Source organism: Gordonia sp. N1V (assembly GCF_029269935.1).
GTDB lineage: Bacteria > Actinomycetota > Actinomycetes > Mycobacteriales > Mycobacteriaceae > Gordonia > Gordonia polyisoprenivorans.
This window is the reverse complement of the sequence record NZ_JARJDD010000033.1, coordinates 1-48,480: the sequence shown is the minus strand read 5'-3', so window position 1 is coordinate 48,480 and position 48,480 is coordinate 1. Positions and strand designations below refer to the sequence as shown.

41 protein-coding genes are annotated in these 48,480 nt (G+C 66.9%); 6 read left to right on the top strand and 35 right to left on the bottom strand.

Annotation, left to right across the window (positions count from 1 at the left end; genetic code table 11):
- Positions 1-275: 275 nt before the first annotated feature.
- Complete coding sequence (mftM, locus tag P3L18_RS26570; protein WP_079929357.1) at positions 276-1,124, top strand: mycofactocin oligosaccharide methyltransferase MftM; 849 nt, start codon at positions 276-278, stop codon at positions 1,122-1,124.
- Positions 1,125-1,130: 6 nt separating this feature from the next.
- Here mftM and P3L18_RS26565 read toward each other — a convergent pair whose 3' ends face one another.
- From P3L18_RS26565 to P3L18_RS26515, 11 genes are all read right to left on the bottom strand, one after another.
- Positions 1,131-1,790 carry a response regulator transcription factor gene (locus P3L18_RS26565; protein WP_006368503.1) on the bottom strand — a complete coding sequence of 220 codons (660 nt, stop codon included), beginning with the start codon at positions 1,788-1,790 and terminating at the stop codon, positions 1,131-1,133.
- Positions 1,787-3,271, bottom strand: coding sequence for a GAF domain-containing sensor histidine kinase (locus tag P3L18_RS26560; protein ID WP_079929356.1), 1,485 nt, complete (start codon positions 3,269-3,271; stop codon positions 1,787-1,789). The genes P3L18_RS26565 and P3L18_RS26560 overlap by 4 nt, the downstream gene beginning before the upstream one ends.
- Positions 3,268-4,488, bottom strand: a complete 1,221-nt coding sequence (locus P3L18_RS26555; RefSeq protein WP_014359641.1) for an iron-containing alcohol dehydrogenase — start codon at positions 4,486-4,488, stop codon at positions 3,268-3,270. Before P3L18_RS26555 ends, P3L18_RS26560 begins: the two co-directional genes overlap by 4 nt.
- Before the next feature lie 63 nt (positions 4,489-4,551).
- Complete coding sequence (locus tag P3L18_RS26550; protein ID WP_276115804.1) at positions 4,552-6,078, bottom strand: VWA domain-containing protein; 1,527 nt, start codon at positions 6,076-6,078, stop codon at positions 4,552-4,554.
- 11 nt (positions 6,079-6,089) lie between these two features.
- Positions 6,090-7,391 (bottom strand): MoxR family ATPase, encoded by a 1,302-nt coding sequence (locus P3L18_RS26545; RefSeq protein WP_276115803.1) that lies wholly within the window; start codon positions 7,389-7,391, stop codon positions 6,090-6,092.
- Positions 7,392-7,554: 163 nt separating this feature from the next.
- Positions 7,555-8,847 carry an NDMA-dependent methanol dehydrogenase gene (mdo, locus tag P3L18_RS26540; RefSeq protein WP_006368508.1) on the bottom strand — a complete coding sequence of 431 codons (1,293 nt, stop codon included), beginning with the start codon at positions 8,845-8,847 and terminating at the stop codon, positions 7,555-7,557.
- Between the two features lie 186 nt (positions 8,848-9,033).
- Positions 9,034-9,804 (bottom strand): ABC transporter ATP-binding protein, encoded by a 771-nt coding sequence (locus tag P3L18_RS26535; protein WP_006368509.1) that lies wholly within the window; start codon positions 9,802-9,804, stop codon positions 9,034-9,036.
- The gene (cbiQ, locus tag P3L18_RS26530) at positions 9,801-10,577 is read right to left on the bottom strand and encodes a cobalt ECF transporter T component CbiQ (protein WP_006368510.1); all 777 of its coding nucleotides are present in this window, start codon (positions 10,575-10,577) and stop codon (positions 9,801-9,803) included. The genes P3L18_RS26535 and cbiQ overlap by 4 nt, the downstream gene beginning before the upstream one ends.
- 4 nt (positions 10,578-10,581) lie before the next feature.
- Complete coding sequence (locus tag P3L18_RS26525; protein ID WP_006368511.1) at positions 10,582-11,001, bottom strand: PDGLE domain-containing protein; 420 nt, start codon at positions 10,999-11,001, stop codon at positions 10,582-10,584.
- On the bottom strand, positions 10,998-11,723 hold the full coding sequence (locus P3L18_RS26520) for an energy-coupling factor ABC transporter permease (protein ID WP_276115802.1): 726 nt from the start codon (positions 11,721-11,723) through the stop codon (positions 10,998-11,000). The genes P3L18_RS26525 and P3L18_RS26520 overlap by 4 nt, the downstream gene beginning before the upstream one ends.
- A gap of 193 nt (positions 11,724-11,916) precedes the next feature.
- Positions 11,917-12,684: a MerR family transcriptional regulator gene (locus tag P3L18_RS26515; protein ID WP_079929353.1), complete on the bottom strand. Its 768-nt coding sequence runs from the start codon at positions 12,682-12,684 to the stop codon at positions 11,917-11,919.
- Between the two features lie 38 nt (positions 12,685-12,722).
- On the opposite strand from P3L18_RS26515, the gene P3L18_RS26510 reads away from it, so the two are divergent.
- Positions 12,723-13,226, top strand: coding sequence for a DUF6194 family protein (locus P3L18_RS26510; RefSeq protein ID WP_276115801.1), 504 nt, complete (start codon positions 12,723-12,725; stop codon positions 13,224-13,226).
- Positions 13,227-13,344: 118 nt separating this feature from the next.
- Here the strand turns inward: P3L18_RS26510 and P3L18_RS26505 are convergent, their stop codons facing one another.
- Both P3L18_RS26505 and murA read right to left on the bottom strand, forming a co-directional pair.
- Positions 13,345-13,644 carry a metalloregulator ArsR/SmtB family transcription factor gene (locus tag P3L18_RS26505; protein ID WP_276115800.1) on the bottom strand — a complete coding sequence of 100 codons (300 nt, stop codon included), beginning with the start codon at positions 13,642-13,644 and terminating at the stop codon, positions 13,345-13,347.
- Complete coding sequence (murA, locus tag P3L18_RS26500) at positions 13,641-14,897, bottom strand: UDP-N-acetylglucosamine 1-carboxyvinyltransferase (RefSeq protein ID WP_276115799.1); 1,257 nt, start codon at positions 14,895-14,897, stop codon at positions 13,641-13,643. Before murA ends, P3L18_RS26505 begins: the two co-directional genes overlap by 4 nt.
- 58 nt (positions 14,898-14,955) lie before the next feature.
- Between murA and P3L18_RS26495 the strand changes: the two genes are divergently transcribed.
- On the top strand, positions 14,956-15,570 hold the full coding sequence (locus P3L18_RS26495; RefSeq protein ID WP_079929352.1) for a cob(I)yrinic acid a,c-diamide adenosyltransferase: 615 nt from the start codon (positions 14,956-14,958) through the stop codon (positions 15,568-15,570).
- Between the two features lie 27 nt (positions 15,571-15,597).
- Here the strand turns inward: P3L18_RS26495 and P3L18_RS26490 are convergent, their stop codons facing one another.
- The 16 genes from P3L18_RS26490 to rpmE form a co-directional block, all read right to left on the bottom strand.
- Positions 15,598-16,041 (bottom strand): DUF2550 domain-containing protein, encoded by a 444-nt coding sequence (locus tag P3L18_RS26490; protein WP_014359633.1) that lies wholly within the window; start codon positions 16,039-16,041, stop codon positions 15,598-15,600.
- 168 nt (positions 16,042-16,209) lie between these two features.
- Positions 16,210-16,590, bottom strand: coding sequence for a F0F1 ATP synthase subunit epsilon (locus tag P3L18_RS26485; protein ID WP_006368519.1), 381 nt, complete (start codon positions 16,588-16,590; stop codon positions 16,210-16,212).
- A gap of 9 nt (positions 16,591-16,599) precedes the next feature.
- The gene (gene atpD, locus P3L18_RS26480) at positions 16,600-18,048 is read right to left on the bottom strand and encodes a F0F1 ATP synthase subunit beta (RefSeq protein WP_006368520.1); all 1,449 of its coding nucleotides are present in this window, start codon (positions 18,046-18,048) and stop codon (positions 16,600-16,602) included.
- A 51-nt stretch (positions 18,049-18,099) separates the two neighbouring features.
- Positions 18,100-19,047: a F0F1 ATP synthase subunit gamma gene (locus tag P3L18_RS26475; protein WP_006368521.1), complete on the bottom strand. Its 948-nt coding sequence runs from the start codon at positions 19,045-19,047 to the stop codon at positions 18,100-18,102.
- Positions 19,048-19,160: 113 nt separating this feature from the next.
- Positions 19,161-20,789, bottom strand: a complete 1,629-nt coding sequence (gene atpA, locus P3L18_RS26470; RefSeq protein WP_006368522.1) for a F0F1 ATP synthase subunit alpha — start codon at positions 20,787-20,789, stop codon at positions 19,161-19,163.
- Between the two features lie 97 nt (positions 20,790-20,886).
- Positions 20,887-22,236, bottom strand: coding sequence for a F0F1 ATP synthase subunit B/delta (locus P3L18_RS26465; protein WP_006368523.1), 1,350 nt, complete (start codon positions 22,234-22,236; stop codon positions 20,887-20,889).
- Between the two features lie 3 nt (positions 22,237-22,239).
- Positions 22,240-22,749: a F0F1 ATP synthase subunit B gene (locus P3L18_RS26460; protein ID WP_276115805.1), complete on the bottom strand. Its 510-nt coding sequence runs from the start codon at positions 22,747-22,749 to the stop codon at positions 22,240-22,242.
- A gap of 62 nt (positions 22,750-22,811) precedes the next feature.
- The gene (locus tag P3L18_RS26455; protein WP_006368525.1) at positions 22,812-23,075 is read right to left on the bottom strand and encodes a F0F1 ATP synthase subunit C; all 264 of its coding nucleotides are present in this window, start codon (positions 23,073-23,075) and stop codon (positions 22,812-22,814) included.
- Between the two features lie 150 nt (positions 23,076-23,225).
- Complete coding sequence (gene atpB, locus P3L18_RS26450) at positions 23,226-23,984, bottom strand: F0F1 ATP synthase subunit A (RefSeq protein WP_006368526.1); 759 nt, start codon at positions 23,982-23,984, stop codon at positions 23,226-23,228.
- Entirely contained in the window at positions 23,981-24,397 is a 417-nt protein-coding gene (locus P3L18_RS26445) for a hypothetical protein (RefSeq protein ID WP_276115798.1), read from the bottom strand. Before P3L18_RS26445 ends, atpB begins: the two co-directional genes overlap by 4 nt.
- Positions 24,398-24,691: 294 nt before the next feature.
- The gene (locus tag P3L18_RS26440; RefSeq protein WP_006368528.1) at positions 24,692-25,930 is read right to left on the bottom strand and encodes an MraY family glycosyltransferase; all 1,239 of its coding nucleotides are present in this window, start codon (positions 25,928-25,930) and stop codon (positions 24,692-24,694) included.
- 56 nt (positions 25,931-25,986) lie between these two features.
- A complete protein-coding gene (locus P3L18_RS26435) occupies positions 25,987-27,201 on the bottom strand; it encodes a serine hydroxymethyltransferase (protein ID WP_079929350.1) in 1,215 nt (404 codons plus the stop codon).
- Between the two features lie 16 nt (positions 27,202-27,217).
- Complete coding sequence (locus P3L18_RS26430) at positions 27,218-27,874, bottom strand: L-threonylcarbamoyladenylate synthase (RefSeq protein ID WP_006368530.1); 657 nt, start codon at positions 27,872-27,874, stop codon at positions 27,218-27,220.
- Positions 27,871-28,731 (bottom strand): peptide chain release factor N(5)-glutamine methyltransferase, encoded by an 861-nt coding sequence (prmC, locus tag P3L18_RS26425; RefSeq protein WP_006368531.1) that lies wholly within the window; start codon positions 28,729-28,731, stop codon positions 27,871-27,873. Before prmC ends, P3L18_RS26430 begins: the two co-directional genes overlap by 4 nt.
- A complete protein-coding gene (gene prfA, locus P3L18_RS26420; protein ID WP_276115797.1) occupies positions 28,728-29,849 on the bottom strand; it encodes a peptide chain release factor 1 in 1,122 nt (373 codons plus the stop codon). Before prfA ends, prmC begins: the two co-directional genes overlap by 4 nt.
- A gap of 515 nt (positions 29,850-30,364) precedes the next feature.
- Complete coding sequence (gene rpmE / locus P3L18_RS26415; RefSeq protein WP_006368533.1) at positions 30,365-30,592, bottom strand: 50S ribosomal protein L31; 228 nt, start codon at positions 30,590-30,592, stop codon at positions 30,365-30,367.
- A 352-nt stretch (positions 30,593-30,944) separates the two neighbouring features.
- On the opposite strand from rpmE, the gene P3L18_RS26410 reads away from it, so the two are divergent.
- From P3L18_RS26410 to P3L18_RS26400, 3 genes are read left to right on the top strand one after another with little or no spacing between them, the layout of a single operon-like run.
- Positions 30,945-36,227 carry a glutamate synthase-related protein gene (locus P3L18_RS26410; RefSeq protein ID WP_276115796.1) on the top strand — a complete coding sequence of 1,761 codons (5,283 nt, stop codon included), beginning with the start codon at positions 30,945-30,947 and terminating at the stop codon, positions 36,225-36,227.
- A gap of 1 nt (position 36,228) precedes the next feature.
- Positions 36,229-38,079 (top strand): sulfite reductase subunit alpha, encoded by a 1,851-nt coding sequence (locus P3L18_RS26405; protein ID WP_276115795.1) that lies wholly within the window; start codon positions 36,229-36,231, stop codon positions 38,077-38,079.
- A 15-nt stretch (positions 38,080-38,094) separates the two neighbouring features.
- Positions 38,095-39,132, top strand: a complete 1,038-nt coding sequence (locus tag P3L18_RS26400; protein WP_006368536.1) for a hypothetical protein — start codon at positions 38,095-38,097, stop codon at positions 39,130-39,132.
- Positions 39,133-39,259: 127 nt separating this feature from the next.
- On the opposite strand, the gene rho is transcribed toward P3L18_RS26400, so the two are convergent.
- The 6 genes from rho to argS form a co-directional block, all read right to left on the bottom strand.
- Positions 39,260-41,233 carry a transcription termination factor Rho gene (rho, locus tag P3L18_RS26395; RefSeq protein WP_079929345.1) on the bottom strand — a complete coding sequence of 658 codons (1,974 nt, stop codon included), beginning with the start codon at positions 41,231-41,233 and terminating at the stop codon, positions 39,260-39,262.
- A gap of 513 nt (positions 41,234-41,746) precedes the next feature.
- A complete protein-coding gene (gene thrB / locus P3L18_RS26390) occupies positions 41,747-42,715 on the bottom strand; it encodes a homoserine kinase (protein WP_006368538.1) in 969 nt (322 codons plus the stop codon).
- A complete protein-coding gene (gene thrC, locus P3L18_RS26385) occupies positions 42,696-43,790 on the bottom strand; it encodes a threonine synthase (protein WP_006368539.1) in 1,095 nt (364 codons plus the stop codon). The genes thrB and thrC overlap by 20 nt, the downstream gene beginning before the upstream one ends.
- Complete coding sequence (locus P3L18_RS26380) at positions 43,783-45,117, bottom strand: homoserine dehydrogenase (protein WP_079929344.1); 1,335 nt, start codon at positions 45,115-45,117, stop codon at positions 43,783-43,785. The genes thrC and P3L18_RS26380 overlap by 8 nt, the downstream gene beginning before the upstream one ends.
- Entirely contained in the window at positions 45,118-46,536 is a 1,419-nt protein-coding gene (lysA, locus tag P3L18_RS26375; RefSeq protein ID WP_006368541.1) for a diaminopimelate decarboxylase, read from the bottom strand.
- Complete coding sequence (argS, locus tag P3L18_RS26370) at positions 46,533-48,185, bottom strand: arginine--tRNA ligase (RefSeq protein WP_276115794.1); 1,653 nt, start codon at positions 48,183-48,185, stop codon at positions 46,533-46,535. The genes lysA and argS overlap by 4 nt, the downstream gene beginning before the upstream one ends.
- Between the last annotated feature and the right edge of the window lie 295 nt (positions 48,186-48,480).

Genomic DNA, 48,480 nt, shown 5'->3' with positions numbered 1-48,480 from the left:
CTCGGAGCCCTCCGGGGCGGCGCCGCGGCGCGCTGACTTCGAATAAGTTACGCACAGAGCCCCCGCGAATCAAATCGCCAGGTGGGTTCCGACTGGTCGCACATCAGCCCTGGTCAGCGGGCCAGCCCCAGCCGTCGGAGGTCGTGCATCCGGCCGTTCCGGCCGCTCGCGATAATTGTGATCTGGGCCATGCGGGCGCGGCCATCGCCTCTCCGTTCGGTCAGCAGATGCACCCGTTCGGGCAGTTTCGCGGCAAAAGTCCAGGTCATAGCGTTGTGGTCATGAGCGTCACGACGATGAGTGCCGGACTACCGACCACTCGCCGCATCACGGTGCGGCACGTTGATGCGCTGCCTGCCGATCTTCCCCATGCCGGACGGGTTGCCTGGTCCATCGACCGGGATGGAGGTCGGGTCGAACTCGTCCACACCTTCACCGTCGCCGAGATCTCGGATGACGCAATGGTCCTCGCGCTCGAAGGCGTGATCGATGCCGGCGCGTTGTGTGGCCAGTGGGAGTTCGAGGAAGCCGCGGTCGGTCTGATCCGGTCGTGCAGCGAGCGCGCCGACGACGCGTGGGCCGGGTTTTACGACAACTCGCTGCGCGCGCTGCGCGACGGGACGGCGTCGTTCGCCCCGGTACACCGACGGGCGCGCTCCCTGATCAGCGGTTCGAGTGTGCTCGAAGTGGGTTGTTGCTTCGGCTTCTTCGCGCTCCGATGCGCCGAGGACGGTCTCGACGTCGCTGCGTGTGACATCTCCTTCGGTGCGGTCGACCTGCTGACTCAGGCCGCACGTCGCCGTGACACCCCCGTGCTGGCGACTGTCGGAGACGCCACCGACCTCGACCACGCCGACTCCTCGGTCGACACCGTCACGTTGATCCACCTGCTCGAGCATCTCCCCGCGGACCAGGCGCGTGCCGCCATCATCGAGGCATTGCGGGTCGCGCGTCGGCGGGTGGTGATCGCGATCCCTTATGAGGATCGTCCGAGCGAACACTTCGGCCATCTCGTTCGGTTGGGGCCCGAGAACCTGCACGCCTGGGCGGACGCAGCCGATCACGCCGGGGCCGAATTCCTCACCGATCACGGCGGCTGGTTGGTGCTCACCCCGCGTCGCTGAGCCTCATCAGATCAGCCCGCGCTTGCTCGCGATGTAGACCGCGTCGGTCCGTTTGGTCACGCCGAGCTTGCGAATGATGTTGCGGATGTGGAACTTCACGGTCGACTCGGAGATGAACAAGGTCGTACCGATGCGCTTGTTGCTCATCCCGTCGGCGAGTAGCCGCAACACCTCGCGTTCACGTTCGGTCAGGGTCTCCGATCCACCGCCGTCGCCGGACACCGTGCGCAACACGATCGCAGCGCTACGCGGGTCGAATGCGCTGCCGCCCCCGGATACCGACTGGATGGCACGCACCAACTCGGTGGTGTCGACGTCCTTGACGACGTAGCCACGTGCCCCCGCCTTCACCGCCCGCACCACGAGGTCGTCGTCGAGGAATGTCGTCAACACCAGACTGGCCACCTCGGGATGCCGGGCCGCGATCTCGGTGATCAGTCGTAACCCCTCGTACTCGGTGCCCGCCGTCAGTTTCAGGTCTACGACGACCACATCCGGCCGTGACCGCTCGACCTCGGCCAGTGCATGGTCGAACGAATCCGCCTCGCCCACAACCGAGATCGTCTCCTCCCGTTCGAGGAGCGAGCGAATGCCTGCACGCAGGAGTGCATGGTCGTCGACCAGCATGGTGCGCACCGCCGTCGTCGCGATATCGGGGTTGTTCATCTGCTGACCTCCTGATGCAGTGACGATCGTGTTCCGGCGGTACGCCGGACCGATTCGGTGGTGGGGCGCGGCAACGACGTGGATTCGGTGACGGTGCCGGCCGGGATCTCCACCCCGACCCGCACGCCGCCGATCCGGGATCGGCGGATCCGGAACTCACCACCGAGTTCGCGCGCTCGAGCCGACATGTTCGCCAGGCCCCGATGTCGCCCGGCCAGATCGCCCAGCGTCGCCGCACGCAGCACGCGACGCATGTGTCCCGGGTCGCCGACGCCGTTGTCGTCGACGGTCAGACTCACGTCGTGATCGCCGTAGGTGAGCACCACCCGCGCCAGTGTCGCCTCGGCGTGCACCGCGGTGTTGAACAGCGCCTCACCGGCGATGCGCAGAATGGCGTGTTGCACGTCATCGGGCAGGTCACGGGGCCGGCCCAGCACCCGGACCTCGGTCTCCAGATCGGCCGGCATGTGCATCGAGCACAGTTCGTCGAGGACCTCGCCCAGGCTCAGCCCCTCCACGGACGGGGACTGGTTCAGGGCGTAGATCACCGAGCGCAGTTGTTCGACCGCGTTGCGGGTCAGCATTCCTGCGACCTCGAGTCGCTCGGCGGTCTCCGGGTCGCACTCCATCCGGCATACCTCGATCTGCACACCCGCCGACAGCACCGACTGCGTCACCGAGTCGTGCAACTCCCGGGCGATGCGTTCACGCTCCTCGGTGACCAGCCGTTGTCGCATCACCGCCGACAACTCACGTTGTGTGCGTTGCAATTCCACGTTCTGCACCGCCAGATCGGTGGCCTGCTCGCGGGCCTTGGCGTAGGCATCCTCGGCGCGGGTGAGTTGATGGCGACTCTCCTCGAGCAGCGCCGCATTGAGCAGGGCCACCACCGCTTGTCGGGCGAGGATGCGCATCACCACCAGGTCGGCGGAGTCGACGACGTGGCGCGGTGGCGTCCACGCCGACAGCCCGCCGACCACCCGACCGTCGAGGTGCACCGGCACATGCAGATGGTGATCGGCGACGACCGGTCGGACGAGCTCGCCAAGCTGGTTGCGCAGGATATCGTTGAGGCGGTTGAGCACCTCGTCGGGCAGGTGGCTCGGCGTGCGCGCGACCTGCACGCCCTCGAAGGCGTAGATGGTGCCGTCGCCGTCCATCATCAGGTGGCGCGGACCCGTGCGATCGAGTTCGCCGTCGCACAGGGCGAACACCACCCAATCGGCCTCGAGGTGTTCGGCCACCGCACGCACCACCGAGAGCACGAGTGTCTCCGGCCCCTCCGCGGTCTGCACGAGGGCTCGCGAGATGCGGTCCAGTGCGCCGACCACACGACCGAGGCGCTCCTCGACCCCACGGAACTGCGCGTAATGCGAGCCCTTCACCGAGTGCAACCCGATCAGCGAATCGAAGTCCGTTCCGCCGACCTCGTCCCCGCCGGGCGTCAGGTCGCGGTCGCCGAACCTCGAGGAGACGCTCATAGTGCCTCGCGATAGAGACGGGCGACATCGGCGGGGGTCGGCTGGCGCGGGTTCGTCCGCATGCAGGCATCGACCAACGCGTTGGCGGTCAGCGCGTTGATGTGTGCGGCGGAGACTCCGAGCTGCGACAGGCGAGCCGGCATCCCGATCCGTCGTGAGAGCTCGCACACCGCATCGGCGAATCGCTCGGCGGTCACGAACGCCGACGACGACGTCGGCACACCGACGGCCCGGGCCAGATCGACGAAGGGGGTCGGGTCGGTCTCGGCGTTGAACCGGATGACGTGCGGGAGCAGAACCGAATTGATCGCTCCGTGCGCGGCGTCGCACAGTCCGCCGACCGGATGGCTCATCGCGTGGGTGGCGCCGAGAATGGCATTGGTGAACGCCATCCCGGCCTCGAGCGCGGCATAGGCCATGTCGAGTCCGGCGTCGGGGTCACCGGGAGCGTCAACGAATCGCTCGATCGACCGCCATGCGGTCCCGATGGCCGACAGGGCCGAACGATCGGTGAGCCTGGTGTGCGCCAGCGATGCATAAGCCTCGATGCAGTGCGTGATCGCGTCCATCCCCGACTGCGCGGCCACCTCGGGTGGCAGCGTGGCCAGTGCGTGGGGATCGATCACCGATACATTCGGCACCAATCCGCGTCCGATGATCGTCACCTTCGTCATGCGATCCACGTCGTTGACGATGCAGAACTGCGACACGTCCGACCCACTGCCCGCAGTGGTCGGCGCAGCGACCAACGGCGGTAGCGGGATGCGGGCGCGGTCGATGCCCTCGTAGGACAGGATGTGGCCCCCGTTGGCCGCGAGGATGGCCACCCCCTTGGCGGCGTCGATCACCGATCCCCCGCCGAGCGCCACGATCCCGTCCGAGCGTGTCTGCTCGTAGTGTTCGAAGCCCAGGGCGATTTCCGGCGCCCGGGGATTCGGTGAGACATCGGTGAAGGAGGCCACCTTGAGGTCTGCCGCCCGCAACCGTTGCGCGAGGCGCGGATACCACGGGGTGGCCACCAGATTGCGGTCCGAGACGATCATCAGCCGACGCATCCCCAGACCTGCTGCGGCCGTGGGGATCTCATCCAGAGCCCCGGGACCGACGATCACCTCGGGGGTATGGAACTTGACGACCGGGATCCGCGTCGCCCGCGCTCGAGGTTGCGGCCGTTCCGAATCCACCTCGGGTCGGGCCTCACCGATATCGGCGTGCATCCCGTTCACCCACCTCGTCGCACCCACCAGTCGTTGCCGAAATCCTACGCGGCCGCCTGCGGTTCACGCGCCGTATGCGCTGACCGAGACCTGCTCGAGCGCCGCGAGGTCGTGGACGACGTGCACACGGTCGCACAGCGTGGCGTAGGCGGGCAGGTCGCACGACCCGAGACCCCACGAGTAGCTGGGTTCGGGGGTGATCCAGATGGTCTCCCGGGCCTGGCGGCTGATCTCCTCCAACGCGTCGAGGTTCGGGTCGCGGCCGTTGTTGCGACCGTCGCCGAGCACGATCACGGTGGTGCGCCGGGTGATCGCGCCGCCGAACTCGTCGAGGAAACACTGCAGAGCGTTCCCGTAATCGGAGTCGGCGTCGGTGTCGAGGACACCGCCGGCCGGCAGGCCCGAAACGACCAGGGACAGCGCCTCCTCGGCCGGGTGTTCGGCGAAGAGATCGGTGATCTCGACGAGGTCGGACACGAAGGCGAACGACCGGACGTGGGCCACCATGCTCTGCAGTCCGTGCACGAGTTGCAGGGTGAAACGGGCTGCGCTGCGCACCGACAACGACACATCGGCGAGGATCAGCAGCGACGGGCGGTCCTCGACCTTGGCAACGGTGATGGGCCGGAACGGCACCCCGTCGAATCGCAGGTTCGCGCGCATCGTGCGGGCCGCGTCGACAGTGCCGCGGGCGGCCAGTTTGCGTCGGGCACGCGGCGCGCCGTGCAGCGATCGGATGAGCCTGCGGATCGACTCCTCCAGGCTGGCCCGCTCGTGCTCGTGAATGGCATCGCGCACCGATGCCTTCACCTCACGATCCTCGATCTCGTGGTCGGTCGCCATGAGCGCCTCGAGGTGATCACGCAGCTTCTCGGGCAAACCGTCGAGCAATCCCGCCAGTGCGCTGCGCAACCGGGCGATCTCCTCGCGGTCGGGCTGCGGACCGGACAGTCCCCCGGCGTCGTCGAGCCAGTCGAGCAGCGCCATCTCCTGCGCCACCGACAACTCGGCGTCGAGCTGGGTCGGATTGCCGGTGACGAGCTCACCCGGCCGACCCGGGTTGTGCAGGCGGGACACCGTCAGTTGCACACGGGCGGCCTGCTCGGAGTTCGGCACCGAATCCGCCGACAGCACGATCTCGTCGGTCAGCGACGCCATGTCGAGTTTGTTGGCCTCCTGATGCAGGTTGTACTGCTCGGCGAGGTCCTCGGGGTCGAAGTAGTCGCGGATGTTCGACGGCGGGCCGTGACTGTGACCTTGCTGCGGGGTGTTGCTCACCTCGTCGGACAGGGTGTACTCGGCGAGCTCACCGGTGTCGGAAAGATCGTCGTGACTGTGCGAATGTCCGTGTCCGTCATCGGTGTCGAGCACCGGACGCAACGAGAAGTACTTGTCGAAGACCTCGTCGAAGGTCTGCTCGTCGCGTCGGTCCTTGATCAGACACGCCTGCAGCGCCGAGCGCATGAGTTCACGGTCGGCGAGGATCTCGGCGGTACCCACGGCCGCCATCGCGTCCATCGCCTCCGAGACGCCGATGCGCACGCCGTGCAAACGCAGTAGCCGGACGAACCGGTGGACCGCTCCTTCCATGACGCCGCTCCCTAGAACGGACGCTTGCGGCGGGTACCCGAACCCGAGCGGGGACGGCCGGTGTCGCCGAATGAGCGACTGCCCTGCGTGGCACTCACCGCCCGGGTACCGGCATCGCTCTTGGCCCCGGGCGAGCCGTAGTAGTCGTCGCCGTGGCGCCCGGGCTTGTCCTTCTCGGCACGTTTGGCGCGACCACCGTGCGGGTCGTCATGCGTGTGTTCGTCGTCGTGGGCGTCGTCGTGGGTGTGGGAATGCCCGTCGTGCGAATGGGAATGGCCGTGATCGTGGGAATGTCCGTGGGTGTGCAGGTGATCGGGCACCTGCGCGTTCGGGTCCACCAGCCGGGGCAGGGCGTCGAGTGCGCGGGTGAGGTCGCGGTCGTACTTGACGACCACGTTGGCGGTCTGACCGAGGATGTCGGCGGAGAGTTCGTCGGCGCCGAGCACCGCGAGGGTGCGCGCCCAGTCGATCGCCTCGGAGATACTCGGCGCCTTGCGCAGGTCGAGTTCGCGCAGACCGCGCACGATCTCCACGAGTTTGGCCGCGAGCGTCTCGGCCAGGCCCGTGTTCTTGGACTTGATGATCTCCAATTCCCGTGTGGCATCCGGGTAATCGAGCGACAGATGCAGGCACCGGCGTTTGAGTGCCGCCGACAGATCGCGAGTGTTGTTGGAGGTCAACACGATCATCGGCTGGTGCTTGGCGACGAAGGTACCGATCTCGGGCACCGACACCTGGTATTCGGCGAGGAGTTCGAGCAGCACCGCCTCGAGCGCCTCGTCGGCACGATCGACCTCATCGATCAGCAGGACGACCGGGCGTTCGCTGCGCACCGCCTCGAGCAGCGGTCGGGGGGCGAGGAAGCGCTCGGAGAAGAACACGCTCTCCTCGGCACCGATGCGGTCGACCGCCTCCGACAGTGAGTCGGCGTCGGCGACGACCGCAGAGATCTTCTCCCGCAACACCTGGGTGTAGAGCAACTGCTTGCCGTAATCCCACTCGTAGAGCGCGGTGGTCTCGTCCTGACCCTCATAACACTGCAGCCGCAACAGATCTCGGCCCGTCACCTCTGCCAGGGTCTTGGCGAGTTGCGTCTTGCCAACGCCTGCCGGACCCTCGAGCAGGACCGGTTTGCCGAGCCGGCTCTGCAGGAAGACGGTGGTCGCCAGACGTTGATCGGCCAGGTAACCCGCCTCGGCGAACCGGGCGACCACGTCGTCGACATCACGGAATCCGCCCGGATCGGGTTGGCTCGCAGCATCTTCGACGTGCGGGGCGACGGTGTCGTCGGTGGTGACGGTGGAGGTGGGCATCGATCTCTCCTGAGGTCTGGTGGATGTGGGCCGGCGGCCGGTGGCCACGCCGGTGGTCACCCGAATTGGGGGCGTTCGGGTGACCACCGGCGTGTGGTGATGTGGGGACACGCTATTCGGGGCAGACACTTCCCCACATCGGTCTTCATCGGCGACGCACCTCTTAAGGGAGCAATTCGTCCAGATCGCCGTTGACGCAGTGCTCGACGACCGGGCGAACGGTCTCGAAGGTGCACTCCTTGGGGTTACCCGGGGTGCACGCGTCACCGAGCACGTGGTTGGTCAGCGCGTCGATGGTGGCCGCGTCGGTGGTGATCTCCTTGCGGTTCTCGTAGTACTTCGTCGGCCCCTCACCGAGACGGTTCTTCGGGTAGGTGTTCTGCTTGACGTCGGCGAACTTCTCGACGATGCCCACGTCGCGCAGCAACCGGATCGCCGCTTCGAGCGCGGCATCGGCGGCCTGGACCTTGGTCATACCGTGGGTGTCGACGCCCATCGCGTCGGCCATGTCGGCGAAGCGCTCGTACATGACCGGCATGTTGAAGGCCCACACGCGCGGCAACGCAATCGCGTTGTTGAGTCCGTGGTGGGTGTCGAAGAACGCCGAAACCGCATGGCTGATCGAGTGGATGATGCCGAGACCACCGGAATTGAACGCCTGCGCGGCGATGTACTGCGCGTACATCATGCCCTCGCGGCCGGCGAGTTCGGTCGGGTTCCAGGTGGCCTCACGCAGATGACGAGCCGTCATCCGCACCGCGTGCAGGGCGTTGCCCATCGACGGCGGGAAGTTCAGGCGCGACACATACGGTTCCGAGGCGTGGGCGAGCACGTCGAAACCACACTGGGCGGTGAAGGCGACCGGGCAGTCGTAGTAGAGCACCGGGTCGTCGATCGCCAGGGTGGTCACCGCCGCGTCGTCGAAGGCGACGTACTTGTGCGGCTTGTCGGGATCGGTTGTGGTGTCGGTGATCACGTAGGCCCACGAGGTCTCCGACCCGGTACCCGCGGTCGTCGACACCGCGATGTGCGGCGGGTTCTTGGGGTTCTCGCTCTTGTTGAAGCCCTCGAACTCGTTGACGTTGCGGCCGTCGTGCGCGACCGAGATGCGCGCACCCTTGCAGGCGTCGTGCGCCGAACCGCCGCCGATGGAGATGAACGAGTCGCACTTCTCCGAGTTGTACAACGACACGGCATCCATGACGTTGTAGTCCTTGGGGTTGGACTCGACCTGGTCGTACACGACGACCTCGAGGCCGTGGTACTTGCACGACTCGACGATCTTGTGGACGGTATCGCTACCCCGCAGACCGGTGGTCATCACGAGGGTCTTCTTGAACCCGAGTTTGAGAGCCTCGGGGCCGATCATCTCGTGCGCGCCCGGGCCCATCATCGCGCGCGGGAACGGGTGAAACTCCTTGATGGGAAACGGTTTGAGTAGTTCGTCTACCTGCATCTGACCTGTCCTCCTTCATCCGACGCACACCGCGTGACGTCGACTTGAGCACCGGCGACGTTACGCGCGTCACACCATGTGTCAGAAGTGTTGTGAGGCCAAACCGTCCCTATTGCACCGAGTGCCAACCGAAGGGCAGTGCGCCCCCTGCCCGAGTGGTCAGGGTGATGCCATCCGGAGGGTCAGTCACCGGGCCGACACCTGAGCGGAACGCGCCCGGCGCACTGCATCGATGTCGAAACCCCAGGGCATCTCGAGACGATGCGCGGCAAGCAATTCCGAATCCGACAGGATGTCGTCGACGTCGCCGTCGGCGACCACTCGTCCGGCGTCGAGGACGACCGCGCGGTCACACAACTGCGCCGCATACAGCAGGTCGTGGGTGACCACGAGCATCGTCGTCCGCAGCGTGAGCAGGGTGTCGGCAAGTTCGCGCCGCGCCTGCGGGTCGAGGTTCGCCGACGGCTCGTCGAGAACCAGAATGTCTGGGCGGCAAGCCAATACGCTCGCGAGTGCACCACGGCGGCGCTGCCCTCCGGACAGGTGGTGCGGACTTCGCCTCGCATGCTCGGTCATCGAGACCGCCGCCAGCGCCTCCTGCACACGGTCGGCGAGTTCGTCACCGCGCACCCCGAAATTGGCGGGCCCGAATGCCACGTCCTCGGCAAGGGTGGGCATGAACAACTGGTCGTCGGGGTCCTGGAAGACCAGGCCCACGCGGCGTCGGACCTCGCGCAGGGTGTCCTTGCCCACGCGGGAGCCGTGGACGGTCACCGACCCGGCACTCGGCAGCAGGACTCCGTTGAGCTGCAGCATCAGTGTCGTCTTGCCCGCGCCGTTGGGGCCGAGCAACGCGATCCGCTCGCCCGGTTCGACGACGAGATCGAGGTGGTCGATGGCGAGGTGTCCGTCGGGGTAGGCGTAGCGCAGTCCGGCGATCTCGATGGCGGGAGTCATCGCAACACCCAGGCGGCCGCGGCGATCGCGGTCGCGGCCAGCGCGGGTGTCACGATCACCAACCACTGGCCGGCGCTCGCACGGGCGGAGGTCACCACCCCGGGCATCTCTGGGATCGTGCCGGTGAAACCCCGCGACATCATCGCCAGATGGACCCGCTCGCCGCGCTCGTACGAACGGAGGAACAGTGCGCCAACACCTTTGGCGATCGCACCGATCTGGTGGATCGCTCGCGGTGAGTCCCCGCGGGCGACGCGGGCGATCTGCATGCGTCGGATCTCGGCGGTCAACAGATCGACGTAGCGCAGCATCATGACGAAGATCGGGGTGATCGACGCGGGCACGCCGAGTCGGGTGAGCGCCACCGGCAGCTCACGTGCCGGCGTGGTGGCAGCGAAGGTCAGCGACGCCGCAACTCCGAGCGTGCCCTTGATGACGATCCCCCACCCGGCGTACAGCCCGGGCACCGACAACGAGAGTCCGGCGACGGCGACCCGCTCGCCACCTTCGGCGAAGGGCAGCAGCACCGCAAGAATCACGAACGGGACCTCGATCAGCATGCGTGGAGCAATCCATGCCGGTGAGATCCGGGCGACGACCCACACCGCGGCCAGGACGATCGCGAAACCCGCGTAGGGCCAGAACATCTCACGCGGGGTGGCGACCACCGCGAAGACGAAGAAGACCAGGCAGACGATCTTCACCTCGGCGGGCGCGCGGTGAACCGCGGAGTCGCCGGCGCGGTAGACCGGGTGCGGGTGTCCGGCTCCCATCGACTCAGTCTCCCGATCCGGTCCCCGACCGGGCGACACCGGTACGGGCACGTCGAGCCCCGCCGATGATCCAGAACAGGCCCGCGGCGATCACGAGGGTGATCACCACGCCGATCACCCCGGCGATCCCGTTGGTGTAGCCGATTCCGCGAAAGCTGTAGTCGGCCAGCGGCGATGAGGCCATGGCGTGGTCGGTGGCATGCTGCGCGATGCAGTCTCCGGTGAGTTGCTCGGCACCGTCGACCTCGGTCGTCTCGCACCCCCGCAGGGTGGTCGAGTCCAGACCGTCCGGTGACGAGCTGGCCAGATAGGACACCAGACCTGCGATGAGCAAGGCCACCACACCGAACGCGATGAGGAAGGTCCTGCGATGGACCCGGGGCGAGCGGTCGCGGCGATCGCCGGAGGTTCCGGTGGCGGTCATGCCGGCGCTCCGATCAGCGTGGCGGGAGAGTCGGTGCGACGCAACAGGTAGACGAGATCGGGGCGGGCCCGGGCGACCGCCACCACGGTCGCCGCGGTGATCAGCCCTTCGCCGACCCCGATCAACAGGTGCGTGCCCCACATGTAGCTCGCGACCGCGGTCATCGACGTCGCCGCCGCTCCACCGATGGCGTATTCGACGACGAATCCGGTTGCTGCGCACACGGTCCCGCAGAGCGCCGAGACGAAGGCCACCACCCCCAGACCGGCGAACGGGTGATCCGACCGGCCCCGGCGACCAACACGCAGCAGTCGCGACGCGACCACCGCGACGCCGTAGCCGACGAACGTCGAGAGGAGAGCCATGTTGGTGAGGTTGGCCCCGAGGGCGGTGATGCCGCCGTCGGCGAACAGCAGGCACTGCACGATCAACACGATCGCGATGCACAACGCGCCGGTGTAGGGCCCCACCAGGATTGCGGCGAGTGCACCTCCGAGCAGATGCCCGCTCACACCGGGGAGGACGGGGAAATTGATCATCTGGACGGCGAAGATGAAAGCGGCCACGAGGCCGGCCATCGGCACGGTCTTCTCGTCGAGGTCGCGGCGCGCACGCCAGGCACAGAAGGCCAGTCCGACCACGGCGATGGCGCCGAACAGCAGCGAGGTCGGTGCGTTGATGATGCCGTCGCTCATATGCATGGCGACTGGGGTGGTGGACATGAGCAGTGCCCTTCGAGATCCCTGGAGGTACACGCCCGGACGGCGCGATACGGGAAACACTAAAACCGGACATCACATCTGTCCACTTATTCAGATGTTGAGGTGCTCAGACTGTCCGACCGGTCAGGTGTGGCCCTGACCACAATTCGACGACGCCTTGTCGGGTCGGATCGGCACGCCCTGTTGGAGCGGGTCAGGACGTTGTTGGCGCTGCGGCGAACAGTCCCGCTGAGCGAGGCTGTTCGATGAGGTCTGCCAGGATCGCTCCGGAGCGGAGTAGTGCGAATGTGCGCTGGGCGATGGACTGGAGTCGGGAGTCGAGCGCGGTGAGTGGGGTGGTGTGATCCGTGAGTTCACGGACTGCGCTGATCGCCTTCTGTACTTCGGGGATGCGGTAGCCGCCCGCGCGAAGGGCAGCGACGATGCGGGCGTCGCGGATCGCGACGCCCGGGTAGCGTCGTACACTTCCGGCCGGCGTGGAGACTCTTTGAGGCGTGATCAGGCCGACACTTTCCCAGAAGCGAAGCGTGGACGCCTTCACTTCGAGGGCTCGCGCGAGCTCGGTGATGGTCATGCAGTCGTCTTCGGTGGGCGCGACGTCGGCGGTTTCCTCGGAACTGATGGACGTCAGTGCCGATCGCGCGGCCAGTGTGTGTTCGCGTTCCCTGTTGAGCCTGGTGTGGAGCTCGCTGATCATGGCTGCAGCGTAATCGCTTGGATCACTGCGGATTTGCCGCATCGTGCGGCGCGCCACGACCGGTCCGACGGCGTACGCCAGGTCGCGGTAGGCACACAAGCTGTGCACGTGCTCTGGCGAGAACTGTCGGTAGCCGCTGCGGGTTCTCGTCGCCGGCGGAATCACGCCGAGTGCTTCCAGGTCACGCACTTGCTGAACCGAGTACCCCGCTGCCGCTGCTACATCGGCAGTCGTCATCGTCGGCGATAGTCCCTCCGTGCGCATGCAACCCTCCATCAGCGCTTCAAGTACATGCTTGAAGTATGAACATGGACCAACTGTTGCAAACAATCCGATCGTTTGATGGGCTGCTCGAGTTCGCACCTACCGAGGGTGACGAGTTCCCGCCAACCGCTTGGGGCGATCACTTCTTCTACTACGCCCCCGGCGGCCAGGTGCCGAAACGTCAGCAGCCCTACGCCACCATCGTCACAAAGAACTACCCCGACGACTCCCTGTCCGACCTTGACAAGCCCGGCCGGTGGCGACTGAACATTCACGTCGGCACCACCACGGCTCGTGAACTGACCGACAAAACGGCTGTGCCTACTGGTGATCAGTGGGACTTCGCAGCGCCCGACGTTGTCTTTCCGCACCCCCTGTATCGCCACCAGGGGTGGGTATCGATCGTCAACCCGGGTGCTCGCACCAGCATGCTGGCTGTCCGCCTCCTTCGTCAGGCGCACGAGGCCGCACGTCACCGCCTCGAGCATCGGCGTTCCCGGGAACGGATCGAACGCGAGCCCGGAGCGGGCGGCACCCGATGAGACCGCAGTGCACCGCCCACCGTCGAAGGTAGACGACGGTGGGCGAGCAATGCCGTACCTCCACACCGCGCCTGCACTTAGTGCACCTGGGCGTAAAGGTCGTCATGACCTCATCCACCTAGTGGTGGTGGCCGGCCCCGATCCAGTGCAGGAGTTGATGAACGGTCTCGTCCTCGAGTCGGTAGCTGACCGAGCGGCCCTGGCGGGTGGAGGTGACCCATCCCTGATGTCGCAGCACGCGCAGGGCCTGCGAGACCGCGGTCTCGGTTCGCCCAACCTCGGTGGCGAGGTCGCCGACGATGATGCCCGGAGTCCGGTGCAGTACCAGCAGGATCTCGAGGCGGTGGGGATCGGACAACAGGTCGAAGCGACTCGCCCACGCGGCGATGTCGACCCCGCCGGTCGGGTGGGCGCTCATCCCCGGACCCGCTCGATGCCGCCACCGAGCCGGGTGAGGTTCTCCTCGAAGTTCGGGTAGCCGCGGTCGATGTGCTCGATGTCGTGCACCTCGGTGACCCCGTCGGCGACGAGGCCGGCCAGGACCAACCCGGCGCCCGCACGGATGTCCGAACACCACACCGGGGCACTCGAGAGTCGCTCGATACCGCGGACGACCGCGTGATGGCCGTCGGTGCGGGCGTCGGCTCCCAGACGCACCATCTCCTCGACGAAGCGGAAGCGCGCCTCGAACACGTTCTCGGTGATCACCGACATGCCGTCGGCGACCGCCGCGAGTCCGATCGCCATCGGCTGCAGGTCCGTCGGGAACCCGGGAAACGGCAGGGTCGACACGTTGACCGCGGTGGGCCTGCCGTCGTGGCGTACCCGGAAACCGTCGGGCAGGGTGTCCACCCGGGCGCCGGTGTCGACCAGTTTGTTGAGGACGAGCTGCAGGTGCGCGGGCGCGACGCCGCGCACCGTCACGTCGCCACGGGTCATCGCCGCGGCGATCCCCCAGGTGGCACCGACGATCCGGTCGCCGATCACCCGGTGCTCGGTGGGATGGAGTCGATCGACACCGGTCACCGTCAGCGTCGAGGTGCCGGCACCGTCGATCCGTGCACCCATCTGCGAGAGCATCACGCACAGGTCGACGATCTCCGGCTCGCGGGCGGCGTTGTCGATCGTGGTCTGCCCGTCCGCGAGCACCGCGGCCATCAGGATGTTCTCGGTCGCGCCGACCGACGGGAATTCCAGCGCGACCGGTGCACCGACCAGGGCGTCCGCCTCGGCGACCACACAGCCGTGCTCGATCGCGCTGTGCGCACCGAGCGCGCGCAGACCGGCCTGATGCATGTCGAGCGGCCGGGACCCGATCGCGTCCCCACCGGGGAGTGCGACGACCGCCCGGCGGCAGCGAGCCATCAACGGCCCCAGCACACACACCGACGCGCGGAACTGTTTCACCGCGTCGAAGTCGGCGTGGTACTTCGGCTCGGCGGGCGCATCGATCACGACGGTGTCGCCGTCGATGGAGACCGTCGCACCCAACCCCCGCAGCACGTCGGCCATCAGCGGTACGTCGGCGATCTCCGGCGAATTGGTCAATGTGGTCGTGCCGTCGGCGAGCAATGCGGCGGCCATCAACTTCAGGACGCTGTTCTTGGCGCCGCCCACCGAGACCTCACCCTGCAGACGGGCTCCCCCGGTCACCAGATAGCGATCAGTCACGCCAGACAGCTTATCCGCCCGCCACCGCCACCCTGGCGAGGCGCTAGATTCGGGACCTATGGCCGTACATCTCACCCGCATCTACACGCGCACCGGCGACGACGGGAGCACCGGGCTCAGTGACTTCTCGCGCGTATCCAAGACCGATCCGCGAGTGGTCGCCTACGCCGACTGCGATGAGGCCAATGCGGCGATCGGGGCGGCGCTGTCGCTCGGCGGACCGGTTCCCGACGACATCGCGGCGGTATTGCGGACGGTCCAGAACGACCTGTTCGATGCCGGCGCCGACCTGTCCACACCGGTGGTCGAGGACCCGAAACACCCGCCGCTGCGCATCGAGCAGGACTACATCGATGCACTCGAACACTGGTGTGATGCGTTCGGCGAGCCCCTGCCGTCACTCGATTCCTTCATCCTGCCCGGCGGCAGTCCCCTCTCGGCTCTGCTCCACCAGGCCAGAACCGTCACCCGGCGGGCCGAGCGATCGGCGTGGGCGGCCGTCGACGCCGACCCCGACGCCACCTCGGTGCTCCCGGCGCGCTACCTGAATCGGCTCTCGGATCTGCTGTTCATCCTCTCGCGCGTGGCCAACCGACCACCCCACGGCGACGGCGACATCACCTGGGTACCGGGCGGTCAACGTCACCGGCCGGATAAGACGGCGTCCGAGTGATCACCGCGTGATCTGATTCTCGAGCGCTCAGGCGCTGCGGCGTTCGGCGCGAGCCGACCGCCGGGACTCCAACCAGGACTGGAATGCGGTGACCCCACCGGCGTCGAAGGCGATCTCGTAGTCCTTGCCGGCACCCGAGCCGACGGACTGGTGCACGTGCAGGATGATCAAGCCCTCGAGGATGTCGCGTTCGCTGCCGACGGCGCGTCGGCGTCCGGAGATCTCGATCGAACGCCGGGGCAGGGTGTGTGACGGACCCGGGCGCAGAGAACTCAGCCGGAAATATCGCAGTGCTTCGTCGCTGTAGTGGACAGTCCCGTGCCGCCAGCCCTCGTCGACATCGGCCGGCAGGGTCCGCAGCAGCACCGGTGTACCACCGCGCCGCAGCTGGCCCACCCGGTAGGCGAGCAGACCGCACACGCACAGGGCGATGAGGAGCAGGACGCTCAGCGTGATCACGAGTTCGGACACCCTGGTGCACCTCCTCGTTGCCGCCCGGAGCGCATCGATGCCGTCCGGTCATGACGTGGCCGTGGTCGTGCGTGGGTCACCTCCAGGATGCCACCCCGGAACAGCACACGACCGGCCACCCGCACTGGGGTGGCCGGTCGTGTCATCACTGTTGACGTGTTCGGCGGTCTACGAGGCCAGTTGCTCGGCCGCGGACAGACGAGCCTGCGCGTGGTTGTACTCGTCGGAACCGGGCTCGGCCGACTCGAGAGCCGAGCGTTCGGCGGCGACGTCGACGTCGTCGGCCCACTCGGCCGACTCGGCGAGGATCGTCACCGACTGCCCGGTGATCGACAGGAATCCGCCCTCGATCGCGGCCGCCTTGCGCTCACCGCTCTCCTCGACGATCACCACGTATCCGCCGGGCACCAGCTGGCCCAGCAGCGGCTCGTGGTTGGCCATCACACCGAGTTCACCCACGGTGGTGCGGGCGATCACGAAGGTCGCCTCACCGGAGTAGAGTTCGGCGTCGGCCGAGACGACCTCGACGTGGAACGCTTTGTCTGCCATGTCGATCCGCTACTTTCCGGCGATCTTCTCGGCAGCAGCCTCCACGTCGTCGAGTCCACCGCAGCTGTTGAACGCCTGCTCGGGGTAATGATCGAACTCGCCCTTGCAGACCCGGTCGAAGGCCTCGATGGTGTCGGCGAGCGGGACGACCGAACCCTTCTGTCCGGTGAACTTCTCGGCGACCAGGAAGTTCTGGCCGAGGAACTTCTGGATGCGACGCGCGCGCTGCACGGTCACCTTGTCCTCTTCGGAGAGCTCGTCCATACCGAGGATGGCGATGATGTCCTGCAGTTCCTTGTACTTCTGCAGGATGCGCTTGACCTCGTTGGCGACGCGGAAGTGCTCGTCGCCGACGATCGAGGCCTCCAGGATGCGCGAGGTCGAGGTCAGCGGGTCCACGGCCGGGTAGATACCCAGCTGCGAGATCGGACGTGAGAGCTCGGTGGTCGCATCGAGGTGCGCGAAGGTGGTGGCCGGCGCCGGGTCGGTGTAGTCGTCGGCGGGCACGTAGATCGCCTGCAGCGAGGTGATCGAGCGACCCTTCGTCGAGGTGATTCGCTCCTGCAGCTCACCCATCTCGTCGGCCAGCGTGGGCTGGTAACCCACCGCGGACGGCATACGGCCGAGCAGCGTGGACACCTCGGAACCGGCCTGGGTGAACCGGAAGATGTTGTCGATGAACAGCAGCACGTCCTGGTGCTTGACGTCGCGGAAGTACTCCGCCATCGTCAGCGCCGACAGTGCCACGCGCATACGCGTGCCCGGCGGCTCGTCCATCTGACCGAACACCAACGCGGTGTCCTGCAGGACGCCCATCTCCTCCATCTCGAGGTGGAGGTCGGTGCCCTCACGGGTGCGCTCGCCGACGCCGGCGAACACCGAGGTACCGGAGAACTCACGGGCGATACGGGTGATCATCTCCTGGATGAGGACGGTCTTGCCCACGCCGGCGCCGCCGAACAGGCCGATCTTGCCGCCCTTGACGTACGGGGTCAGCAGGTCGATGACCTTGATACCGGTCTCGAGGATCTCGGTCTTGCCCTCGAGCTCGTCGAAGGCCGGCGGCTTGCGGTGGATGCTCCACTGCTCGCCGTCGCGGCCGAGGCCCGGGCTGTCGAGGCAGTCACCGAGGGCGTTGAACACGTGACCCTTGACCACGTCGCCGACGGGCACCTGGATCGAGTGGCCGGTGTCGGTGACCTGGGCACCGCGGATCAACCCGTCGGTCGGCTGCATCGAGATGGTGCGAACGAGGTTGTCGCCGAGGTGCTGCGCGACCTCGAGGGTCAGCGTCTTGGCGACCGACTCGAGCTTGATCTCGGCGTGCAGGGCGTTGAACAGATCTGGGATCGATCCCCGCGGGAATTCGACGTCGACCACGGGGCCGATGATGCGGACGATCCGGCCGTCGGCCGACCCCGACGACTGCGAGGCTGGGGTTTCTACTGCTGCGGTCATGGTGGTTGGATACTTCCTCTTGTCGAAAGATTGTGTCCGGCGGGGTTCGGGCTAGTTCGCCAGGGCGCTCGAGCCGCCGACGATCTCGCTGATCTCCTGGGTGATCTGGGCCTGGCGGAGCTGGTTGGCCTCGCGTGACAGCGAGGTCGACAGTTCCTCGGCGTTGTCGGTGGCCGCCTTCATCGCGGTCCGCCGGGCTGCCGACTCCGACGCCGACGAGTCCAGCAGCGCCGCGTAGACGCGGGTGGCCACGTAACGCGGGAGGAGCGCCTCGAGCAAGGACTCCGCGCTCGGCTCGAAGGTGTAGTTGCGCGATTCGGTGTCGGCCTTGTCGACCTCTCCGTCGCTCTGGTCTGCCTCGTCCTCCTCGGTGACGACCAGCGGTGCCATCCGTCGAACCTCAGGGACCTGCGTCAGCATCGAGACGAACCGGGTGTAGACCAGGTGCAGTTCGTCGACACCCTCCAGAGTGCCCTCACCGTCGGGATTCTCGACCTCCACACCGCTACCGGCGACGAACAGATCCACCAGGAACTTGCTGGCAGCCGAGGCGTCGGAGTACTCCGGTGCCTGCGAGAAACCGGTCCACGACTGGGCGTAATCGGCACCGCGGAACGTGAAGTACCCGACGCCCTTCTGCCCCATCACGAAGATGACCGGCTCCTTGCCCTCCTCACGCAGCAACGCGAGGAGTTCCCGGGTGGCCCGCAGGACGTTGGCGTTGTAGCCACCGCACATGCCGCGGTCACTGGTGATCACCAGCACGCCCGCCCGCTTGGGATTCTCCCGCTCCTGGAGCAATGGGTGATCCAACGTCCCGGCGCTGCTCGCGAGTTCGGAGAGCACCTTGGTCATCTCCGTCGCGTAGGGCTTGGCCGCCGCCACGCGCGCCTGCGCCTTGGTGATGCGCGAGGTCGCGATCAGTTCCTGGGCCTTGGTGATCTTCTTGGTCGACTGAACCGACCGGATGCGTGAGCGCAGCTCACGGATGCTTGCCACGAGCCCTCACCCCTTCCTTGCCATCAGTGTGCCTCGCCGGGCCATCAGTGTGCCTCGCAGGCTCCGGCGGCCATCAATGCGACGAAGGCCACGGCGGTGCTGCCCCGAGTCGATCACTTGCGGATCTTGATCTCTTCTTGAGCGACATCCTCGGAGTCCATCGGGGTCGCCTCGGCCTCGTTGACCACGCGCTTGCCGTCGTGGGTGAGGTAGCTGTTCTTGAACTTGTTGGTCTCGGCGACCAACGCCTCGGCCTCGTCGTCGGAGAGCACCTTGCCACCGGCGATCGAGTCGTAGACACCCTTGGCATTGTGATGCAGGTGCGAGAGCAACTGAGTCTCGAAGTTGCGCACGTCGTCGACGGGCACCGAGTCGTAATGTCCCTCGCCGCACAGGTAGATCGAGACGATCTCGTCCTCGACCGAGTACGGGCTGTACTGATCCTGCTTGAGCATCTCGACCCAGCGGGCACCACGCTCGAGCTGCGCCTTCGACGCGTCGTCGAGGTCGGAGGCGAACGCCGAGAAGGCCTCGAGCTCACGGAACTGGGCGAGCTCCAGACGCAGCGACCCCGACACCTTCTTCAGACCCTTGGTCTGGGCGGCACCACCGACACGCGACACCGAGGTACCGACGTTGATGGCCGGGCGGACGCCCTTGTTGAACAGGTCGGATTCGAGGAAGACCTGGCCGTCGGTGATCGAGATGACGTTGGTCGGGATGAACGCCGACACGTCGTTGGCCTTGGTCTCGATGATCGGCAGACCGGTCATCGAGCCCCCGCCGAGCTCGTCGGAGAGCTTCGCGCAACGCTCCAGCAGACGCGAGTGCAGGTAGAAGACGTCGCCCGGGTAGGCCTCGCGGCCCGGCGGACGGCGCAGCAACAGCGAGATCGCACGGTAGGCCTCGGCCTGCTTGGTCAGGTCGTCGAACACGATCAGAACGTGCTTGCCCTGGTACATCCAGTGCTGACCGATGGCCGAACCGGTGTAGGGGGCCAGCCACTTGAAGCCCGCCGAATCCGAGGCGGGGGCGGCGACGATGGTGGTGTACTCCATCGCGCCGGCCTCTTCGAGAGCCGTCTTGACGCCGGCGATGGTCGAGCCCTTCTGGCCGATCGCGACGTAGATGCAGCGAACCTGCTTGTTCTCGTCGCCCGACTCCCAGTTGGCCTTCTGGTTCAGGATGGCGTCGACGCAGACGGCGGTTTTGCCGGTCTTGCGGTCACCGATGATGAGCTGACGCTGTCCGCGGCCGATGGCGGTCATCGCGTCGATGGCCTTGATGCCGGTGGCCAGCGACTCCTCGACCGGCTGACGCTCGAGCACCGAGGCAGCCTGCAGCTCGAGCACGCGCTGCTCTTCGGCCTCGATGTCGCCGAGTCCGTCGATCGGCGCGCCGAGCGGGTCGACGACACGACCGAGGAACTTGTCGCCGACGGGAACCGAGAGCACCTCGCCGGTCCGGCTGACCTGTGCGCCCTCTTCCAGGGTCTCGTAGTCACCGAGGATGACCGCACCGATCTCGTCCTCGTCGAGGTTCAGGGCCACGCCGAGCACGCCGCCGGGGAACTGCAGCAGCTCGTTGGCCATTGCGCTCGGCAGGCCGCTGACGTGGGCGATGCCGTCCGCGGTATCGGTGATGATGCCGACCTCGTCGCGCGAGGCTTCGGCGTCGAACGACGAGACGTACTGCTCGATCGCTCCCTTAATCTCGTCTGCTGAGATCGTCAACTCCGCCATGGGTTCTCGTCTTCCTTGCTCAGTCCGTGCAGTGGTTCGTGGTGGGTGGTGCGTCGGCGCCGGTCGGCCGGGGTGGTTCCCACCGACCGGCTCGCGATCAACGCGGCAGCGTCTCGGTCGCCTTCGCCAGTCTGGTGGCGATGTCGGCCTCGATCACCTCGTCGCCGACGCCGATGCGTAGGCCGCCGATGATCGACTCGTCGACCTCGGTCTGGACCGAGATCGTGCGGTGGTAGATGTTGCCCAGCACCTGTGCCAGGCGGGTGCGCTGCTCGTCGGTCAACTCGACCGCGGACACCACGTGCGCGACGATCTCCCCGCGACGGGCGGCGGCCAGCTCGGCCAGATGCGCCACTGCGGTCTCGGACGGCTGTCCGTGCAACAGCGCAACGGTGTGCGAGAGCAGATACCAGGTGTGCGGACCAACCTGATCGCCGATGAGTGAACGCAGCAACTCCACGCGACCGTCCGCCGGACGCTGGAAATCGGCCAGCAGCGAAGCGAATTCGGGGTTGGCGTCGAGTAACCGGCCGACGCGGAACAGCTCATCCTCGGTCTGCTCGATGGTCCCGTCGCGTTCGGCGGCGGTCAGCACGATCAGCGCGTTCTGGCGACGCAGCGCGGTCACGAAGTCGAGGCTCTGCGACCACCGCTGGGCGGCGGCCGAGGCCACCGTGTCCACGACGATCGGTGCGACCTTGCCGTCGAGCAGGGTGTGCACCATCTGCTTCTTGCCCGCGTCGTTGTCCTCGTCCTCGGTCAGCTTTTTGCGCAGGACCGGGTTGTCGAGCAGGAACTTGATGACCGAGGCCATCTCCTCGGACGCCGAGGTCAGCGCCTGCGCGTCGAGATCCTTGGCCGCCGACTCGAATTCGGCGCCAACCGCACGCGCCGCATCCCGGCTGGTGGCGTGCAGCGAGTGCAGGCCGATCAGTTCCGAGCTGGCCGGGACCGACGAATCGGCCTGCCCGGCGGCCATGCCGTCGAGTTCGTTGATCGCCCGATCGATGGCCGCCGACTGGTTGTCGGCCGACGAGAGATGTCGTCGGACGATCTCGCCCGCGCCGTCGACGGCGTTGAGTCCGAGCTCGAGCCGCAGTTGGCGGACAAGGCTCGTACGGGCCAGTTCGGCCTGCGACTTGCCGTGCTCGCTGATCCGCCGGACCTCCGCGTCGGCGAGTGCCTTGAGGTCCTCTTCGATCGACTTCGCATCCTCGAGTGCACCCGCGTGGAGCTCTTTGGCCTCCGCCTCGGCCTTCTCGACCGCGCGGTCGTGGGCGACCCGCGCGTCCTCGGCGCGGCTCTTGGCCTCTTCGCTCTCGACGATCTGCTGACTGATCGCGTCCTTCTGGGCGAGCACTGCCTTGCGCAGCGGCGGCAACACCCACTTGACGAAGATCGCCACGATCACGAGGAAGCCGACGAGCTGCCCGATGAAAATGTCCACGGGTTACTTCACCGTCCCACTCTGCTGGGCCCCGGCACCGGCCGAGGCGACGTCGGTTCCCAGAACGCGGCCGGCCAGTGCCTCCGACAGCCGGCTCACGTCCTGCTTGGCGGTGGTGACCGCCTTGTCCGCCTCGACCTTCAGATTCGCGGAGATCTTGGCGAGTGCGGCATCGGCCTCCTCGGTGGCCTTGTGCTTGGCCGCCGACACATGCTCGTTACCACGGGCGCGGGCCTCGTCACGGATGCCGGTGGCGTCGCCACGAGCTTTCTTCAGACGTGCCGCGTACTCCCGGTCGGCGTCCGCATAGCTCGCCGCCGCGGCCTTGTTGTCCTCGACCGTCTTGGCCACCCGTGCGTCACGTTCGTCGAGCACCTCGAGGATCGGAGGGACGACGAAGGTACGGATGACGACCAGGACGACGATGAAGATCAGCAGGCACGCGATCAGAGTGGCGTTCGGGATGAGGAAGTTGGACGTCTTCTCCCCGGCTTCTTCTGCGGCGAGACTCATCATGTTGGATGTCCCCTATCGGGATTGCGAACTACGAGCAGCTGAACGGACGGCGCTTCGACTCAGGATGCGCCGTAGGTCTGAGCCGGGTTGGCGAACACGAACAGGGCCATGAACGCCAGGTTGATGAAGTAGGCCGCCTCGACCAGACCCACGGTGATGAAGAACGGGGTGAACAGACGTCCCTGGGCCTCCGGCTGCCGGGCGATACCGGCGATGAGCTGCGAACCGGCGATACCGTCGCCGATGCCCGCACCGATCGCGCCGCCGCCCATGATGAGGCCGCCGCCGATCAACGCGCCCATGCTAACCAGATTCGGATCCATTGAGATCTTTCCTTTCGGGTGGAACTGGCACTCTTGGTTGCCAGGTCTGTGGGTCCGGTCGGCCGGGCCGACCTTTTCTATTGGGGTGTGGTTCGTACGGTTGTCCTGCACCGTCCGACGCTCACCGTCGGTGGGCGTCGGACGGTGGTTCTAGTGGTGCTCGTCTTCCATCGCCTGGCTGAAGTAGAGGATCGTCAACAGGGCGAAGATGAAGGCCTGGATGAGGCCGATGAACATGTCGAAGGCTTTCCAGATCGCGTTCGGTGCCCACAGGATGTACGCGGGGAACAGTGCGATCAGGGCGACCATGACGCCACCGGCGAAGAGGTTGCCGAAAAGTCGGAGAGACAGCGAGAGCGGCTTGGCGATCTCTTCGATGATGTTGATCGGTGCCAGGCCCGCCGCGTGTCCCTTGACCAGCTTGCCCAGGTGACGCAGCGGACCGCGCCGACGCATGCCGGCGGCGTGATACCAGACGAAGACGAAGATCGCGAGCGCGTAAGTGAAGTTGGCGTCACCCGAGGCCGGTTTGATGAGCTCATGGGTTGCGCCGCTGTCGACGCCGTACTGCACCGGCAGTACCGAGAACCAGTTGACGATCAGGATGTAGGTGAACAAGGTGACCGCGAGCGGCAGCACGAACGGGGCGATCTTCATACCGATCGCACTCTCGATCTGACTGCGCATCTGCACGGTGATGACCTCGAAATACAGCTGCACGGTGTTCGGCCGGCGCGAGGTCATCTTGGCCTTGACGAAGAACGCGAGCGCGATCACGATCAGCGCGGCAATGGCCGCGGCGATGATCGTGTCGAGATTCCAGGTCATGCCCAGCCATTCCACCTCTTGGTGGTGGCCGACCTCGATCTTGGCCTCAGCCAGGTACAGCGCGTCAGACGGTGCGGTCATAGCTGCTTACGAAGTCCTTTCATCACCGGAATCACCGTGTTGAGGACCAGGACAACCTGGCCAAGGGCGAGTCCGAACATCACGCCCAGCCCCTCGGGCCGGACCAGAATGGCTGCGGCCAATGCCAGCACGGTGATCACACCGAGCCGCAGCGCGGAATTGACGGCCAACAGTTTCTTACGGGGGTCGGCTTCGGCAGCCACACGCGAGACGGCCATCGTCACCATCTTCGCGTTGACCAGAACCGCCACCACACCCACCGCGAAGAAGATCGCAAACAGGAAGTGCCCCACATAGATCGATACGCCCGCCACGATCAGCGTGAACGCGCCGGCGATGATCCCCGGTCGCACCAGGCCGGTGGGAGCGGCCGGGTAATACACGGGAGCGAAGTCAGGGGCAGATGTCGTCATCGCCTCTCCTCACCTCTCGTCGGAACCCTCCGTGCGGTACACACAGGACGGCACACGGGATCGGGCGTACTCACTGGCAGCCGAGAGCCACCGAGCGTACGCTCCGCATTGCTGAGACCCTACCAAGCGCCGTGACCGCCACCACCAGGGGGTGCGGGACCGCGGAGCAGGTAGGTGAACCGGCGTCGAACAGCCGATCCGTTGCCGACGGCACCGTGCCCACCGCCGAACTACTACGGCTCATAGTACATGGTCTTTACCATCGGGTTACCTGGCCCCATGGACAGGTGCGCCTCAGCGGCCGCCGCGACCGCCGACCATCGGTCCCGCGTGCGCGGTGCGCATCTGCGCGATCCGACGGGACAGGCGCGGGGCCATGGTTACCAACATCGCCAGCACCAGACCACCGGCGAAGGCGGGCGCGACCACCGCCATCGGGAACAGGGTGCTCGCCGCCGCCGAGAACGCCAGGATCGCGACCCACAGATAGATGATCACCGCGACCCGTCGCTGTGAATGCCCGAGTTCGAGCAACCGGTGATGCAGGTGCATCTTGTCCGGCGTATAGAACCCGACTCCGGCGCGGGTGCGGCGAACGATCGCCATCAGCATGTCGAGCATCGGGACGAACACGATCGCAGCGACCAGGATCAGCGGCAACAGCAGCGTGAACACGTCCGCCGGCCCGTAGGCATAGACCGCGATACGACCGGAGGCGCTGGTCGACGCGGCCGCGAGCATCAGCCCGATCAGCATGGCCCCGGAGTCGCCCATGAAGATACGCGCGGGCGAGAAGTTGTGCGGCAGGAAGCCGAGGCACGCACCGGCCAGAACCACCGAGATCAGCGCGGGCGGGTAGTAGCTGACGTCGCCGCCCTGGTCACGCAGCAGTCCCAACGAGAACAGGCAGATCGCCGACGCCGCGATGAACCCCAGACCTGCGGCGAGACCGTCGAGCCCGTCGACGAAGTTGACCGCATTGATGGTGGCGACGGTGATCACGACGGTCAGCAACCCGGACTGGAACGGGTCGAGGACCACCGTGCCGATATCGCCGAAGGGCACCGGGAACTGGATCCAGCTGACCCCCATCACCACCATCACACCGGCGGCGGTGAGCTGACCGACGAACTTGGTCAGCGCGTCCAGCCCCCATCGGTCGTCGATCGCACCGACGATGACGATCACCGCGCCCGCCGAGATCACCGCCCCGATGTCATTGGTGTAGGCGAAACCCCGGTTCAGCGCGGGCAGATTCGCGGCCAGGGCGACCGCCGCGACCATCCCGGCGAACATCCCGAGGCCACCGAGACGTGGGGTCGGGATGACGTGCACGTCACGTGCCCGTGGCACGGCCACCGCCCCGATCTTGATCGCGAGGACCCGTACCGCAGAGGTGAGCAGGTAGGTGACCGCGGCCGCACTCAATCCGACGAGCAGCAGCTCGCGGAACGGCACACCGAGCCCCTCACCCACCCCGGGCGCGGCCAGTGCCGCGACTGTGTGCGCCACGCCGGGCTCAACCACGCTCATCGAGGACCTCGCTCGGTGGCGCGCAAGGTCGAGAGGGGTTCCGGCACGCGAACAGGCTACCCGCCGAGCAACTCGGCAACCGAGCCGCGGATTCGTGCGTGTTGGGACGGATCGGACAGTGCGGCGACCATCCAGTCGGCGATCTGCGTCATTGCGGCGGCGTCCGCGCCGGCGAGGGTCGCGATCGGGGTGCCGATGCGAATGGCCGACCCCTCGGCGACCGGCCGGTGCTCGAACGGAAGCACCGCCTTGTCGACGACGATCCCGGCATCGTGGAGGCGCTGCTGCGCCTGGACTCCGCTGAGCCCGGTCACCGAGACGTCAACGACCGCGAGATGGGTGTCGGTGCCACCGCTGACGATGCGTAGCCCGCGCTCGGTCAGCGCAGCGGCGAGGGCCCTCGCGTTCTCGACGGTCCTCGAGACGTAATGCGCGTGGGTCGCCGTCGCCGCCTCGGCGAACGTTGCGGCCTTGGCCGCGATCACATGCATCGACGGAGCGCCCTGGGTGAACGGGAACACCGCTTTCTGCAGCGCTGCACGATGACGGTCGGCGCCCAGCAGCAGCCCACCGCGTGGACCACGCAGCACCTTGTGCGTGACCATCGTCACGACGTCGGCATGGGGCACCGGACTCGGCGCCACCCCACCGGCGACCAACCCGCCCAGGTGTGCGGCGTCGACCCACAGGATGCATTCGGCCTCATCGGCGATCTGGCGAAGAGTCGGAAAATCGAACAGCCGTGAATAGGTTGCCGACCCGGCGACCAGCAACCGCGGACGGTGCAGCAGCGCGAGATCACGAATCTGGTCGTAGTCGACGAGTTCGTCGACCTCACCGACGGCGTACCGGATGGTGGTGAACCAGCGACCGGAGAAATTCGCGCGCGAACCGTGCGTCTGATGGCCCCCGTGATCGAGTCGCAGCGACAACACCGGGTCGCCCGGCTGGGCGAATGCCGCATAGACCGCCGACGCCGCCGCCGTTCCCGACACCGGCTGCACGTTGACATACTCGGCGCCGAACAACGAGGCGGCACGGGCGATCGCCAGCTCCTCGATCTCGTCGACAACCTCGCACCCGCCGTGGTAGCGCGCGCCCGGATATCCCTCGGCATAGGTGTCGGCCAGCGGTGTCGCGAGAATGCGCCGAACCGCCGGGCTCGCGACCGTCTCCCCCGCGACCAACTGCAATGTCTGCGCGCGACGCCGGGTTTCGCGGTCGATCAGCGTGGCGAGCTCGGCGTCGATCGCATCGTCGCCGGCACCCATCACCGGATCGGACCCGTCACTGCTGCACCAGGCTCGCCGGGTCGATGTCGAGGACCGCGGCGATGTCGTCGGCGCTCACCGCCCCCTGACGCAGGATGCGCGGCGCCCGGCCGGTCAGATCGACGATCGTCGAGGCCTGTGCCTTCGGCGACGGTCCGCCGTCGAGATAGACCGACACCGAATCACCGAGTTGCGTGCGGGCCTCCTGCGCGGTCGTCGACGGCGACTGGCCCGAGACATTGGCGCTCGACACCGCCATCGGCCCGACCTCACGCAGGATCTCGATGGCCACCGGATGCAGCGGCATCCGCAGCATCACGGTGCCGTCGGTGTCGCCGAGATCCCAGGCCAGTGACGGCGCCTGCTGCACCACCAGCGACAACCCACCCGGCCAGAACGCCTCCACGAGCGCACGCGTCGCGGAGCTGACGCCGAGAACGAGTCCGTCGACGGTATGCCAGGAGCCGACGAGCACCGGAACCGGCATGTCGCGGCCCCGACCCTTGGCCGCCAACAGCTCCGCGACAGCTTCGGAATCAAATGCGTCGCAACCGATTCCGTACAGCGTGTCGGTGGGCATGACGATCAGCCGGCCGGACTTGGCGGCACCGACCGCCGCCCGGATTCCGGTGGCTCGCTGGTCGGGATCTGCACAGTCGAAAAGTGAGCTCACCGGTCCATCCTCGCACGGGCCGTGACGAACCTCGGACGGCCGGCGAGATCCCGATGTTCCTGCACCTCGTCGAAGGCGCCCGACCCCGTCATCACCGCAACCACCGACGCCGACGTCGTGTCGTCGTGTTCGATCCCGACCCGGCCACCGGACCGCAAGATCTCGGCGATCACCCCGACCATCGGGGTGATCACCGACATGCCGTCGCCACCACCGAACACCGCTTCGGCCGGGTCAGCCTGCACCTCCTGCGACACCGGCACACCCGTGGGCACATAAGGAGGATTGCTCACCACGAGGTCCACCGGGCCGCCGACGAACGCCGACACCGCGGCGGAATCGGTCGCATCGCCGAGATGAACGTGGACGCGGTCGGTGACCCCGGCGTCATCGACGTTGCGGCGCAACCACTGTGCCGCGATCGGGGAGCGCTCCACGGCGTGCACCCGCGCCCTCGGCAGCGACACGGCCAGCGCGATCGCCAGCGCCCCACTGCCACTGCAGAGGTCGACGATCGTGGGACTGTCCCCTTCTGCCACCTCGAGCGCCCAAGCGTAGAGCAGCTCGGTCTCCGGACGCGGGACGAACACCCCCGGCCCGACGGCGAGCTCGACCGGCCCGAACGATGCCGATCCGGTGAGATGCTGCAGCGGAACCCGACGGGCACGCGCGGCGACGAGATCGTCGTAATCCTTCGCCACGGCGTCGCTGATATCGTCGACCAGCAACAGCCGACCCTGCGAGACGCCGAGCACGTGGGCGAGCAGCCATCGCGCGTCAGCGGCCGGGGAGTCGACCCCCACAGATGCGAGAACCGTGGTCGCCGAAGCGATCACGTCCCGGACCGATCGGGTCACTGCGCCTCGAGGCGCGCCTGCCGGTCGGCCGCGACGAGCGCATCGAGCAACGCGTCCATGTCACCACTCAGCACGGCATCGAGATTGTTCGCCTTGTAACCGATGCGGTGATCGGTGATCCGGTTCTCCGGGAAGTTGTAGGTGCGGATCCGTTCGGACCGATCGACGGTGCGGATCTGTGCCGCCCGTCCCTCCGCAGCCGCGGCCTGCGCCTCTTCCTCTGCCGCGGACTGCAATCGGGCGGCGAGCACCTGCATCGCACGCGCCTTGTTCTGCAGCTGCGAACGCTCGTTCTGGCAGGTCACAACGATCCCGGTCGGAAGGTGGGTGATGCGCACCGCCGAGTCGGTGGTGTTGACGCCCTGCCCACCCTTACCCGACGAGCGATACACGTCGATCCGCAGATCCGACTCGTCGATCGCGACCTGCTCCACCTCATCGGGTTCCGGGTAGATGAGCACCCCGGCCGCCGACGTGTGAATGCGCCCCTGCGACTCGGTGACCGGCACCCGCTGCACGCGGTGCACACCGCCCTCGAACTTCAATCGCGACCACACCCCGTCCCGCGACACCTCACGCGAGCGAATCGACATCGTGGCTTCCTTGTAGCCGCCGAGATCGGACTCGGTGATACCCAGCATTTCGGCCTTCCACCCGTGTCGCTCGCAGTACTTCAGGTACATACGTGCCAGATCCGCGGCGAACAACGCCGACTCCTCGCCGCCCGCACCGGATTTGATCTCGAGCACCACGTCGTCGGCGTCGTGCGGGTCACGCGGGGCGAGCAGATCGGTCAGCGTCGCATCGAGTTCTGCCACCGTCTCCTCGAGCGCCGGGATCTCCTCGGCAAAACCGGCATCGTCGGCGGCGAGCTCCCGTGCCGCCGCGAGATCGTCACGCGCAGACTGCAAACGGGCATGCGTTGCCATGATCGGAGCCAACTCGGCGAACCTCTTACCCACGCGACGCGCCATCGCCGGATCGTCATGCAACGACGGATCGGCGAGCTGGGTCTCCAAACCCGCATGCTCGGCGAGGATGTCGTCGATGGCGGTTCCTTTGGCACCGGCTCCGCCGGTGCGGTGTTCGCGCCCTACTGCACCGCTCTTCGTCGTCATCGCCTTGTCGCTCCGCTCCTCGCTCTTCCTCCTGCATCGCGGCGCGGCGCAGTGCCTTCGGCGCGGACTCCGTCCGCGCGTGCACCTGCGCCTTTACTCACCGCTCTTCGTCCTCATCACGTCGTCGCTGCGCTCCTCGTTCTTCGTCCTGCATCGCGGCGCGGCGCAGTACCTTCGGCGCGGACTCCGTCCGCGCGTGCACCTGCGCCTTTACTCACCGCTCTTCGTCCTCATCACGTCGTCGCTGCGCTCCTCGTTCTTCGTCCTGCATCGCGGCGCGGCGCAGTACCTTTGGCACCGGCTCCGCCGGTGCGGTGTTCGCGCCCTACTGCACCGCTCTTCGTCGTCATCGCCTTGTCGCTCCGCTCCTCGCTCTTCCTCCTGCATCGCGGCGCGGCGCGAACACGGCGTGTGTGGCACCGATGCCACCGGGAATTCGATCTGCGACCACGCCCACCAAAGACAAACGACGCCCGGCCGGTTCTTGCTGAACCGGGCGGGCGTCGTCGACGGGTCTACTTGGCGGCGTCGGCCTTCTTGCGCTTGCCGTAGCGAGCCTCGAACTTCGCGACGCGACCGCCGGTGTCGAGGATCTTCTGCTTGCCCGTGTAGAACGGGTGGCACTGCGAGCAGACTTCCACGTTGATGCGACCGTTGGCAGCGGTGCTGCGGGTCTCGAACGTGTTGCCGCAGCCGCACACGACGGTGGTCGCGTGGTAATCGGGATGGATTCCCTGCTTCATCTCTGGTGTCCCTTTCTCGTGGTCGCCGGGTCACCGACGCGGATCGTCGGTGTGAACCGGAACCGGACTCGACCGATCAGTATGCCACGCGTACCGCACCGGACCGAAATCGTCGGTGACCGGTGACGACGTGCCCCACCGAAGGGTTCACCGGCCTCAACAGACCCACCCACGGGTTCATTCCCGCCATCGGCGACATATTTAGGGCACGCTCATGTTGGTAAGGCTTGGCTAAGTTATAGTGCCTCTGATGTTCGCTTCATCGTCGCAGCGGACATCGCCGACCGGCTCACTCGGACGTCACCGCCGAGGCCGGCACATCGAGTGGATACGCGGGCACACGAGGAGACGAATGCAGGCCGATCGGCACGGTCACCAGCAGCTGCTGGTCGACCCCAGCGACGAGAAGAGCAGTTGTGGGGTGGGCTTCATCACCCGTAAAGACGGCGTCCAGAAGCACAGCGTGATCGACAAGGCGCGTGCCGCACTGTGTTCGGTACCCCACCGCGGCGGCATGTCCGCGTTGGGCGTCGGCGACGGCGGCGGCATCTGCATCGACCTGTCCCAACGGTTCTTCCGCAAACTCACCGGCCGCCCCGACCTGCGCCTCGGCCAGTTCTGCGTCGGCAACTTCTTCTTGCCGACCACCGAGGAGTCGGCCGCCAAGGCCACCCGGTTGATCGAGCGCACGATGGCCGACCGCGGATTCACAGTGTTGTGTGTGCGCGACGTGCCGGTCGACGACGACGTTCTCCGCGAGGCCGCCGTCGACTTCCAGCTCCCGATCCGCCAGTGGATCTTCGCAGCACCGCAACCGTGCCCCGAGCCGGTGGACCTCGACCGTCTCGTCCAGCAGGCGCTTCTGCACATCGAGGCGATCGGCTACACGGCGCCCGCGCTTGCCGGGCTCTATCCGCTCTCACTGTCGGCACGCACACAGGTCCTCAAAGGACGACTGTCCTCCCCCGAGGTCATCGACTACTTCCTCGACCTCGCCGATCCCGATCATCGCGTGCACACCCTGTTCTTCCACACGCGCTTCTCCACCAACACTGACCCGCATCCCACGATGGCGCAGCCGTTCCGGTTCCTCGCGCACAACGGCGAACTCAACACCGACAAAAAGAACCGGATCGCCCAGGTCTCCGCCGCCGCGGCAGCCCGACGGCCCATCGTGCGTCCACCCGGCCAGTCCGACTCCAGCCGCCTCGACCAGACCGTGGCCGCTCGGGTGATCAACGACCAGACCGACCTGGTCACGACGATCGTGTCGATGATGCCGCCGGCATGGGAGAACGATCCGACGCTGTCGGACCGCGTCCGGGCGATGTTCGAGTACTTCTCGCTCTACGAGGAGAAGAACGACGGACCCGCCGCGGTCGTCTTCGGTGACGGTACGATCATCGGCGCGCGACTGGACCGTCTCGGCCTGCGGCCGCTGCGCACCGTCGAGACCACCGAATACCTGTGCGCCTTCTCCGAAGCCGGGCAGGTCGACTTCGATCCCGACACCGTGATCGCCCGCGGCCGCGTCTCCGCGGGCGGGATGATCTACTACGACCATCGCGAGCATCGCGTCTACACCACCGCCGACGCCTACGAAAAGCTCTCCACCGCACGGGATTACCCCGCCTTGCTGCGCGCGGCGAAGGTCGATCTCGCCGATATCGCCGCAGCGCACACCTCGGCCGAGTCCTCGTCGAATGACATCCCGGCCACGGCCGCCGAGCACGATCTCACCGATCATCAGCGCTACCGCGCCTACAATCTGGATCAGGAGAGCTTCCGGTACTTCATCGACCCGATGCTCGCCGACGGCGTCGAGCGGGTCTCCGCGATGGGCTTCGGCAACGCCATCAATCCGCTGACCAACGTCGAACCCAATGTGTCACGGTTCTTTTCGCAGCGTTTTGCGCAGGTGACCAATCCGCCACTGGACTCCATCCGGGAGGCCGACGGGATGAGCCTGCGGGTCGCACTCGGCCGGCGCCCGGACATCAACGCCGAGCCGGACCCGTCCGAAGGACGCCAGATCGTACTCGGCACACCGATTCTCACCGCCGGCGAGCTCGGACTGCTGATGGCACAGTCGGAATCACCAGTGCAGCTCTTCGACGCGACATTCGAGCGGGGAGTCGACGCCGACGCCGATCGCATCCACCTCGTCGAATCGATCGACCGTCTCGGCGCTCGAATCGTCGAGTTCGCTTCGGCCACCGGCGGTATCGCCGTCCTCAGCGACCGCGGGATCGGTCCCGAACGGGCGGCGCTGCCGATGATCTTCACGGTGTCGGCGGTCAATCAGCAACTCATCTCCGCCGGGGTGCGCCTGCGGATCTCGGTCGTCGTCGACACCGGCCAGGTCGAATCGTCGCATCATCTCGCGGCGATCCTCGGGTTCGGTGCCGCCGCGGTGCATCCACACACGGTGGCCCGGCGGGCACCCGACGAGGAGGGGTTCGCCCGGTGGCGCAAGGCCGCCGAGAAATCGCTGTGCAAGACCATGGGCCGGGTCGGGCTCTGCACGGTCGAAAGCTACATCGGCGGTGAGTTCTTCGAACCGGCCTTCCTCGACACCGCCGAGCAGGATCTGCACCACTGGTTCCCGAATCTGCGGGCACCCGTCGGCGGTGTGGGGCTACAGCCGATCGTCGAGGCCCTCGGAGCCGCACACAGCGCGGCGATGAGCGTGCCAATACCGGCTGCCGACGCCGACCTACCCCTGCTCGGCCTGTTCAAGGAACGTGCCGAGGGCGCGGGACACTCGTTCGGCGCCGCGGCCGTCCGCGGATACGGCGCCCTCGTCGACGAGAAGATCCATTTCTCCTCGGCGCGAGGCGAATCGACGAAAGCAGAGGCCGAGGGGCTCGGTGACACGGTCCGCCTGCTCACCCTGGCCACCCTCGCCGACGCGTTCGGTCTGGGTGACGAGGTCTACGAGGACAGCAGCTTTGCGGCATTGAGTCCCGCCGAGATCGATCGGTTCACCGTCACCGACGCCTATCGCGGTTTCGTCGCCGATCTGGCGGCCACGCGGGCCCGCCGCCCGAGCGCGTTGCGCGACATCCTGGAGCCGGTGGCCGACACCCCACCGATCGCGCTCACCGACGTGCAACCCGCACATGAGATCACGGCGACCTTCGCCTCCGGCGCAATGAGTCACGGCGCACTCGTCGCACCCGCCCATGAGGCGGTCGCCCACGGCACCAACATGGTCGGTGGCCTGTCCAATTGCGGCGAGGGGGGCGAACATCTCTCGCGCTATGGGACGTTGCGCGCCTCGCGGATCAAGCAATTCGCCTCCGGACGATTCGGGATCTGGGCCGGATACCTCGCCGACCCGATGCTCACCGAGCTCGAGATCAAGATCGGCCAGGGAGCCAAACCCGGTGAGGGCGGCCAACTCCCGGCACCCAAGGTGACCGTCGAGATCGCCGCCGCCCGTGGCGGCACCCCGGGCGTCGAACTCGTCAGCCCACCGCCGCACCACGACACCTACTCCATCGAGGATCTCGCCCAGCTCATCCACGACTGCAAGGCCGCGCGTGTTCGGGTGATCGTCAAACTCGTCAGTTCTGAGGGCATCGGCACCATCGCGGTCGGTGTCGCCAAGGCCGGCGCCGACGTCATCAACGTGGCGGGCAACACCGGCGGAACAGGCGCGGCGTCGGTGACGAGCCTGCGGTATGCGGGCCGAGCCGCCGAGATCGGGCTCGCCGAGGTCCATCAGGCGTTGTCGGTGCACGGGCTGCGCCAGAAGGTGGTGCTGCGGACCTCCGGCGCACACCAGACCGGACGCGACGTGCTCGTCTCTGCTCTCCTCGGTGCCGACAGCTTCGAATTCGGCACCGCCGCACTGATGATGATCGGTTGCGTGATGGCCAAGAACTGCAACATCAAGTGCCCGGCCGGACTCACCACCAATCCGGAGGTGTTCGACGGCGATCCACGGGCGATGGCGCAGTATCTGCTCAATGTCGCCCACGAGGTCCGCGAACTCCTCGCCGACCTCGGATTGCCGGATCTGCGCGCCGCCCGGGGACGCACCGATCTGCTCCGGCTGATCGATCATCCCGCACTGGTCTCCGGTCTGCGCCCGCAAGCCCTGCTCGCGCGGATCGAGGCACCCGAGATCACCGATCCGGTCTATCTCGAACGGGATTACCGCGTCGATGACGCGCTCGGCGAACAGGTCTGGCGCGCGCTTGTCGATGAGTCCCGCGACAGGGTCCACACCACACCGGTGGTGCTGACCAACCGCAACCGAAGTGTCGGTGCACAACTCGCCGTCGACATCGAGCGGCGGCTCAATCACGGGACCGTCCCCGAGGTCACCGCCGCGATCCGCGACGATCGCGGCCGATGCCACCTCGACGCCGATACCGTGGTCGTCGCCACCTCCGGTTCGGCCGGATTGTCCTATGCCGCATTCTGCAACGACGGGATGCGGCTGGAACACCACGGAACCTGTAACGACGGAGTGGGCAAGTCCATGTGCGGCGGCACCGTCGTGGTGCGGTCCCCCGGAGGCGGCTCCCCCGCGCTCGGTGGCAACGTCCTCATCGGGAACTTCGCCCTGTTCGGGGCCACCGGCGGGCGCCTGTTCGTCGAGGGTGAGGCCGGAGATCGCTTCGCGGTCCGCAACTCCGGTGCCACCGCCGTCGTGGAGGGGCTCGGCGAATTCGGTTGTGAGTACATGACCGGCGGTGCCGTGTTCAACCTCGGCGGCTACGGCAACGGCCTGGGAAACGGGATGAGCGGCGGCTTTCTCTATCAATACGATCCCGGATGCGAACTTGCCGAACGGATCAGCAACGACTCGGTGATCGTCGGTGCGATCACCGGCGTCGGCGATCCACTCGCCCCGATCCATCACCATGCCGCGTTCACCCTGCTGCAGATGCACGCCGAGGCCACCGGCTCGGCGTTGGCCACACGGCTGCTCGAGAACTGGGAGACCGAACGGCATTACGTCAGCTATGCGTTACCCCGGGCGTTGCTTGCCCACCAGGACGCCGACACCCTCATGGCGACGCTGAGCCCGCGAGCGCTACGCGATGAACTCGTCGGGGCGATGGCACTCGGCCAGATCCGAACCCTCAAGACCGATCTGCGCTCCGGGACACCCGTCGTCGAGGGTGTGGTGCCCGAGTACGGCCACACCGACGATGCCGACATGTACCGCTTGCTGGGCGCTTTCACGGTTTTCGAACTCGCCCGCGAGGTCGCAGGCGCGCGACTGAACCACCGGGGCGCCAGGGCGGCAACGGGTTCGCCGAGTGAGGAGTTCCTCGCGCGTTCGGCACGCAATCTGATCCTGACCGAGGATCACGATCTCATCGCCCGGGTGTCCCGCTATGTGCGAGACATTCTGGCGCAGTACGACTCCGAGCAGATCGCCGCGCTCATCTCCGCAAAACGCGTCGACGACTACAAGGCGGCACTCGAACGCCGCAATGTGCGCTCGATGGATGCCCCCGGCACCTACGGCTGGATTCTCCACCAGGACCGCCGCAATCGAGAACGACTCGGTCGGCTACCGAGTTTCGACGAACTGTTCGCCATGCGGGCGATCCCCGACGTCGCCGAGTCCCTCGCGCGTTCGGCCGCCGCAGTCCTACCGGAGGTCTCCTGAGATGCAATTGCCCTACATTCCCTCCGACGTCCCGTTCACCGGCGATCAGAAGGCTTGGCTGGCGGGATTTCTCGCGGGATTGAACACCAAGATCGCGATGGCCGGATCGGCCACCGCGCAGCCCATCGGCGCGGTCCAGGCGGCCGCGCCGACCGGGATCGCCCTGCAGGTCGTGTTCGGCTCCCAGACCGGGACCGCCGAATACCTCGCCGAGCAACTCGTCGAACAGGCTGGCGCGCAGGGATTCGTCCCCCAGTTCTGCGGTCTCGACGCCCTCGAACTCGGCGACCTGACTGCGGTGCGACGACTGGTGGTGATCACCTCCACCTACGGCGAGGGCGACATGCCCGACAACGGTGAACTGTTCTGGCAAGCACTCGCCGCACCCGACGCACCCCGCCTCGACGGGTTGTTCTACGGCGTTCTGGCGCTGGGTGATTCGATCTACGACGGGTTCTGTCAGGCCGGGAAGAACATCGACGCCCGACTGGCCGAACTCGGCGCCACCCGGGTGATCGACCGGGTCGACTGCGACGTCGACTACGAGGAACCCGCCCGCGAGTGGATCTCGGGCGCGATCACCGCGCTGGCCACCGTCGACACCGACACCTCCGATTCCACCGCCCCCGACTCCTCGGCATATGACTCCTCGGCACCGGCCACCCAGCCTTCGGTCCCCGCTGCGGCCGAAACCGTTGCCCCCGCCCCGGCAACCAGGCCCCGTACGCCGGCGAAGTGGGGGCGCAAGAATCCGTATCCGGCGACCATCGTCGCCAACACGGTGTTGTCCGGCCCGGGATCGGACAAGGAAGTTCGTCATCTGGTGATCTCGTTGGGCGACAGCGGAATCACCTACGAGCCGGGCGACGGTATCAGCATCGCCCCGGTCAACGACGCTGCTCTGGTGGAACGCGTGATCAGCCGTCTCGGAGCGACCGGCGACGAGCCGATCACCGATCGCAAGTCCACCCGCACGTTGCGTGATGCCCTGACACGTCAGTACGAGATCGCGACGCCGTCGAAGTATCTCGTCGACTACATCGCCTCGCGCAGTCAGGATCCGGAGTTGCTGCACCTGGTGTCCACCGGCGACAAGGAGGCACTCGACGCGTGGCTGTGGGGCAAGGACGTGCTCGACCTCCTCGAGGTCGACCCGTCCCTGACGATCACCCCCGAGGAGTTGCTCGCCGAACTGCGTCCGTTGGCGCACCGGGTGTACTCCATCTCGTCGAGTCCCCGTGCACACCAGGGCACCGTGCACATCACCATGGCCACCGTCCGCTACCGCTCCGGCGAACGCGAACGTGGTGGGGTGTGTTCGACGTTCCTCGCCGATCGCCGCCACGACGGCGACACCGTCGACGTCTTCATCACCCCCAACAAGTCGTTCCGGCTGCCGGCCGACGACGCCGCGACGATCATGATCGGGCCGGGTACCGGAATCGCACCGTTCCGTGCGTTCCTGCACGAGCGGCAGGCCCGCGGCTGTTCGGGACGGAACTGGCTGTTCTTCGGCGACCGGCATCACGCCACCGACTATCTCTACGCCGATGAGATCGACCAATTCCGCGCCGACGGTGTGCTCACCCGTGTGGATCTCGCGTTCTCCCGTGATCAGGATCGCAAGGTCTATGTACAGGACCGGATGCGTGAGCAGGGGGCGGAACTCTTCGCGTGGCTGGAATCCGGTGCGCACCTGTATGTGTGCGGCGACGCCACCCGGATGGCGCGCGACGTGGAGACCACACTCACCGAGATCATCGCCGAGCACGGTTCCCGCTCTGCCGATCAGGCCGGTGACTACCTCGATCAACTGAAGAAGGACAAGCGCTACCTGCGCGACGTCTACTAGGAAAGGAAGGGCGTCATGCCCACCAACCCCGAGTCCACTCCCGGCCATGAAGACGCCCCCGACGGCTCCGGCACGTCCCTGTCGCGGGGCTGTCGGCGCGACCAGGGATGTGGTTGTGCGCCAGGGAGTTCGGGTACCAGCGATCTCGCGACGCTGATGGCCTCCCCGGGTTTCACCGGCACTGTACTCGGCGTCGAGCCCGCCGTCGTCGGAGCGCATCTTCCACATCTCGACCAGGTGGTCGGCGTCACCGTGGCGGGGCCGGTGGTGTGCAATGACGTCGGCGCCCACGAGCCGCCGGTGCATCCGGGTGGACCGATCCGGTGCGATGCCTCGCGTATCACGTTGCGGCTCAACCCCGCTCGTCTGGGGTCGGCGCTGATCACCGAACCCGCCGCACATGTCCCGCCGACCCTGCGGTTCTTCGACGTCGACGGGAACACCGCTCATGCCACGTATCTCACCGAGCTCAGTGACCGGCTGGCCTTCGAGTCGATCGGACTCGGGCGCGCCGATCCGAGCTTCGCCGACGCCGCCGGCCTCGACTCATACGGTCCCGACGCCCCTGCGAGCTGGTCGACGCCGACACCTGTCCGCGCCGACGACGACCAGATCACCCAATTCGATTCCATCCTTGCCGACGGCGGTGTCGCGCGACGCACCGAACTCCCGGGTCTTTCCGATGCCGGTTTCCGCAGGGTCGACGACCGGCAGGTGATCGCCGCGCTCGAACACGCTGCACTCCTGGGCATGGCGATGACGACGGCCACCTGTGCACCCGGGTGTATCCAGATGCGCCACGACCAGCTCGACGGCGCCCGCGAGCACCGCGGCCAGATGGTCGTGGCCTCCGGGCGCGCGCGGGCGATGATCAATTTCGGTCTGGTCGCCGAGTCCTGGATCACCTGGTCGGACGGAGTGTGGGGACGCACCGGCTCGATCGAGCTGTACGACCGGCACGGCGCCTGCAGCCTCGTGCTCACCCAGACCGGCCCGGTTCCCGCACCGGTCTTCGCTGCCTGGGATCATCTACTGACCGACCTGGTCGCCTGAGCCGCCCGCGCCCGCAACAGGCAGGCCACCGGACGAATCGAGCCGCCCTCAACCATCGCTGGATGGTCGAGGGCGGCTTGAGGTGGTCAAGGCCCAGCGGGCCAAATGCCCTGTGGCGAGACCTGTCTCAGTCGTCCTTCATCGCGCCTGGCGCATTGGTCTGCACCTGCATCAGGAACTCGACGTTGGTCTTGGTCTTCTTGAGCTGGCTGATCAACAGGTCGATCGCCTGCTGCGAATCGAGGCCGCTCAGCACACGACGGAGTTTGTAGACGATCCCGAATTCCTCGGGCGACATCAACAGCTCGTCCTTACGTGTGCTCGACTGATTGACGTCGACGGCCGGGAACACCCGGCGGTCGGCGATCTTGCGGTCGAGTTTGAGTTCGGCGTTACCGGTGCCCTTGAATTCCTCGAAGATCACCGTGTCGCCGGTGGAGCCCGTCTCGACCAGCGCGGAGGCGATGATCGTCAGCGACCCGCCGTTCTCGATATTGCGCGCGGCGCCGAGGAAACGCTTCGGCGGATACAGCGCGGTCGAGTCGACACCACCGGAGAGGATGCGACCCGACGCCGGCGAGGCGTTGTTGTAGGCGCGACCGAGACGGGTGATGGAGTCGAGCAACACCACGACATCCTTGCCACCCTCGACCAGACGCTTGGCGCGCTCGATGGCCAGCTCGGCGACGGAGGTGTGATCTGACGGCGGACGGTCGAACGTCGAGGCGATGACCTCACCCTTGACCGAGCGCTGCATATCGGTCACCTCTTCGGGGCGCTCGTCGACGAGCACCACCATGAGATGGCATTCCGGGTTGTTGGTGGTGATTGCGTTCGCGATGTCCTGGATGATCGTGGTCTTACCGGCCTTCGGCGGCGACACGATCAATGCTCGCTGCCCCTTGCCGATCGGCATGATCAGATCGATCACGCGGGTCGACAGGCGATCAGGGGTCGTCTCCAGGCGCAGGCGCTGATTCGGATAGAGCGGTGTCAGCTTGCCGAACTCCGGGCGCTTTCTGGCGGCCTCGACCTCGGCACCGTTGACGGTGTCGAGTCGCACCAGCGGATTGAACTTCTGCCGCTGATTGGGCTGCTCACCCTCGCGGGGCACCTTCACCGCACCGGTGATGGCGTCACCGCGGCGTAAGCCGTTCTTGCGCACGAGATTCATCGAGACGTAGACGTCGTTGGGGCCGGCGAGGTACCCCGAGGTGCGGACGAACGCGTAGTTGTCGAGCACATCGAGAATGCCCGCGACGGGCGCGATGACGTCGTCCTCGGAGATCTGCGGCTCGCCCGAGGTGTTCTCGCGGTCGCGCCCACGACGCCGCTCGCGGAACCGACGTCCGCGGCGTCGGCCGCCCTGGTCGTCGTCGTCGTCGCGGTTGTTGTCGCGGTTGCCGTTCTGGCCCTGCCCGCCCTGGTTGTTACCGCCCTGGTTGTTACCGCCGTTCCGGTTGCCCTCGCGATTCTGGCCCGACTCGCGGTTCTGGCCACCCTCACGGTTCTGGTTGTTGCGGTTGCGATTGCGGTTGCGCTGGTTGCCCGACGCGTCGTCGCCCTCGGCGTCGGCGCGATTGTCGCGCCGCTCGGTGCGGGCCTCGCCGCCACCGCTCGTCGACTCGCCGGAAGTGTCGGTGGACTCGCGCTCGGAGCGCTTCTTCGGTGCCGCGTCGGTCTTCTCGGCGCCGGCTGCCGCGTCGGAGTCCGCGGCAGACGTCCGGGAGGTGCCGTTCTCGCGTGCGCTGGTCTCGCCTGCGCCGGTCTCGGCGGCGCCGTTCTTGCTCGCGCGTCCACGCGTCGGACGGCCGGTGGGCTCGTCGGCGGTGATTGTCATCTGTTCGGGGGAACCGGCCTTGGCCTGCTCGCCGGTTTTCGGCGATCCGCCGGACTGGCGCTCCTTGATCGCAGCGATGAGGTCACCCTTGCGCATGCCTGAGGTGCCCTTGATGCCCAGTTCCCCGGCGAGCGCACGGAGTTCGCTCAGCACCATGCCGGACAGTCCGGTTCGGGCGCTGCGGGCGCGGGTCTTCGGCGCCGCCGCTTCGGTGGTCGTGTCTGCGGAAGCGGGTGCGGTGATCAGGTCCGTATCGGTCACGGATGTCCTTTCATTCCCTTGCAAACCGTGTGCCGCAAGGGGCTTCATTCCGCCGTCGCCCTCGGTTGTCAGATGCCGAGGTTCGTCGGGCATGCCCGCCCTCGGTGGACGGGTGAGAGATCGTGGTCTCCGGCTGCGAGTGTCACTCCTGTACTCGGGTGCGCCAGTTGGGTGCCGGCTCGAGGAGGTGATTGTCGGGTCGGTATCGGTGAACCGTTCGTTCCGCTGTGGAGGCGGCTCCTCTACGGAGTGGACCACCAAGCTGATTACCCGAGAACATGGCTGAACGAGCCTTCGCGGCTAGACGAGGATATGATAACGCGTCGTCCCAGATGGGGCAACACGCCGTGTCCCCGCCGTATTCCGTGTCCCTGCGGTACTCCGTGTCCCTGAGGTACTCCGTGCCGCATTCGGCGTGTGCATTCCCCGCTCGTCCTCCCCGACGTCTTCACATCCCGACCCCCACCGGCTCGACCTCGGCGAATGGGTCGTTGCTCGTGCCGGCCTCGGGCGTCAGCCTATCTCGACTCCGCCCGCGATTTCGACGGTCTGCGGAACGAATCCGTACTCGATTCCGAGGTCACGGGCGTCGGATGGGAGCGGTGCACCGCCGAGGACCAGTACGCTCGGTCCCGCGCCGGAGACCGTGGCCGCATGTCCCCGCTTGCGCAGCGCGGCGACGAGCTCTGCGGTCGGTCCCATCGCGGCTGCCCGGTATGGCTGGTGCAGACGATCCTCGGTGGCCGCGAGCAGGCAACTAGGGTCGCTGGTCAGCGCAACCACCGCCAGGGCCGCACGGCTCAGGTTGTGCACGGCGTCGGCGCGTGGCACCTCGTCGGGCAGCAGTCCGCGCGTGAAGGCGGTCGACGACTCGGTGGACGGCACGAACACGGTGGCGCTGATGTCGGGGTGCACCCGAAGACCACGAGCCTGGTAGCGGTCGCGGTCGTCGGTGCGTTCGGTCCAGGTCACCACGGCCGAGCCGAGTACCGATGCGGCGGCGTTGTCCGGGTGACCTTCGAACTCGCTGGAGAGTTGCACGAGTTCGTCGGTGGTCAGCGGTGCGGCGACCCCCGACGCCGCCAGTAGTCCCGACGCGGCGGCCAGGCCGGAGACCGAGGCGGCCGCCGACGATCCCAGACCGCGCGAGTGCGGGATGACGTTGACGCAGCGCAGGTGCATGCCGGACACCGAGAAGCCGGCGTGCGCCAGACCGCTCAGGATGGCGCGCACGACGAGATGGTTCGCGTCGAGAGGAACCTGCTCGGCCGCCTCACCGATCACCTCGACCGTGAGCCCGGTGTCGGTGGTCGTGACCGTCACCTCGTCGTGGATGCCGAGCGCGATACCGAGGCAGTCGAATCCCGGCCCCAGGTTCGCACTCGACGCCGGAACCCGAACCCGAGTTGAAATACCTTCGGGCAGTTGCCGATACACCGTGTCCGGGGTGACCATGAGCGATTCAGGCGACGCCGAGGGCATGGGCCACCGCCACCGGGTCGACGTCGATCGCTTCCACCTCGGGCATCCCCGACAACGCGGTGTCGGGATCCTTGAGTCCGTTGCCGGTCACGGTGCACACGACGGTTTCCCCGGCACGCACCCAGCCCTCCTCACGCGCGGCGAGCAGGCCCGCGACACTGGCCGCCGACGCGGGTTCGACGAAGACACCCTCGCGGCCCGCGACGAGACGGTAGGCCTCGAGCAACTTCTCGTCGGTGGCGGCGCGGAACTGCCCGCCGGATTCGTCCTTGGCGGCCACGGCCTGATGCCAGCTGGCCGGGTTACCGATCCGGATCGCGGTGGCGATGGTCTCCGGGTCGGCCACGGGCTCCCCGCTGACCAGCGGCGCCGCGCCGGCCGCCTGGACACCGAGCATGCGCGGACGCGACGAGGCGATCCCGTCGGTGTGGTACTCCGAGTAGCCCTTCCAGTAGGCGGTGATGTTGCCGGCGTTGCCGACCGGCAACGCATGGACATCAGGAGCGCGGCCGAGGACGTCGACGATCTCGAAGGCCGCGGTCTTCTGCCCCTCGATGCGGGCCGGGTTGACCGAGTTGACGAGCTCGATCTCGGTGAATTCGGCGGTCGCCTTGCGGGCGAGCTCCAAACAGTCGTCGAAGTTGCCCTGCACCTGAATGATCTTGGCGCCGTGCATGACCGCCTGCGCGAGCTTGCCCATCGCGATCTTGCCCTGCGGGATCAGCACCGCACAGGTGATCCCGGCGCGGGTGGCGTAGGCGGCCGCCGACGCCGAGGTGTTGCCGGTGGACGCGCACAGCACCGCGGTCTTGCCGTTGTTGACCGCGTTGGAGACGGCCATGGTCATACCGCGGTCCTTGAACGACCCGGTCGGATTCAGACCCTCCACCTTGAGGTACACCTCGCAGCCGGTGAGCTCCGAGAGATACGGCGCCGCAACGAGCGGGGTCGCACCCTCGAGCAGGGTGATCACCTTCCAGTCGTCGGCGACCGGCAACCGCGACCGGTAGGCCTCGATGAGTCCGGGCCACCCCGAATGCACGGGGGCGAGCGGGGTCGACGGGGCGTCAGTCATCGGTACCTTCCAATCGCAGAACACTCGACACCTTGAGTACTTCGTCCATGTCTTCCAGTGCCGCAACGCATTCGGACTGAGCACGGTCGGGAGCGCGGTGGGTCACGACGATCAGCCGGGCATCCTCTCCCGCGCCTTCCTGCCGTACGGCGGCCAGACTGACCGAACGCTTGGAGAACTCACTGGCGATCTGCGCGAGCACTCCGGGGCGGTCGGCGACCCGCATCGACACGTAGTAGCGGGTGGGCACGTCGCCGATCGACGCGATGGGCAGTTTGGCGTAGGTGGACTCCAACGGTCCACGACCTCCGTGCACCTTGTTGCGGGCGGCCATCACCAGGTCGCCGAGGACCGCCGAGGCGGTCGGTGCCCCGCCGGCGCCTTGTCCGTAGAACATCAATCTCCCAGCGTTCTGTGCCTCGACGACGACGGCGTTGAATGCACCGCCGACCGTCGCGAGCGGATGGCTCAACGGGATTAGCGCCGGATAGACACGAGCGGAAACACGTTGCGTGCCATCGGTATCGCGCACACGTTCGCAGATCGAGAGCAGCTTGATGGTGCAGTCGAACTTGCGGGCGGCGAGCAGATCGGCGGAGGTCACCGCGGTGATGCCCTCGCGGTACACATCCGCGGCGGTGACCCGGGTGTGGAAGGCGATGGACGCGAGGATCGCCGCCTTCGCCGCCGCGTCGTATCCCTCGACGTCGGCCGTGGGATCGGCCTCGGCGTAACCGAGCCGACCGGCCTCGGCGAGCACCACCTCGTAATCGTCACCGTCGGCATCCATCGCCGACAAGATGAAATTGGTGGTGCCGTTGACGATTCCGGCCACCCGCTCGACGGTGTCGCCGGCCAGCGACTGCGTCAGCGGACGGATCACCGGGATGGCACCGGCCACCGCCGCCTCGAAGTACAGGTCGGCGCGGGCGGTCGCGGCCGCGGTCGCGAGTTCACCGGTGTATTCGGCCAGCAGTGCCTTGTTGGCCGTGACGACCGACTTGCCACTCTCGAGCGCATGACGGATCAGGCTGCGGGCCGGGTCGATTCCGCCCATCAGCTCGACCACGACGTCGACGTCGTCACGGGCGACCAACGACGCCGGGTCGTCGGTGAGCAGCTCGGAGTCGATCTTGCGGGGTTTGGCGAGATCGCGCACCGCCACGCCACGCACCTCGAGTCGCGCGCCCACCCGGGCGCGCAGATCGTCGGCACTCTCCTCGAGAATGCGCACGACCTCGGTGCCGACGTTGCCCATACCGAGCACCGCGACTCCGATGGATCGTGTCTGTGTACCCGCTCCGGTGGGGTCTTGTGTCTGGCTCACCTAGGTCACCTCCAGCCTCAGGAAATCGTCGATCGTCTCTCGCCGCAGGATCACCCGGGCCGTCCCGTCGGCAACACCGACGACGGCCGGGCGGGTGACCATGTTGTACCGCGAGGACATCGAATAACAGTAAGCCCCGGTCGCAGCCACCGCGATCAGGTCACCGGGCGCCAGATCCTCCGGCAGCCAGCAGTCCTTGATGACGATATCGCCGCTCTCACAATGCTTTCCGACGACGCGACTGACCACCGCGGGGGCGTCGGACACCCGCGAGACCAACCGCACGTCGTACTCGGCCTGATAGAGCACCGTGCGGATGTTGTCGCTCATGCCGCCGTCGACCGACACGTACCGTCGAATCGCTCCCCCACCGAGTTCGACGTCCTTGATGGTGCCGACGCGGTAGAGGGTGATGGTGCCGGGGCCGGCGATCGCGCGGCCGGGCTCGACCGCGAGCGTCGGCATCGGCAGCCCGACCGCCGCCGATTCGCGCTTGACGATCTCGGCCAGAGTTTGTGCCACCGCGACGACCGGCAACGGCCGATCCTCCGGAACATAGGAGATACCCAGTCCCCCACCGAGATCCACGATCGACATCTGTGAGGTCTTGTCCACGCCGAACTCGGCGACCACGTCGTGCAGCAGGCCGAGGACACGGTGTGCGGCGAGCTCGAAGCCGTCCATGTCGAAGATCTGCGACCCGATGTGACTGTGGAGGCCGACCAGCCGCAGGTTGTCGGTCGCGAAGACACGGCGGACCGCTTCCATGGCGACCCCGCCGGTCAACGCGAAACCGAACTTCTGGTCCTCGTGCGCGGTCGCGATGAATTCGTGGGTGTGGGCCTCGACGCCGACGGTGACCCGGATCAGCACGTCGGCGACGAGTCCCCGTTCGCCGGCGAGTGCGTCGAGTCGCTCGATCTCGGTCATCGAGTCGCAGACGATGTGCCCGACTCCCGCATCGAGTGCCGCGGCGAGCTCGGCAACACTTTTGTTGTTGCCATGGAAGGCGATTCGCTCGGGCGGGAACCCGGCGTGCAACGCGATCGCCAGCTCACCACCGGAGCACACGTCGATCGACAAGCCCTCCTGATCGACCCACTTCGCGATCTCGGTGCACAGGAAGGCTTTTGACGCGTAGTGCACGCGACCGTAGGGCCCGAAGGCGTCGATCATGTCCGCGCAGCGTGACCGGAAATCGGACTCGTCGATGACGAACAACGGGGTGTCGAAGGTCTCGGCGAGTTCGCTCACCCCGACCCCGGCGATCTGCAGTTCACCCGAGGAGTCGCGAACGGCGTTACGCGGCCACACCTGGGCCGGGATCTCGGCGAGTACCGCGGGATCGTTGGGTTTCTGCGCCAGATGCGGGGCAGCCACGAGGTCGGCGTGCCGAGGCCCGGCGGGGTGGGCGTTCACATCCGCTCCGGTGCGCCGACGCCGACCAGGGCCAACCCGTTGGCCAGAACCTGACGGCTCGCCGCACACAGGGCCAGCCGGGCGCGGTGGATGTCGCCGGCCTCTTCGTCGCCCTGCGGCAACACGCGGCAGTGCGCGTAGAAGCGGTGATAGGTTCCGGCGAGGCTCTCGAGGTAGCGGCAGATACGGTGCGGCTCACGCAGAGTCGCGGCGGTCGCGACCACCTCGTCGAAATCACCGAGGGTCTTGATGAGGTCGCCCTCTTCGGCGGTGTCGAGCAGGTCGAGGTGCTCGGTGCTCGCCGAGAGCCCGAGGTCGTCGGCGTTGCGTCCGAGTGCGGCGAGGCGGGCATGCGCGTACTGCACGTAGTACACCGGGTTGTCGTTGGACTGCTTGGCGAGCAGATCGAGGTCGATGTCGATGTTGACGTCGATCGACGAGCGGATCAGCGCGTACCGAGCGGCGTCCACACCGACCGCGTCGACGAGGTCGTCGAGGGTGATGACCGTGCCGGCACGCTTGCTCATCCGCACCGGCTTGCCGTCGCGCACGAGGTTCACCATCTGCCCGATCAGCACCTCGACGGTCCCCGGGTCGTCACCGAGGGAGGCCGCGGCCGCCTTGAGCCGCTTGATGTATCCGTGGTGGTCGGCGCCGAGCATGTAGATGCACAGGTTGAAGCCCCGGTTGCGTTTGTCGCGGTAGTAGGCGATGTCGCCGGCGATGTAGGCGGCCTCGCCGTCACTCTTGATGACGACGCGATCCTTGTCGTCGCCGTACTGCTCGGTGCGCAGCCACCAGGCGCCGTCGGACTCGTACAGGTTGCCGTTGGCCTTGAGCTCGGCGATGCACTCGTCGACGAGCCCGGTCTCGAACATCTTGTTCTCGTGGGTGAAGACGTCGAAGTCGGTGCCGAACTCGTGCAGGCTCTTCTTGATGTGGTCGAACATCAAATCGACGCCCACGGCACGGAAGGTCTCGACCCGCTGCGCCTCCGGCTGGTCGAGGACATCGGGAACCTGCTCGGTGACCTGACGCGCGATGTCGACGATGTACTCGCCCGCGTACCCGTCCTCGGGCGTCGGCTCGCCGAGTGCCGCGGCCTCCAGCGACCGCGCGAATCGGTCGATCTGGGCGCCGTGATCGTTGAAGTAGTACTCGCGCGTCACCGCCGCTCCACGCGCGGCGAGCACACGTCCGAGTGCATCGCCGACCGCGGCCCACCGGGTGCCACCGAGGTGGATCGGCCCGGTCGGGTTGGCCGAGACGAATTCGAGGTTGATCACCTTGTCGGCGAATTCGTCGCCGCGACCGTACTGCGTGCCCCGGTCGAGGACCGTCGCGACGACGGTGTTCTGCGCGGCCGCGGCCAACCAGATGTTGACGAATCCGGGGCCCGCGACCTCGGCCTTGGCGATCCCGTCGGCGGCAGCGAAGGCGTCGGCCAGCCATCCGGCGAGCTCACGCGGATTCACCCCGAGCTTCTTGCCCAGTTGTAGTGCGACGTTGGTGGCGTAATCACCGTGGTCGGCATGGCGCGGTCGCTCGATGACCACGGCGTCGGGGACCAATGACGTATCGAGGTCATGGTCTGCCACGACGGTGCGGGTGACAGAGCTCAGCAGCGCGGCGAGATCGGCGGGAGTCACAACACACCATCCTATGGTCCCGCCGCAGGCCGGTAACAATCGGCTCGACCGGGCCCGCGCTGCCCGGCCGCTCCACGGGGGGTCTTGATCGGCATCCTCGACGGACTCATCGGTGATGCCGTCGCCGCTTGCGGTAAGAGTCGTCGTCCATTACACTCGAACACATATTCACGGGCTGATCTGTTCGATTAGCGTGTGAGGGGGGTGATCGCGGTGGCCGATGTCGATGGTGACGGTGAAGCGTTGGTCACTGCGGACATGCTGGGCCTGTATGCGCAGCTGCATGGTCTCCTCG

Coding starts and splice junctions, on each gene's coding strand:
- prfA (WP_276115797.1), bottom strand. CDS start 29,849: ATGACGACGAAGAGCGGTGCAGTAGGGCGCGAACACCGCACCGGCGGA.
- P3L18_RS26440 (WP_006368528.1), bottom strand. CDS start 25,930: ATGAGCGTGGTTGAGCCCGGCGTGGCGCACACAGTCGCGGCACTGGCC.
- P3L18_RS26485 (WP_006368519.1), bottom strand. CDS start 16,590: ATGGCAGACAAAGCGTTCCACGTCGAGGTCGTCTCGGCCGACGCCGAA.
- atpD (WP_006368520.1), bottom strand. CDS start 18,048: ATGACCGCAGCAGTAGAAACCCCAGCCTCGCAGTCGTCGGGGTCGGCC.
- P3L18_RS26565 (WP_006368503.1), bottom strand. CDS start 1,790: ATGAACAACCCCGATATCGCGACGACGGCGGTGCGCACCATGCTGGTC.
- P3L18_RS26555 (WP_014359641.1), bottom strand. CDS start 4,488: ATGCACGCCGATATCGGTGAGGCCCGACCCGAGGTGGATTCGGAACGG.
- atpA (WP_006368522.1), bottom strand. CDS start 20,789: ATGGCGGAGTTGACGATCTCAGCAGACGAGATTAAGGGAGCGATCGAG.
- P3L18_RS26495 (WP_079929352.1), top strand. CDS start 14,956: ATGGCCGTACATCTCACCCGCATCTACACGCGCACCGGCGACGACGGG.
- cbiQ (WP_006368510.1), bottom strand. CDS start 10,577: ATGGGAGCCGGACACCCGCACCCGGTCTACCGCGCCGGCGACTCCGCG.
- P3L18_RS26525 (WP_006368511.1), bottom strand. CDS start 11,001: ATGACCGCCACCGGAACCTCCGGCGATCGCCGCGACCGCTCGCCCCGG.
- P3L18_RS26550 (WP_276115804.1), bottom strand. CDS start 6,078: ATGGAAGGAGCGGTCCACCGGTTCGTCCGGCTACTGCGTTTGCACGGC.
- thrC (WP_006368539.1), bottom strand. CDS start 43,790: ATGACTGACGCCCCGTCGACCCCGCTCGCCCCCGTGCATTCGGGGTGG.
- rpmE (WP_006368533.1), bottom strand. CDS start 30,592: ATGAAGCAGGGAATCCATCCCGATTACCACGCGACCACCGTCGTGTGC.
- P3L18_RS26445 (WP_276115798.1), bottom strand. CDS start 24,397: ATGACGACATCTGCCCCTGACTTCGCTCCCGTGTATTACCCGGCCGCT.
- P3L18_RS26535 (WP_006368509.1), bottom strand. CDS start 9,804: ATGACTCCCGCCATCGAGATCGCCGGACTGCGCTACGCCTACCCCGAC.
- P3L18_RS26520 (WP_276115802.1), bottom strand. CDS start 11,723: ATGTCCACCACCCCAGTCGCCATGCATATGAGCGACGGCATCATCAAC.
- P3L18_RS26405 (WP_276115795.1), top strand. CDS start 36,229: ATGCAATTGCCCTACATTCCCTCCGACGTCCCGTTCACCGGCGATCAG.
- mdo (WP_006368508.1), bottom strand. CDS start 8,847: ATGCAGGTAGACGAACTACTCAAACCGTTTCCCATCAAGGAGTTTCAC.
- P3L18_RS26435 (WP_079929350.1), bottom strand. CDS start 27,201: ATGGGTGCCGGCGACGATGCGATCGACGCCGAGCTCGCCACGCTGATC.
- atpB (WP_006368526.1), bottom strand. CDS start 23,984: ATGACCGCACCGTCTGACGCGCTGTACCTGGCTGAGGCCAAGATCGAG.
- P3L18_RS26400 (WP_006368536.1), top strand. CDS start 38,095: ATGCCCACCAACCCCGAGTCCACTCCCGGCCATGAAGACGCCCCCGAC.
- P3L18_RS26560 (WP_079929356.1), bottom strand. CDS start 3,271: ATGAGCGTCTCCTCGAGGTTCGGCGACCGCGACCTGACGCCCGGCGGG.
- P3L18_RS26460 (WP_276115805.1), bottom strand. CDS start 22,749: ATGAGTCTCGCCGCAGAAGAAGCCGGGGAGAAGACGTCCAACTTCCTC.
- P3L18_RS26455 (WP_006368525.1), bottom strand. CDS start 23,075: ATGGATCCGAATCTGGTTAGCATGGGCGCGTTGATCGGCGGCGGCCTC.
- P3L18_RS26505 (WP_276115800.1), bottom strand. CDS start 13,644: ATGAGCGCCCACCCGACCGGCGGGGTCGACATCGCCGCGTGGGCGAGT.
- thrB (WP_006368538.1), bottom strand. CDS start 42,715: ATGCCCTCGGCGTCGCCTGAATCGCTCATGGTCACCCCGGACACGGTG.
- P3L18_RS26410 (WP_276115796.1), top strand. CDS start 30,945: ATGCAGGCCGATCGGCACGGTCACCAGCAGCTGCTGGTCGACCCCAGC.
- P3L18_RS26510 (WP_276115801.1), top strand. CDS start 12,723: ATGAACATGGACCAACTGTTGCAAACAATCCGATCGTTTGATGGGCTG.
- P3L18_RS26545 (WP_276115803.1), bottom strand. CDS start 7,391: ATGCCCACCTCCACCGTCACCACCGACGACACCGTCGCCCCGCACGTC.
- P3L18_RS26515 (WP_079929353.1), bottom strand. CDS start 12,684: ATGCGCACGGAGGGACTATCGCCGACGATGACGACTGCCGATGTAGCA.